The following is a 45,854-nucleotide window of genomic DNA, read 5'->3' on the forward strand; positions in this document are numbered from 1 at the left end:
GCCGCACATCGCGGTGCGGGTGGACCTCGACGACCTGGCCGACCCCGCCACCGGCCCGGGCGCCGGGATGATGGGGTTCGGGGCGACGATCTCCGCCGCCCGGGCCCGGTGGCTGGCCTGCGACGGGGCGATCTCCCGGGTGGTGTTCGGCCCCGACGGGGTGCCCCTGGACCTCGGGCGCAGCCGGCGGCTGGTCAGCCGGCAGCTGCGCCGCGCGGTCGAGCTGCGCGACGGGGGCTGTGTCTTCGCCGGCTGTGACGCGCCGAGTCGCTGGGCGGACGTGCACCACCTGGTGCACTGGATCGACGGCGGCGAGACCAGCCTGGCCAACAGCGCGCTGCTGTGCGAGCGGCACCACACCCAGGTCCACCACGGCTTCCGCGTCGAACGGCAACCCGAAGGCCGGTGGCGCACCTGGCGCCCCGACGGCACCGAGATCACCGTCCCCGCACCGCTGGCTCCCGCCGCCTGACCCCCTACGGCTCGGCCACCCGGCGCTCGGCGGTGAGCTCGCTCGGGGTGTCGCCGGTGTTCACCGTCGCGCTCGGCTCCACCAGCAGCACCTGCGCGCCCTCCGGCGAGTACGGCTGGTGCGGCGTCCCCCTCGGCACCACGTACAGCTGGCCGGGGCCGAGGGTGACGTCGCCGTCGTCCATGCGGATGGTGAGCGAACCGGAGAGCACGAGGAACACCTCGTCGGTCTCGGGGTGGCTGTGCCGGGTGAACTCGCCGCGGGTGTGCACGACGCGGAGGTCGTAGTCGTTGAGCACGGCCACGGTGCGCGGCGACCACGGCCGGTCGATGGTGGCCAGGACCGCGGCCAGGTCCACGGGCCCCGTCACGACGTCACCGGCGCAGGGGCCGCGGCGAGCGCCCGGTCGACGAGGTCGAGCAGCCGTCGACTCACCTCCGGACGGCGCTCCATCTGCACCATGTGCCCGGCGCCCGGGTAGACGGCCAGCTCCGCCGTCGGCAGCGCCGCCGCGAGCGTCCGGCTGTGCTCCACCGGGCACAGCCGGTCGGCGTCCCCGACGGCCACCAGCGTCGGGACCTCCGCCAGCGCCTCGAGGGCCTGCGCGCGGTCGTGCTCGGAGAGCGTGGGCATGAAGGCGGCCACCGTCTCGGCGGAGCAGGCGCGGTGCACCTCCATCGCCGCCCGGACGTCCGCGGGGTCGGCGGCCGCTCCGAAGATCAGCTTCATGTCGAGCGGGCCGACGGCGCTGGGCCGGCCGGCCTGCTCGGCCCGGACCGCCCGCTCGCTGAGCGCGGGGAGCAGCCGCCGCACGACCCTCGCCACCGGCCGCGGCAGCCCGAAGGTCACCGCGTCGAGCTCACCGGCGCTGGTGCCCACGAACGCCGCCCCGACGACGCGGTCGCCGAACAGCTCGGGACGCTGCTCGGCCAGGGCCATGAGCGTCATGCCGCCCATCGAGTGGCCGCCGAGCACCACCGGCCCGTCGGGGGCGACCTCCTCGAGCACCCGCGCCAGGTCGCGGCCGAGCTGCTCGATCGTGGCCCGGTCCCGCGGCGTCGGGCCCGAGGCGCCGTGGCCACGGTGGTCGTAGGTGACCACCCGCAGGTCGGGACGCGTCTCCAGCAGGTCGCGCACCTGCCCGGCCCACAGCCGGGAGGACTGCACCCACCCGTGGGCGAGGACGACCGTCGCGGTGGGCTGCTCCGCGCCGAACTCCTCGACGTGCAGGTCGACGCCGTCCTCGGTGGTCACCGTGCGGACGCGGCCCAGCGGTGGGGGAGCGGGCTCGGGCGCGGGCGGCCGCGTGGCGCGACGGCGGCGGGCCAGGACGGCCCCGGCGGCGAGGAGGCCGAGACCGGCGGCGGTGGTGGACGTGCGCATGGCGGCGGGCTCCCGGGAGGTCAGGCGGGGACGGCGGCGCGCCAACCGGCGCGCAGCTCGTACGACTCGGCGTCGAAGCGCCGCATCTGGCGCATGAAGGTCACGGTGTGGGTGGGCCAGAGGGTGAAGTTGCGCCCCTGCTCGTCGCGGTACCAGGACCGGCAGCCACCGGCGTTCCACACGGTGTCGGTGAGCTCGGTCTGCAGCCGGGCGTCGTAGGCCTCCTGCGCCGACCGGCGCACCTCCAGGACATCGGCGCCGGCCTCCCGCATCGTCCGGAGCGCCGCGACGACGTAGCGGATCTGCGCCTCGATCATCAGGACGACGGAGGTGTGGCCGAGCACGGTGTTCGGGCCGAACAGCAGGAACAGGTTGGGGAAGCCGGCCACGGTCGTGCCGCGGTGGGCCTGGACGCCGGAGCGGTCCCACTCCTCCTGCAGCGTGCGGCCCTCGCGGCCGGTGAGCCGGTGGGCCAGCGGGATGTCCATCACCCGGAACCCGGTGCCGTAGACGATCACGTCGACCTCGTGCTCGGTGCCGTCGGCGGCGACGACGGAGTGCGGGCGGACCTCGGTCACCGGGGACGCGACCACCTGCACGTTCGGCCGGGTCAGCGCCGGCAGGTAGTCGTCGCTGACGATCACCCGCTTGCAGCCGATGGCGTAGTCCGGTGTGAGCCTGGCGCGCAGCTCGGGGTCCGGGACCTGCCGCTCCAGGAAGGCGAGCGACTGCTTCTCGAACAGCGACCGCAGCCGGCCGCCGCCGATGAACGCGCGCAGCCGGGCCTCCCTGTTCAGGTACTGCAGGCCGCGGGCCAGCCGCAGGAAGCCCGGCACGACGGCCTGCAGCCGGTGCTCGCGCTCGGTGTAGGCGCGGTCGGCCCGCGGGATCACCCACGGCGGCGTCCGCTGGACGACCACGACCCGCGCCGCGGTCTTCTGCAGCTCGGGCACGAACTGCGCGGCCGAGGCGCCGGTGCCCACGACGGCGACCCGCTTGCCGGCGAGGTCGACCGAGTGGTCCCAGCGGGCGGAGTGGAACGCCGGGCCGCGGAACGTCTCGATGCCAGGGACCTCGGGCAGGTGCGGCTGCACCAGGCACCCGGCGCCGCTGACCAGCACGTCGGCGGTGAGGCTGCCGCGCGTGGTCTCCAGCCGCCACAGCAGCGCGTCGTCGTCCCACCGCCCGGCGACGACGTCGGTGCCGCAGTGCAGGTGGGGGAGGACGCCGTGCTCGGCGGCGACCTGCTCGAGGTACCCGCGGATCTCGGCCTGCCGCGAGTAGACGTGCGACCAGTCCTTCTTCGGCGCGAAGGAGAACGAGTAGAGGTGGCTCGGGACGTCGCACGCCGCGCCGGGGTAGGTGTTGTCCCGCCAGGTGCCGCCGAGCCCGTCGGCGCGCTCGAGGACGACGAGATCGTCGATGCCGGCCCGCCGCAGCGCGACGGCGGTGCCGATGCCGGAGAACCCGCTGCCGACGACGACCACCCGGGCGTGCGCCGGGAGGGGAGCGGGGGCGTGCCGCGACGTCGTCGTCGTGGCCTGGGACACGGGACCTCCAGGGGCTCGGGGTGTGAGGAGCCTCGCACGGGGTCCGCGCGGACCGGCGGGCATCCGGACCGGGCGCGCCGCGGCCCGTAGGCTGGACCTGCCCGAGCGAGCGTGCGAGCTCGGCGGTAGGCACAGCAGTCCGACGAACGCGGACGACGAGCGAAGCGAGGAAGTACGCGTGAGTCTCACCATCGGGATCGTCGGGCTGCCCAACGTCGGCAAGTCGACGCTGTTCAACGCGCTGACCAAGAACGACGTCCTGGCGGCCAACTACCCCTTCGCCACGATCGAGCCGAACGTCGGCGTCGTCGGAGTGCCCGACGAGCGGCTGGGCCGGCTGGCGGAGCTGTTCTCCTCGCAGAAGGTCGTGCCGGCGACGGTGTCGTTCGTCGACATCGCCGGCATCGTGCGCGGCGCCAGCGAGGGGCAGGGGCTGGGCAACAAGTTCCTCGCCAACATCCGCGAGAGCGACGCCATCTGCCAGGTGATCCGCGTGTTCACCGACCCCGACGTGGTGCACGTGGAGGGCAAGGTCTCCCCACGCGACGACATCGAGACGATCAACACCGAGCTCGTCCTCGCCGACCTGCAGACGCTGGAGAAGGCGATCCCGCGGCTGGAGAAGGAGGCGCGCAAGGACAAGGAGCGCGCGGCGCTGCTGTCCGCGGCCCAGGCCGCCGTCGAGGTGCTCAACACCGGGCAGACGCTCTTCGCCGCCGGCGTCGACCCCGCGCCGCTGCGCGAGCTAACGCTGCTGACCACCAAGCCGTTCCTGTACGTCTTCAACGTCGACGCCGACGAGCTGGCCAACGAGTCGCTCATCGCGGAGCTGCGGGAGCTGGTGGCGCCGGCCGAGGCGATCCTGCTCGACGCCAAGACCGAGTCCGAGCTCGTCGAGCTGCCCGCCGAGGAGGCCGCGGAGCTGCTGGAGTCGATCGGCCAGAGCGAGCCGGGCCTCGACCAGCTCGCGAAGGTCGGCTTCCGCACGCTGGGGCTGCAGACCTACCTGACGGCGGGCCCGAAGGAGGCGCGGGCCTGGACCATCCCCGTCGGCGCCACCGCGCCGCAGGCCGCCGGCGTCATCCACACCGACTTCCAGCGCGGCTTCATCAAGGCCGAGGTCGTGTCCTACGACCAGCTGATGGAGGCCGGCTCCATGGCGGAGGCCAGGTCCCGCGGCTGGGTGCGCATCGAGGGCAAGGACTACGTCATGGCCGACGGCGACGTCGTGGAGTTCCGCTTCAACGTCTGACCGGCGACCCGGCGGGACGAGGAGCTCGGGCGGGCCGCCGCTTGACCCGCCCGAACTACGTTCTCGGTGGACCCCGGGTTCCACCGGACGCCCGGTCACGGTCACACACCGCCGGTGCGCTGACCAGGAGGTCCCGGGCCGGCGCTTCGTCCGGCGGCCCCTGGCTGCGTGATCTGTCCGTCGGGTCAGCAGCCGCCCCTCGCCGCCGCGCCTCGGGAGGCAGTGTGCCGGCGCCGCAGACACGGCCTGACCTCGTCCGGCGATCGTCGTTCTCGTCCCACGACGAAGCCGAGGTCACCGCCTTCATCCGGCAGGTGTACGCCGACACCAGGTCGCGGTTTGCGCCGATCAGGAACGGTGCGCGGTTCTCGGCGCTGACCCACGACACACCCGTGTCCGGTGCCGACCGGGTGCGCACCTCCATCGACTACGCCGGCACCAGCACCGAGGGCTTCAGGACTACGTGTTCTTCGGCGTGCACGCCGGCAGCGTGCAGGTGGGCAGTCCCGGTGCCGGGACCACCGCGTCCGCCGGGGACGTCGCGTTCTACCCGCTCGGGGTCCCGATCGAGTTCGCCATGCGCGGCTTCGACGTGACCGCGCTGAGGCTGCCGGCCGACCGGGTCGGACGGGTCGCCGAGGAGACGACAGGGGTGCCCGCAGCGGAGGCGCGGTTCCACGGCATCACGCCGGTCTCGGCGTCGATGCACCGGTACTGGAGGTCACTGCTCGGTCTCGTCACCGGAGCGCTGATGGACCCGGTGTCACCACTGAACTCGCCGCTGCTCGCGGAGGAGATGGCGCGCACCGTCGCCACCGGTGCGCTGCACACCTTCCCGAACACGACCATGACCCGTCAGCACGTGCTGGGCCCGGGCACCGTCACGCCGGCGACGGTCCGCCGCGCGGTGGCGCACATCGACGCGCACGCCCACCTGCCGCTCCCGCTGAGCGAGATCGCGGCGGCGGCCGGCACGAGCGCCCGCGCCCTGCAGTACGGGTTCCGCCGGCACCTCGGCACGACACCGCTCGGGTACCGGCGTCGGGTACGGCTCGAACTCGCGCGCCGCGACCTGCAACGCGCCGACCCGGCGCGCGGGGACACCGTCGCGGCCATCGCGACCCGGTGGGGCTTCGCCAATCCCGGCCGCTTCGCCACCGCCTACCGCGTGCTCCCGGGCCAGACCCTGCGGACCTGAACCCACGGCACGGCAGGCCCTCGGTCGGGTGTTTGGGGAGCGCGCACCGGTGGTACCACGGGGCCCGAGCCCGCCCCGCCCTGGTCGTGAAACCCCCGGGGCGGGGCGGCGACGTGTCGGGGGCACGCCGCCTCAGGTCGAGGCGACCTCCTCCCCGTGCACGGTGACGGCGTAGATCACGAGGACGTCGAACGCGATCACCATGGCCGACCAGAACGGGTAGGCCGGCAGGAAGACCAGGTGCACGAGCGCGCTGACCGCGGCCAGCACCACCGCCACCACGCGCGCCAGGCGGTTCCCGCGCATCAGAGCCGCGCCGACGGCGATGCCCACCACGCCCAGGACGAGGTGCACCCAGCCCCAGACGGCGTAGTCCGCGTCGACGAGCAACGCCTCCGGTCGCACCACGTAGAAGTCCTCGTTGACCAGGGCGGTGATGCCCTCCATCACCGCGAAGAGGCCGTTCAGCACCAGCAGGACGCCCGCGAAGATGATCCACGCCGCCCAGCCGGTGGGCCGTTCGGCGTAGCCGTAGGCGCCGACGTGGGCCTCGGCCTGCCAGTTGACCTCCGGTCGGCTCTGGAAGGCACTGGTCATGGCACCGCTCCCTCCCCGGCAGGACCGTCCCGCCCGGCGCACCAGCCTGGTCGCCGCCGAGGGCACGTGCCTCACGCGGAGCGGATGATGCGCCGTCCGGTCCGCTTCGACGGCTGACCGAGCGCCCCGATCAGGAGGCGGAGTCCTGCTCCCTGTCGGGGAGCCCCGCGTCCAGCGTGTCGTTCCAGTAGGACAACTCGTACGTCCGCACGACCGCCCACCGGCGGAAGACCGCGGACTGGTACAGGCACCCTGCCGCGACCAGTGCCAGGACGAGGGCGGTCAGCCCGGCGAACAGCCGCAGTTCGCCGGTGGCGATCTCCACGCACGCCGTCACGGCGCCCAGCACGAGGGCGGGCACCGAGCGGCTGAGCATCTGGCCGGTGGCCCGCAACCGGGAGACCTCTGCGGCGGCCTCGCTGTCGTCCGCCTCGAGTGCGGCGAGGAGGGTGAACGGGTCCAGGTGCAGGAACCTCCGCGAGGCCGCCACGGGATTGCGCCGGAGGAACTCCTCCCTGGCTCCCTGGGGCAGGCCGATCGAGCCGGAGGGGTTGAGCCGGTCGATCCAGCTCCCGAGGGGCGAGGACGCCACCCCGACCAGGAAGGCCAGCACGGCCACGCCGACGAGCAGCAGCACCGACGGGACGCCGAGCAGGCTCGGGACGTCGATCCAGCCGGCGCGGTGAGCCACGTACGCGAACGTCGTCAGGTAGAGCGAGCCGGGTATCGCGTACGCGAGCAGGTCGAAGACCCCGAGGATGAACGCCATGTCCCTCCCCGATCCGGACGGGTGCGTCCCGGGCGCACGGGATGTCCGTGCGAGCGTCGCACGGACCGGGACCCGATCGTGGAAGGGGACGGCCGAGGGGCCTCATCGCCGCAGGTCGGCGACCTCGTCCAGCCGGCCGAGCTTGTGCGGGTTGCGCATCGCGTACATGCGCGTGATCCGGCCGTCGTCGACGACGAAGGTGATCGCCGTGTCGAACTCGCCGCCCGGGTCGATCCGGGCGGCGACCGCCCCGTTGACCAGCGGGGTGGTGATCTCCACAGGAGGCACCAGCCGCGCGAAGTGGGACAGGGCCGCGGCCACCCGCTGCCGGCCCGCGATCGGGCGCCGGGCCGCGGGCGCGAGGCCGCCGCTGTCGGCGACGGCCACGACGTCGGGTGCCAGCACGTCCAGCAGCCCCTGGACGTCGCCCCCGGTCAGCGCCGCGAGGAACCGGTCCACGACCTGCTGCTGCTCGGCGCGGCTCACCTCCATCCGCGGGCGGCGCGCGGCCACGTGCTCGCGCGCCCGGTGGGCGATCTGCCGCACCGCGGCGGCCGACCTGCCCACCGCCACGGCGATCTCGTCGTAGGGCACGGCGAACACCTCGTGCAGCACCAGGACCGCGCGCTCGACCGGCCCGAGCGTCTCGAGCACGGTGAGCATGGCGATCGACACGCTCTCCGCCAGCTCGACGTCCTCGGCGACGTCCGGAGCGGTCAGCAGCGGCTCGGGCAGCCACTCGCCGACGTAGTCCTCCCGCCGGCGGGCCACGGTGCGCAGCCGGTTGAGCGCCTGGCGGGTGACGATCCGCACCAGGTACGCCCGCGGGTCGCGCACCGCGGCCCGGTCGGCCTCCGCCCACCGCAGCCACGTCTCCTGCACGACGTCGTCGGCGTCGGCGGCCGACCCGAGCATCTCGTAGGCGACGGTGAACAGCAGGCCGCGGTGGGCGACGAACGGGTCCTGGGTCACGCCGGCGCCACGCCGTCCGCCGCCGGGGCGGCCAGGGGCGGCAGGCCGCAGGACGCCGAGAACTCCTGTGACCGGATGCCGAGTGCCACGTTGCCGCGCGCGCTGGAGTTCATGAAGCCGATCCTGGCGGTCAGCTCCACCAGCGCAGCGGGCCCCAGCTCGTCCAGCAGGGCGGCCGACATCTCGTCGGTCACGGCCGGTGGGGTCTGGCTCATGGCCTCCGCGTACTCCATCACCCGCCGCTCGAGCGGGGTGAAGACGGTGGACTCGCGCCAACGCGGCACCTCCCGCGCCTTGGCCTCGTCGAGGCCGCGGTCGTGGGTCAGGAAGTAGTGCAGGTCGAGGCAGAAGCCGCAGCCGACGACGCCGGCGGTGGCCATCGCCGCGAACGTCGCCAGGTGCGGGTCCAGCCGGTCCCACGAGTCGACCCTGCGCCCGAAGGACATCGAGTCCTTGAGCACGGCCGGGTGGTGCCACATCACCGCGGCGCCCTCCGGCACCTGGCCGAACAGCCTGCGGCTGAACGTCTTGAGCAGGCTCCCGTACAGGCCGGTGATCTCGGTCGGGGGGACCCGCGTGGTGCTGGCCATGTCTCCTCCAGTCGTCGGTGGCTACGAGATGGAGACACCGGCCGCGCTCCGGGTGTGACAGCCGGGTTGCGCGACGCTCCAGCCGGATTGCAGCGGGCCTGCAACGATCCGGGCGCACCGTCGTCGCATGAGACGGACCTCCGCACTTCGACACGGACCGGACAGATGACCGGCACCGTGCGACCGATCGACGCCGAGCGCGTGCTGCACGAGCAGGGCGGTCGCCCCACGCCGGGGGAGGGCTCCCTCGGGGCCGGTCCCCAGCTCCTGCTGGCCGCCTTCGCCCTCCTCACCGCGCTGGCGACCCACCAGCTGCTGGTCCACGGCGACGAGACCGAGCAGCACTGGGCGTGGACCATCCAGCAGCAGCCGACCGTCGCCTTCCTGGGCGGCGCGTACGCCGCCGGCTTCGTCCTGTCGGTGCTGTCCCTGCGCCAGCGCTCGTGGGAGCAGGTCCGCGTCGCGGTGGCGACGGTCACCGCGTTCACGGTCCTGACCCTCGCGGCGACGTACTGGCACGCGCACAAGCTGCACCTCACCGCCGCGGACCCCGTGGCCCGGGCGGCGGCCTGGGTCTGGGTGGCGGTGTACCTGACGGTGCCGGTGTGCGGCCTCGCCGTCCTGGTCCGGCAGCTGGGACGCCGAGGACCCGGCCCCGTCCGCAGCCCGATGCCGGCCTGGCTGCGCGGGGTGCTCGCCGCGCAGGGCCTGGTGCTCGGCACCGTCGGCGCGGTCCTCTTCGCTCTCGGCACGACCGTCCACCACGGGACCGAGCCGATGGCGGAGTTCTGGCCCTGGCCCGTGACCCCGCTCAGCGCCCAGGTGCTGGGTGCCTGGCTGATCGCGCTGGGACTCGGCGCCGGACTGGTGATCCGGGAAGGGGACCTCCGCCGGCTGCGGGTCCCGGCCATCGCGTACGCGGCCTTCGGCGCCTTCCAGTGGGCGGTCCTGCTCCGGTACCAGGACGTGATGCGGGGCGACCCGGTGCAGTGGGCCTACGCGGCGATGCTCACCGTGGTCGTCGGGACCGGCGCGTACGGCTGGTGGGCCGTCCGGCGCCGGCCGGCGTGACGGTGCGCCGGTGCGGGCGGGGCGTCGCCCACCCGCACCGGCGGAACGGCGGTCAGGGGCGGCCGGGGGAGCCGTCCGACTTGGCCGGCGGGACCAGCGGGTCCGGCAGCGTGGGGTCGGTCAGCCCGGGGTCACCCGCGCCGCCCACCGGCGGGGAGGGCGGCACAACGACGTCGGCCTCGAGGGGGACGACCGGATCGACGGTGGTCCCGGTGCCGACCGTCCCGACGTCGGTGCCCCGGCTCCCGGCGCCCTGGCTCCCGGCGCCCTGGGTACCCGAGCTCTGCCCACCCGGGCCCTGGCCGCCGGAGGCCTGTCCGGTCAGCTTGTCGATGCTGCTCTGCAGCTGCGGCGGAGCGGCGTCCCTGGCCTTCTCCAGCGTCTGCTGGACCTCCGGCCGGCCCATGAACCGGGTCGCGGCCTGTGCGATCTGCTCGTAGCGCTCCCGCCCGGCGCGCGTGCCGAGCACGTACCCGACACCGAGGCCGAGTGCCATTGACAGCTTGCCCATCGCGAGTCTCCAGTCGTCTCGAGTCGGCTCCCGCGGCTGTCGTCGTCGTGTCGACGTGGACGCCCGCGGTCGCCCCGGCCTGCGGACCGTCGTCCTCGGGGTCGCCGAGTCGGAACGGCCTGCCCGTAGAGGTATCGCGACAGGACTGTCCGCAAACGGCCTGGAGCGGGTACTTCGCGGACGGAGGGGCGACGTGGTGGGTCCCCCCGCGGGGTACCCGACGCGGAGGAGGTCCGCGGATGCCCGACGTGATCGTGGTGGGTGCCGGGATCGTCGGCGCCTCGGTGGCCTTCTCCGCCGCCCGCCTGGGAGCCGCGGTGACCGTCGTGGACAAGGCGCTGCCCGGGTCCGGCGCGACGGCGGAGTCGTTCGCGTGGATCGGTGCGTCAGGGATCGGAGCGGGACCGGCAGCGGCCCTGCGGCGGGCTGCCACGCGGGAGTACCGCCGGCTCGAGGCCGAGGTCCCCGGTGTCCGCGTCCGGTGGACCGGTTCGCTGTCGTGGTCGGGGACCACGGCCGCGGACGCCGCACTCCCCGATCCTGCAGAGCAGAGGCTGGTGACCGCCGCCGAGGTGGCCGGGATCGAGCCCGGTCTGCGCCGGCCACCCGCCCGGGCGGTGCACGTCCCCGGTGACGGCGCCGTGGACCCCGTCGCCGTCACCGAGGCGCTCGTGCAGGCGGCTCGGGGACGCGGGGCCGAGGTCCGCGTGGGCACGGCGGTCACCGCGGTGCGCAGGGCGTCCGGACGGGTGGTCGGCGTCGACACCTCGGCCGGTGCCCTGCCGGCCGACACGGTCGTCCTGGCCACCGGGGCGGACGTCCCGGTGCTGTGCGCGCCGCTGGGGGCCGACGTGCCGGTGACCCCCTCCCCGGCCCTGCTGGTGCGGTTCACCGCCCCGCGGGCCGTGGTCCGGACCCTGGTGGCCGCCCCGGAGGTGGAGGTCCGTCACGCCGCCGACGGGACGCTCCTCGCCGCCGTCGGGTACGACGGCGAGGTCACGCACGCGGACCTGGCCCGGGTCGGACGGCGCACGCTGGACCGCGTCACCTCGGCGTTCTCCGGTGCCGACGGCGTGCGTGTGCTGAGCGTGCGGATCGGGTGGCGCCCGATGCCGGCCGACGGGGAACCGGTCGTCGGTCCCCTCCCCGGCGCCGGGGGGCTGTACCTGGCGGTGATGCACTCCGCGGTGACGCTCGCTCCCGTCGTCGGCCGACTGGCAGCTGCGGAGATCGTGACCGCCGTCGACGAGGCCGACCTGCGGGGTTGCCGTCCCGCCCGGTTCACCCGGGCCCTGACGCGGCCGGGCGGCGGAGGACCGGGACGGGCGGGCTGACGCACGGTCAGGCACCGGTGGTGCTCCGTGACGACGCGGCAGGCGCACCCCGTGTTCACCCGGACGCCGTCTGGATGGCCTCTCCCGACACCTGCCGTGCCGCTCGCTGACGGAGGGTCCCGCGGGACCGGTGGCAGCCGCCGCCGGCCGAGCAACGGAGGACCTCTCGCATGCGCAGAAGGCACTGGGCGGCGGCTCTCGCCCTGCCCGTCGTCGGTGCGGCCGTCGTCGCACCGTCCGGGGCGAACGCCACGGACGGCCGCGGGCCGTCGGACGGGACCGGCAACATGATCTTCATCCACCCGGACGGCGCCGACGCCGCCCTGTGGGAAGTGGCCCGCGCCTACTGGTACGGCCCGGACGCCACGAGCAACTGGGACCGGCTGCCCGCGGCGGTGCCCTACCGCGGGCACGCGTCGGACATCCTCACCACCTCCTCGAACGGCGGCGCGACCACGCACGCCTTCGGGTTCAAGGTGGACGCGCCGGACTCCTTCGGCACCGACTCCGGCGCCGAGGACGTGCTCGGCGGGGACGCCGAGGAGCCGCGGACGGTCAACGCCCTGTCCGGGTACGCCGGGAGCTGGCTGCGCGAGGCCGGCAACGCCGGGCACCCGATCGGCGTGGTCAACGACGGCGACGTCGCCGAGCCCGGCACGGCCGCGTTCCTCACCGAGGTGACCGAGCGGACCGACGCCTCCGCGCTGGAGATCGCCCGCCAGCTCGTCCAGGGCCGGCCCGGCTTCGACGACGCCGACCAAGACCCCGTGGTGGTCATGGGCGGCGGCGAGGACCTGTTCTTCCCCGAGGGCACGCCGGTCTGCTCGCAGGAGGAGATCGACGCGGCCCTGGCCGGCGACGGCGACCCGGTCGCCACGATCCCGACGACCTGCGTGGTGCACCGCGCTCCCGGCGACACCCTCGACGACGACGGCCCCTCGGCCACCGGCGGGCTGCGCACCGACGGCCTCAACCTGGCCCGGGCCGCCGTCGACGAGGGCTACACGGTGGTCCGGACCCGCGCGGAGTTCGAGGCGCTGGCCGAGGCCGTCGAGTCCGGGGACGCCGACCCGGCCGACCTGAAGGTCCTGGCGCTGTTCGCCAGCCAGGACGTCTTCAACGCCGTCTCCGAGGAGGAGCTGGTCGACGCCGGGCTGGTCGACCCCAGCGTCCCGGAGGACGCCAAGGAGACCAACCTGGTCCTCTACGGCTCCGAGCCCGGCACGCCGGGGTACCGGCCGCCGACGGCGCCGGAGATGGCGGCGCTGGCCACCACCGTCCTCGAGGCGCACAGCGAGGAGGCCGGCCGGTCCTTCGCCACGGTGTGGGAGGTCGAGGGCACCGACAACATGGCCAACGCCGACAACGCGATCGGCACCCTGGTCGAGGCCCGCTGGGCCGACGAGGTGATCGGCGTCGCCCAGGAGTTCCTCGACCGGGACCCGGCGACCACGGTCCTCACCGCGGCCGACGGCACGGCGGGCGGCATCCAGGCCTCCGCGTACAACGTCGACGAGGAGGTCCCGGACGCCGTCGGGTCGGTCGACGTCAACCCCGGCAGCGAGTCGGTGGGCGTCGAGGAGCCCGAGGCCCCGCAGAACGAGCTGGACGGGCGCTACGGCCGGGGGACCGCGCCGTTCGTCACCGAGCCCGACCAGTTCGGCCAGGAGCTCGCCTTCGGCGTCGCCTGGGCCAGCACGGCCGACCTGACCGGCGGGGTGGTCACCCGGGCCGACGGACTGGCCGCCGACGTCGTCGACGAGCGGCTCGCCGACCGGTTCGACAACGTCGACGTCTACCGGATCGCCTACCTGACCCTGTTCGGGAAGGCCCTGGCCTACCCCGACGGCCAGGTGGCCCCGACCCGTCCGGCGCCGCAGGGCACCTCGCCGGGCCGGCCCGACGAGGACGTGGTCATCGACGAGATCCCCGTCGACGAGGGCGAGCGCGCCGGCACGCCGTGACCTGACCCGACCGGCCGTGTGGCCGGGGCCCGCCCGGGGTCCCGGCCACACGCGCCCTCAGAAGGCCTCGCCGGTCCGCCAGGCCATCTCCTGCAGGGTCAGGGTGTTGCCGTCGGGGTCGGTGATCCACGCGTACCTGACCCCGCCCCCGACGTCGACCACCTCGCCGACGTCCGTGCCGCGGGCCACGAGGTCGGCCCGGGCGCGCTCGATGTCGGCGACCACCAGGTGCAGGCCCCGGACCGAGCCCGGCGCGACGTCGTCGTAGGCCGGCAGCCCGGTGCCCATGCCGATCGAGCAGGCCGAGCCCGGCGGGGTCAGCTGCACCACCCGTACGCCCTCGGCGGGCGTGACGTCGACGTCCTCGACGAAGCCGAGCCGCTCGACGTAGAAGGCCTTCGCCCGGTCGACGTCGGCGACCGGGACCGGCACCAGTTCCAGCTTCATCTCCACCGCGCCCACCTCCCTCACCGGCGGCGCCGTGCCGCCGGGAGGGGAGACCGCGCGGTGGCCCCGGGCTCATCGCTCAGGGCCGGTGGGCGTCCACCACCGTCCGCACCAGGGCGTCGCCGAGGTCGTCGGGGTCGCCCTCCAGGAGCCCGGCGTGCCGGAGCGCGGCGACGCCGTGGGTCGCCGTCCAGCACGCCTGGGCCAGGGCGAGCGCGCCGGGAGCGCGCAGGGTCCCGGCGTCGAGGCACTCCTGCGCCACGGTGAGGACCTGGCCGAAGGACCGCTCCCGGCTGAGGGTCCGGGTCGCCCGGCTCGGGACGAACCCGGGGATCACCGGGCCGAACATCACCGAGAAGAAGGCCGGCTCGGCGGCGGCGAACCGGCGGTAGGCGCCCGCCAGCGTGAGCAGCCGCGCCGGGTCGCCGGCCGGTGCCGGGTCGGCCGCCAGGGCCGCGCGGACGGCGTCGCCGAGCCGGCGGAAGCCCTCGGCGTAGAGGGCGTCGGCGAGGCCGGGCTTGCCGCCGAACAGCGTGTAGACCAGCTGCGTCGAGCCGCCCGCGGCGGTGGCGAGGCGGCGCAGCGACAGCCCGTGCGGCCCCTCCTCGGCGAGCAGCCGGGCGGCGATCTCGACCACGCGGGTGCGCCGGTCGGCGTCCGGTGGCTCCGGCCACGAACCGGATGACAGTGTCATGACACTGTTATACCGTGTCCGCCATGCAGCCCTCGGTCATCGACACCGACTACCTCGTGATCGGCGCGGGCGCCACGGGCCTGGCCTTCGCCGACACGCTGGTCGAGGAGTCCGACGCGCACGTCACGATCGTCGACCGGCACGGCAAGCCCGGCGGCCACTGGAACGACGCCTACCCCTTCGTCACGCTGCACCAGCCCTCGGCCTTCTACGGCGTCGGCTCGATGGAGCTCGGCAGCGGGCGCAAGGACACCGCCGGCCTGAACGCCGGGCTCTACGAGCTGGCCTCGGGACCGGAGATCAGCGGCTACTACGACCGGGTGGTCAACGCCCGCCTCGTGCCCAGTGGACAGGTGGCCTACCACCCGATGTGCGAGTACGAGGGGGAGGGCCGGTTCCGCTCGCTGCTGTCCGGCGCCGTCACGCAGGTGCGGGTGCGCCGCAGGGTCGTCGACGCCACCTACAACAGCCCGGCGGTGCCCTCCACCCACACGCCGTCCTTCGGGGTGGCACCCGGCGTGCGGGTGGTGCCGCCCAACGCGCTGCCGGGCCTGTGGACCGACCAGGCGCCGCCGCCGGTTCGCTTCACCGTGCTGGGGGCCGGCAAGACCGCGATGGACACCTGCGTGTGGCTGGTCCAGGCCGGTGCCGACCCCGACTCGATCACCTGGGTCGTGCCGCGCGACTCCTGGCTGATCAACCGGGTGACCACCCAGCCCGCGCCGGAGTTCTTCGACGAGGTGATCGGCGGGCAGGCCGACCAGATGGCGGCCTTCGCCAGGGCCACCTCCACCGAGGACCTGTTCCTGCGGCTGGAGGCCTGCGGCGCGCTGACCCGCGTCGACCGCGAGCGCACGCCGGGCATGTTCCACCTGGCCACGGTGGCGCCCGGTGAGGTGGAGGTGCTGCGCCGGATCCGCGACGTGGTCCGCCTCGGACGGGTGCGTGCCCTGGAGCCCGGCCGGATGGTCCTCGACGACGGCGAGGTCGCCGTCGCGCCCGGCACCCTGTTCGTCGACTGCACCGCCTCGGCCGTCCGGCGCCGCCCGGTGCAGCCGGTCTTCCAGGGCGACCGCATCGTCGTGCAGATGCTGCGGCTGCCCCAGCCGGCCTTCAGCGCGGCGCTGACCGCCTGGGTCGAGGCACACCACGACGACGAGGAGTACAAGAACCGGCTCTGCGGGCCGGTGGCCTTCCCGCACACGCTCGACGACTACGCGGGCGCGGTGCTGACGACGATGTGGAACCAGTTCCACTGGTCGCAGGACCGCGAGCTGCGCCGGTGGATCCGCGGCACCCGGCTCGACGGGTTCGGCAAGATCGTGGCCGGTGTCGACCGGGACGACGAGCACCGGCAGGCCGTCCTCGCCCGCTACCGGGAGCAGGCCGTCGCCGCGATGGGCAACCTGCCGACGCTGGCCGCCGCGGCGGGCTGACCGGGGCGCCGCCCGGCGGATCACGCTGGCCCTGCGCCGCGGGCCGCCGCTAGGGTCGGCCGCGCCCGTGGCGACCCGCTGGCAGGCGAGGCGGCGATGACAGCACCAGCGCACGTCCGCTTCTCGGTGCTGGGGCCGCTCCGGGTCGAGGACGGTGCCGGGCCGCTCGCCGTCGGCGGGCACAAGCCGCGCACCCTGCTGGCGGTCCTGCTCGTCGCCCGCGGAGACGTGGTGCCCGCCGACCGGCTGGTCGCCGCCGTCTGGGGGGACACCCCGCCCGACGGCGCCCTGACCGCCCTGCGCGCCTACGTCTCCCGGCTGCGCGGCGTCCTCGGGACCGCCGCGCCGCTGCGGCACCAGCCGCCGGGGTACAGCCTGTCGCTCGAGGACGCGACCCTGGACGCCGCCGAGTTCGAGCAGCGGGTCCGCAGCGCCCGGGCCGCCGCCGCGGCGGGGGACCACGGGCGGGCGCTGGCCGACCTCGACGCGGCCCTCGGCCTGTGGCGGGGCGACGCGCTGGCCGAGTTCGCCGACGAGGAGTTCGCCGCGCCCGAGGTCGCGCGGCTGACGGAGCTGCGCACGGCCGCCGCCGCCGACCGGGCCGACGCGCTGGTGGAGCTCGGCCGCCCGGCCGAGGCGCTGCCCGAGCTCGAGGCGCTGGTGCGTGCCCACCCGTCCTGGGAGCGGCCCGCGGTGACCCTCATGCGGGCGCGGTACGCCACCGGCCGCCAGGCCGATGCGCTCGCCGCCTTCCACGAGCTGCGGACCCGCCTCGACGAGGAGTTGGGCGTCGAGCCCGCCGCACCGGCGCGGGAGCTGTACCGGAGGATCCTCGTCCACGACCCCGCCCTCGCCGCGACGCCGTCGCCGGGCAACCTCCCGCGGCGGGCGAGCGGCTTCGTCGGCCGGGAGCGTGAGGTCGAGCGGGTGCTGGCCGCGCTGCGGGCCGGGCCGCTGGTGACCCTGACCGGCGTCGGGGGAGCGGGGAAGTCCCGGCTGGCGGTCGAGGTCGCGGCCCGGGACCGGACCCGGTTCGCCGACGGGGTGTGGCTGTGCGAGCTCGCCGCTCTCCCCGAGGGCAGCCCGGTGGGCGACGCGGTCTCCGCCGCCCTGGGCATCCGGCAGCGGTCGGGCCTGTCCATCGAGCAGACCGTCCTGGAGTACCTGCGCGGGCGCGCGCTGCTGCTGGTCGTGGACAACTGCGAGCACGTGCTGCCGCACGCGGCCGCGCTCGTCGCCGAGATCGTGCAGCACTGTCCCCGGGTGGTGGTCCTCGCCACCAGCCGGGAGCCGCTCGGCGTCGAGGGCGAGCAGGTGTGGCCGGTGCCGCCGCTGCCGCTGGAGGACGCCACCGCGCTGTTCGTGCAGCGGGCCCGGGCGGCGACGCCGGACTTCCGCCTCGACCCCGCGGCCGCCGACGCCGTGGCGGCCATCTGCGCCCGGCTCGACGGCCTGCCGCTGGGCATCGAGCTGGCCGCGGCCCGGATGCGGGTCATGAGCCCGGCAGAGGTGGCCCGCCGGCTCGACGGCGCCCCGCTGCTGGGCGGCGGGCGCGGGCCCGTGCCGCGGCACCAGAGCCTGGTGGCCGCGATCGAGTGGTCCTACCGGCTGCTCCCCGAGCCGGAGCAACGGCTCTTCCGCGGCATGTCGGTGTTCGCCGGGGCGCCCGACCTGCGCGCGGTGCACCGCGTCGTCGACCCCGAGGCGACCGAGGACGACGTCCTCGACCGGCTGACCCGGCTCGTCGACCGCTCGATGGTGGAGGCCCGCAGCGGCGTGCACAGCCGCTACCGCCTGCTGGAGACCCTGCGCGCCTACGGCCGGAGGCGCACCGAGGCCGCCGGCGAGGCGCCCGGGCTGGCCCGGCGGCACGTCGTCTACCTCGTGGAGCTCGCCGAGCGGGCCGGCCGGGGACTGCAGGGTCCGGACGAGCGGGCGTGGGCGGAGGAGGCGCTCGGCGTCTACGACGACCTGCGCACCGCCTTCACCCGGGCGGCGGCCGACCGCGAGTGGGACCTGGCGCTGCGGCTGGTGACGGCCGTGCCGGAGCTGGTGCACCTGCGGGTGGGGTACGAGGCCTACGCCTGGGCCGAGCAGCTGCTGCCGGTGGTCGACCCCGGCCACCCGGGATACCCGGCCGCCGTCGGCGCCGCCGCCCGCGGCGCGTGGAACCGCGGCGACTTCCCGCACGCCGTCGGGACGGCGCGCCTCGCCGGCGACCGCAGACCCCCGCCCGGCACCGCGCGCATCGCCTACCCCGGGGACGTGCTCGCCGACGTGGCGCTCTACGAGGGCGACGTCGGCGCCGCGCTCGCGCACTACACGGCAGAGGCCGAGCGGGCCCGCGCCGACGGCGACCGCATCCGGCTGGTGTGGACGCTGTACTACGTCGCCGTCTGCCACGCGGTCGACCGCCGTCCGGAGCGCGGGCTGGCCGCCGCGCGGGAGAGCCTCGACGTCGCGGAGGCGACGGCCAACCCGACGGCGCAGTCGATGGCCCGCTACGCGCTCGGGCTGGTGCTGAAGAAGTCCGACCCCGACCGCGCGCTGGCGCTCTTCGACCAGGCGGAGGAGCTCGCCGCGGCCGTGCGCAACTTCTGGTGGCAGGGCATCGCGATGATGGAGGCGGCGGCCACGCGTGCGGTGCACGGCGACCCGGCGGTGGCCGCGCGGGCGCTGGACGCCGTCCTCGCGCACTGGGACCGGGTCGGTGACGCCACCCAGCAGTGGCTCAACCTGCGCTACGTCGCCCGGCTGCTGCACCGGGCCGACGCGACGGCGGACGCCGCCGTCCTCCACGGCCACCTCCTGGCCGCCGGCAAGCCCTCGCCGCTCGGCCCGCCCGGACCGGACGTGCCGGTCGCCGCCGACGTGCGGGCGGTCGAGGCCGCCGCCGTCGCGCACGCGCGGGCGGCGCTCGGCCGGGTCGCGGCCGGCCGGGTCCCGTCCGGTCGTGCATGACCGCTGCATCCCGGGTGCAGCCGGCCTGCAACGCGGTGGGACGACGGTCGTCGCGCGGGACGACCCGCACGACCACGAGGAGCAGACCGATGACCGACACCGTCGACGCGACCACCGCCGACCGCGCCCTGAAGACCCGGCACCGCGCGATGTGGGCACTGGGCGACTACCCCGCCGTGGCCCGGGACCTCATCCCCGAACTGGGGCGCGTCCTGGTCGACGCGGCCGGGGTCGGCCGCGGCGACCGGGTGCTCGACGTCGCCGCGGGGACCGGCAACGTCGCGATCCCCGCCGCCCTGACCGGCGCGGAGGTCGTGGCCTCCGACCTCACGCCGGAGCTGTTCGCGGCCGGACGGGAGGCGGCGGCCCGCCAGGGCGTGGAGCTGGCCTGGGAGGAGGGCGACGCCGAGGCGCTGCCCTACGCCGACGCGAGCTTCGACGTCGTCCTGTCCTGCGTCGGGGTGATGTTCGCGCCGCACCACCAGCAGGCCGCCGACGAGCTGGTGCGCGTCTGCCGTCCCGGCGGCCGGATCGGCCTGGTCAGCTGGACGCCGGAGGGCTTCGTCGGCGAGATGTTCCGCACGATGCGGCCCTACGCGCCCCCGCCGCCCCCCGGCGCCCAGCCGCCGCCGCTGTGGGGCGACGAGCAGCACGTGCGGGACCTGCTGGGCGACCGGGTCACCGACGTCGTCGCGCGCCGGAAGACCGTGACGGTCGCCGGCTGGGAGACGCCCGAGGCCTGGCGGGACTGGTGGAAGTCGGTCTACGGGCCGACGATCGCGACCTACCGCAACGTCGCGGGTGACCCCGAGCGGACCGCGGCCCTCGACCGCGACCTCGCCGCGCTGGCCGAGCGGTACGACCGCGGGACCGGGACGGCGATGGAGTGGGAGTACCTGCTGCTGACCGCGCGGCGCGCCTGACCCGCCGGGCCGGGTGACGTCGGCCGGCCCGGCGTCACCCGGCGGCGGCGCCGGCCTGCTCGGCGAACCGGCGCTGGGCGTCCTCCAGCGCCGCGATGGCCTGGGCCCGGCGCTCCCACCCGCGGGTCGTCGCCGACTTCTCCGGTGCCAGTGCCTCGTAGATCTCGAAGAAGTGCCAGATCTCGGCGATCTGGTGGATGGGGACGTCCTCGAGCTCCTGCAGGTGTGTCATCCGCGGGTCGTGCGCCGGCACGCACAACAGCTTGGCGTCGGGGCCGCGCTCGTCGTTGACCCAGAAGACGGCGATGACCCGGGCGCGGACCAGGCAGCCGGGGAAGGTCGGCTCGCCGAGGAGCAGCAGCGCGTCGATCGGGTCGCCGTCCTCGGCCAGGGTGTCCGGGACGAACCCGTAGTCGCCGGGGTAGCCGGTGGCGGTGAACAGGGTGCGGCGCAGCCGGATCCGGCCGAGCCGCTGGTCGTACTCGTACCTGTTCCGCGAGCCCTTGGGGACCTCGATGACCACGTCGGTTTCCACGGCACCTCATCTCGCGGCGGGACGACCGGGAGCGACCATCGCCGAGCGCCCGGCTCCCGTCAAACCGGGCGCCGGGCGGCTCAGCCGGAGACGGCGGTCACGACGGCGGTGACCCGGCGGGCCCGGGTCTCGGGCTTCTTGGCCTCGACCACCGACCGCACGTGCTCCTTGCGGTGGCTGGGCGCCAGCCGGTCGAAGGCGTCCCGCACGCCCGCCGCCGCGAGCGCCCCGGCCAGGTCGGGCGGCACCTCCACGGTGCGCTCGGCGGTGTCGACGGTGATCAGCACGTCGACGGTGTCACCGGCCTCGACGCCGAGGGCGCTGCGCCGCTCCCGGCTCAGCCCGACGAGGTTCTCGCCGCCCATCCGCGCGAGCCGACCCTCGACGGTCACCGGGCCGATCGTGAGCCGGACGGGGAACGTGCGGCCGGCGCCGAGGCCGGCCACCTGCTCGTCGGTGAGGACGATCGCCGCGGCCGGCCCACGGGGCTCGAGCGTCGTCGTCAGTCGCAGTTCGCTGGGCACGCGTCCAGCCTGGCCTCCCGGTCGCGAGCGCGGAAGCCACCGCGCGGGTGGTGCTCAGCCCGGCGAGGTGACCGTGACCGCGCCGGGGACCCCGTCGCCGAGGAAGGCGGCCAGCGCGCTGCCCTCCGCCTCGACCTCGGTCCGTTCCGCGGCGGTGAGCGGGCGCAGCGGCGCGACCGCCACCGCGACGCCGCCGTCGTCGCGGTCGGCACTCGTCCAGGTGGCCGCCACGAAGCCGTCGGCCAGCACCACGCGGGCCCCGGCGACGCTGAGACCGCGGTGCTCGTCGGCGATCACCCGCGATCGGTCGTCGTAGCCGAGGACGGCGTTGTCGAACGCCGGGAGGAAGCGCACCGGGGCGGGGAGGTCGCCGTCGGGCAGCGGCGCGTCGAGGACGTCGAGCAGCTCCCGCCCCCGCTCGTCGCGGAGCGACCGCAGTTGCGGCCGCAGCCGGGCCACCACCGCCGGCAGCCCGCTGAGCCCGCACCAGGCGCGCAGGTCGGCGCTCGACGCGGGCCCGTACGCCCGCAGGTACCGCAGCACCAGTGCGTCGAGGACGTCGTCGTACGGCCCGTCAGCGAGGTCGCGCCCCAGCCAGGCGCGCACCGTCGTGTTGCGGGCCGGGGCCTGCTGCCGCCACAGCCCGCGCGGCGGTGTCTGCACCAGCGGCACCAGGCTCGACAGCGCGTCGCCGAGGTCGCGGGGCAGCGGGTCGGGCCACCGCTCGGCCAGGAGCCGGCCGACCTCCGGCAGCAGCCGCGGCTCCTGCTCGAACAGCGGCTCCCCGGCGGCGGCCAGCTCGTCGAGGTCGACACCCGGCAGTCGGCGCCCGAGCACCCCGGTCATGCGCGCGACCAGCATCGACCCGTGCACCGGCCGCAGGTGCAGGCAGTCCTCGGCGGTGACCAGGTGCAGCGTGCGGCGCATGAGCTGCGTGCGGACGACCCGGCGCCCGAGCAGGAGCTCGGCGAGCGGGCCCGGCGTGAACGCGGCCAGCCGCGACCACAACCCGACGTAGGGCTCCTGCGGCTCCTGCGCCTGCAGGCCGACGAGGTGGTCGACGGCGTCGAACGCGTCCCGCCCGTCGCGCCGCAGCAGCAGCTGGCGGGCGAGGGTGGCGCGGTTGAGCGCGCGCCGGTCGAGCACCTCGGCTCCCCGGCGCGCGCCCACGCCCCTGTCTACCGCTGAGGGCCGACCGTTGTCAGGCGGCCAGCCGGTGGTGGCGGCAGCGGCCGCCGTCGGTGGCCCGGGCGGCGCACGGCGCACCGGCCTTGGTGACCCCGCCGCTGTCGCCGCAGCGGGCCGGGCCGGCCGGCCGCGCGGGCTGCTCGACGACCAGCGCCGGGCGGGGGAAGGGGAGGACGACGGCGTCCGGCGCGGCGACCGGGGCGGGCTCGGCGGCGACGGGGACGGCGGGAGCCGGGACCGGGCGGCCGGCGCGGCGGTGCAGGGCCGAGGCGGCGGTGACCCCGGCGGTGAAGGCGGCGAGGGCGGTGGCGACGTGGCTGGCGCGCATGTCCCCCTCATCGGCCGGGCGGGTCCGGGCCGGGAGGCGGCAGCCCCACCCGTCCCACCCGCCGCACGAGAGCCCGGCAGGTGGTTGTGCACTCCGACCAGGGGTAACGCACGTCCCGTCCGTCCTGCGACTGAGGAGGCGAGCGATGACCACCAAGGTGGAGAAGTCGATCCAGGTCGACGTACCGGTGCGCACGGCCTACGACCAGTGGACCCAGTTCGAGGACTTCCCCCACTTCATGGGCGGGGTGAAGGAGGTCCGCCAGCTCGACGACCGGCGCCTGCACTGGGTCGCGGAGATCGCCGGTGTCCGCCGGCAGTGGGAGGCCGCGGTCCTCGAGCAGGTGCCCGACCAGAAGGTCGCCTGGGCCGCCACGGAGGGCGCGACCAACGCCGGCGCCGTCCGGTTCGAGCCCGCCGGGGCCACCTCGACGATCGTGTACCTGGAGCTGGAGTACGAGCCCGAGGGCGTCGTCGAGCAGGTCGGCGACAAGCTCGGCATCGTCGAGCGGCAGGTGCGGTCCGACCTCGAGCGGTTCAAGAACCTGGTCGAGAGCCAGGGCTACGCCAGTGGCGCGTGGCGCGGGTCGATCAACGAGGACCTCGACGTCGGCACCCCGACCACCGAGACCGCCTTCCAGTCCCACGGCGACAGCGGCAAGGCAGGTGTGTCCGGCAAGGTCGTCGCCGGTGCGGCGGCGGCCGTCGCCGGGGTCGCGGCCGCCGCGGCCGCCGCGGCGACGTCGTCGTCGTCGGGCGAGCAGCGGTCCCAGCCCGCGCCCGCACCGGAGCAGCGGCCCGAGGGCGTCGTCCAGCCGCAGGAGGTCACCGTCGTCGACCAGCCGCCGCCGGACGCGGTGGTGCGCGACGACGTGCTCGTCCCGGAGTCCGACGCCGAGGGTTACACCAGCACGACATCGACGGAGGGCGTCGAGCGCACGGTGCGCGGCGACGGCGACGACCCGATGATCGGCGGCGGCGGCCGCTGACCGACGAGCCGGCCGGGTGCCCGCGCGGAGCGGGCACCCGGCCGGCTGCGGTCAGGCCTGGCCGGTGACGCGGCCGGTGACCCGGCCGGCGGCGCGCTGGATCTGCTCGTAGTCGCCGTAGCCGGCGCCCACCACGTAGCCCGTGCCCGCGCCCAGCCCGAACGCGGTCAGCCGCACCAGTCGCTTGCCCTTCTTCTTCAACCGGTGACCGGCCTCGGCGACCTCCTCGGGCACCGACCCGACGGCGCGCTCGGCCCGCATCGCCGCCCGCAGCCCGGTCTGCCCGAGCTCGGCCCCGGCCTCGGCGGCCCGCGACACCGCCGTGGCGGCCAGCTCACCTCCGGCCGCGAGCGCCTGACGCGCCACGCCGGCGCCCTCGTCGGCCACCTGCCGCAGCGCCGCGCCCGTGGTCGCCACCAGGGGAGCGGCCGCGAGGGCTCCTCTGCGGGTGGCCCCGAGGACCTGCGCCGCGACGTTCGCGGCGGCCGGCCCGGCCGCCGCCGTGCTGCTGCGGGTGACGTCGAGGACCTGGTGGGCGGCGGTGGTCACGGCCGGCCCGACGCCGGCGGCGCTCGTCCGGGCCGCCTCCCGCGCCTGCTGGGTGGCGTTCAGCACGACCGGACCGACGCCGGCGGCGCTCGCCCGGGCCGCCTCGCGCACCTGCTGGGTCGCGCTCAGCACCGCCGGTGCCACCCCGGCCGTCGCCTGCTGCAGCCGGGCCCGCCCCGTGACCGGGACGGCGCGCGCCCGGCGGCCCGCCTTCCTCGCCTTGCGGCCGGCCTTCCTCGCCTTGCGGCCGGCCTTCCGGCCGGCCTCGGCCGTGGTGCGCCCGGTGCTCCGCCTCGCCCGCCGCGCGCTGCGCGAGAGCCGGGCGGCCGGCTGCTGCCGGCGCCGCACCGTGGCGAAGCCGATCGCACCGGCGCCCAGCAGCGCCGCCACGACGGCGGCGATCCGCCCGGCGCCGGCCCCACCGCCCGCGGTGCTGTCCGCGCGGCCGAAGTCGCGGTCGCCGGGCTGGGCGACGGGCGGCGGCGGAGTCGGCGGCAGCGCCTCCTCGTCGGCCGTGGGCAGGGCCGCGGCGGGCGTCGGGACCGTCGAGGTCGTGTCGGCCGCCGTCGTGGCGGTCGTGGTCGTGGAGGTCGTGGAGGTCGTGGCGGTCGGCTCGGCGCCCTCCGCGGGCAGCAGCGTGTCGGAGGTCGCCGTCGTGGCCTGGATCCCGTAGTGCCGGTAGAGCGCCTCCTCCTGGTCGGTGGTCAGCTCGCGGCTCTCGCCGTAGCGTGGCGCGCCGTCGACCAGGCCGCGCTCGACGGCCACCTGCACCCGCCCGCCGTCGCCGGTGGCGCCCACGAGCGGGACGACGACGGTGGCGCCGGCGTGCTCGGCGTACAGCCACTCGGGCCGGCCGGTGTCCTCGTCGGCCAGCAGGTGCGTCACCGTGCCGATCTCGTTGCCGTCGCGGTCCACGACCGGCCTGCCGACCCAGTCGATCACCATTTCCCGTTCGGGCAGTGTCATGGCGCTGTCTCCCCACCTCGTGGCCGGACCCCGGTGGCCCGGCTGAACCGCGTTCGACCGCCCTACCCCGCGACCTGCGCGCCAACCGACGGAGGCCGTCGGCTGCTCATCGGGGCCGGCGCCCGACGATCGACGACACCAGCAGCAGCTTGACCAGCCAGTCGCCGGCGTGGATCGCCGCCTGCTCCCAGGGCACCTTCTCGTGGACCACCGACCCGGTCAGCAGCACCACCGGGAAGGCGGTCCACAGACCGGCGCCCAGGGCGAGCGCCTCGCGCGGGCCGGACGCGGGCAGCCGGTCGGCGAGCAGCGACACCGCCGTGGCGACGACGCCGGTGCGGACCAGCTCGACCGGCGCGACCACCGCGGGCGACGGGCCGGGCGTGGCGTAGGCCTCGTCGAGCCGGGAGAGCCGCGAGCCGAATGCGGCGTACCAGGCGGAGCTGGCGACGAACGACGCCCCGGCCGCGGCGGCCACCCGCGCGGCCCTCACGACGCGCCCCGTCGGTCGACCGCGCTCCTCGCCTGCAGTTCCGTGCCGGACCACTCGTCCACGTCAGCCTCCTCGGGTCGCCGTCGAGGGGAGACCGGCCCGTGCCGCAGGACTGATCGGTGCCCCACCCCACGGACCGGGTCGTCAGGAGCGCATGGCCTCGCGGACCTCGCGCAGCGACGGGTTGGTCAGGTACCGCCCGCGGACGACGACGGTGGGGGAGACCTCCCAGCCCTGGGGGTGCCGGGCCCGGACCTCCGCGGCCGCCTGCGGGTCGTCGGCGAAGCTGACCGACCGGTGCGGCAGCCGGGTGAGCCGCATCTTCGCCCGCAGCTTCGTCGAGTAGGGACACCCCGGCTTGTGGTAGACGACGACCGGCTCGTCGGTCATGGCCCCTCCTGCCCTGCGCATCGGGCCCCCGCTGCCCGAACGGTGGCAGCCGGACGGGCCGCCGGGCAAGTCCTCACCGGTCGCCCTCCGGACGGGGTCTTCCGACGCCTGGGACGGGCGACGTGAACGGCGTGTTGCGCGCGGCACGGCACCTGCCGGCGACGCCGCCGCACCCCGACAGTGGACGAGGCCGACGCGGCCTGAGCCGCCACCGATGACTCCCGGCCGCTCCGGGGGTGGGAGCGGCATGGATCCCCTCGACGCCACGTTCACCGCGCCCCTCGAGAAGGACGGCGCCTCCGCCACCTACCTCACCGTTCCCGGCTCGGCCGAGCTGTTCGGGACCCGCCGGGCGGTGGAGGCGGGCGGCACGATCGACGGGCACGCCTTCACCGCGACCTGCATGCCGTCGGGGGAGGGGCCGCACTGGCTGCCGCTGCGGAAGGCGATCTGCCAGGCGATCGGCAAGGACGCGGCCGGTCAGCAGGTCTCGGTCCACCTGCAGCAGCGGTTCTCCTGAGCACGGTCGTGCTCTGCTCCGTATCGGGGGTAGAGCACGAAGGAGGGCGGGGCCGTTCCCCTGCGGACAGTTGCGCTCTGGTCCGCATCGGGGGCAGAGCACTACTGCGCTCGGGTCACCACGCCCCCGGCCAGCCGCCGGGCGGGGGCGTCGGCCAGCAGCACCTCGGGCAGCCCGGCCAGCGCCGCGCGCATCGCCTCGACGCCGCCGAACTGGAAGCCGAGCTGGGTGGCGTAGCAGGCGCACGCGTCGGCGCGGCGGTCCGGGTCCTGCGGCAGCTCGAGCGGAGCCAGCCCGGCGGGCAGGTCCGGCCCGGGCCGCGCGTCCGGGTCGCGCAGCACGTACGGCGAGTCGCGCCACCACAGCACCGGACGGCCGGTGTCGGCGACCGCCCGCAGCACCTGCCGGTGGTCGACGTGCCCGCCCAGCGCCTGCGGGGCCAGCCACAGGTCCCCGGGTACGGCCTCCAGCAGGTCGCGCACGGTCCGCCACACGTCGTCGCCGGCGTGGACCCCGGCGAACAGCTCCGCGGCGCTCCCGTACCCGCGGTGCGGCGCCTCGGGCAGGTCCAGGTGCAGCGGCGCCGCGCCGAGCACGGCCATCGCGGCGGCGTCCTCGTCGCGCCGCAGCGCCATGTAGTCGGCGTCGGCCGGCAGCCCCTTGTCCAGCTGGCAGGCGAGCGCGAAGCCGGTCGGTCCGGGCACGCTGCGGGTGAAGCAGGTGACCACGGTGACCTCGTGCCCGGCGTCGGCCAGCGCGGCCAGCGTGGCCCCCACGGAGAACGCGGCGTCGTCGAGGTGCGGGCTGACGGCGGTGACCCTCACAGCAGGTGCGCCGCGGAGCGGAACCGGCAGGAGAGGTCGACCGTCGGCGGCATCGTCCAGTCCGCGGACGGCGTCGTCCCGGCGACGGAGCGGTACACGTCGTCGACCGAGCGGGCCAGCACCGGCCAGGAGTAGAGCCGGCGCACCTCCTCCAGCGCCGTCGTCGCCAGCCGGGTCCGCAGGTCGCCGTCGGCGAGCAGCCGGTCCAGTGCCGACCGCAGCCCGGCGACGTCGCCGGGGGCGTGCAGCAGCCCGTTCTCCTCGTGCCGCAGGCAGTCGACGACACCGACGCTATCGGTGCTGACCGTGGGCAGCCCGCTGGCCATCGCCTCGAGCAGCGTGTTGGAGAACCCCTCGCTGTAGGTGGGGCTGACGAAGACGTCGGCGCGGCGGTACACCGCGGGCGCCTCGTCGGGCGGCACGTAGCCGAGGAAGGTGGTCCGTTCGTCGGCACGGGCGCGCGCCTCGTCGAGGTCCGGGCCGATGCCGGAGACGACCAGCCGGACGCCGTCGGGCAGCGCCTCGAGCAGGTCGAGCACGCCCTTGCGGCGGTCGACGCGGCCGTGGAAGAGCAGGACGGGCGGGTCCTGCAGTGCGCCGAGCGGGCGCTCGGCCGGGGTGAACCGGCGGGTGTCGGTGGCCCCCGGGACGATCGTGAAGCGCGCGGGGTCCGAGCCGAGGTTGCCGACCACCTCGTCGCGGAAGCTGGCGCTGCCGATGAGCACCGCGTCCGACGCGTCGACGACGGCGCGCATCGCGTGCGCGTGGGTGGTGCAGCAGGTGCCCACCCAGTGGCCGTCGCCGCCCTGGATGCTCACCACCGCGGGCAACCCGGTCTCGCGGGCAGCGGCCAGCACGGCCAGCCCCGGTGGGTAGCCGTACTGGGCGTGCAGCACGTCGAACGGCCGCTCGCGGTGCAGGCCGACGACGGTGCGCACGATCTCGGCGACGTCGCCCTCCCAGTCCGCCGGGACGACGGTCTCGCCGCGGCTGGGCAGCGCGTGCACCTCGACGCCGGCCGGCACGCGGTCCGGTGGGGGCGGGCCGCCGCCGTACACGCGGGTGCCGGCCTCGTCGTCGCGGTACTGGCTGACCAGCACCACCTCGTGGCCGAGCGCGACCAGTTCGCGCAGCAGGTTCTCGGCGTAGACGCTCATCCCGCTCACCGCCGGCCAGTAGCGGCGGCTGACGAAGCAGACCCTCACGCGGCGATCTCCCCCTGCGACTCGGCCTTCCTCAGCGTCTCGATCGAGCGGGGCACCATCTCGTGCGCGCGGTGCCCGTCGCGGGAGAGCTCCAGCGTCACCAGCCGGCCGAACGAGGCCTGCCGCAGCGCCCGCAGCACCGCGGGCAGGTCGACGTCACCCTCGTCGAGCGGTAGGTGGTCGTGCACCCCGCGGCGCATCCCCTCGACGGCGACCGTGCCCAGGTGCGGCGCGAACCGGGTCACCGCCTCGTCCGGCGCGTACGCCCCGGCGACGACGCAGTGCCCGGTGTCGAGCGCCAGCGCGATCCCCGGCGTCTCGGCGGCCAGCCGGGCCCAGCCGTCGCAGTCCTCGACCAGCATCCCCGGCTCGGGCTCGACCGCGAGGGCGTAGGAGCGGCCGCCGTGGCTGTCGATCAGCGCCCGGACGCCGTCGACCAGCCAGCCCCACGCGGCGTCGCGGTCCACGCCCGGCTTCGGCACGCCCGCCCAGAAGCTGACCGCCTCCGCGCCCAGCACCTCCGCCAGGTCGCAGGCCAGGCGCAGGTAGGCCAGCCGCCGCACCCGCCCCTCGGCGGAGGCGGTGACCAGCGTCGGCTCGTGCTTGGCCCGCGGGTCGAGCAGGAACCGGGCGCCGGTCTCCACCACCACGCCCAGCCCGAGCTCGTCGCAGCGGGCCCGCACCGCCGCTGCCTGGGCGAACGCGTCCGGGGCGAACGGGTCGAGGTGGACGACGTCGAGGGTGAGCGCCACCCCGGCGTAGCCGCAGTCGGCGAGGAAGGGCAGCGCGTCCGACAGCCGGTGCGAGGTCAGCCCGTTGGTGTTGTACGCGTACCGCAGGCTCACTGCGCCAGGACCTCCGCGACCACGTGCCGGCCCGGCTCCCGGTACAGCGCGTACAGCGCCCCCACCCGGCGGTCGGCGCCGGCGCGGTCGAACCAGGCCGGCCCGCCCAGGCGCTCCTCCGCCTCGGCGGTCAGGTGCACCCGCGCCCAGCCGCCGGGGTCGGCGCCCACGGCGGCCAGCCCCTCGTCGGCCTCGAGCAGCCGGCGCACGCCGCGCTCGCCGATCCGGCCGTAGGACATCGTCTCCACCTCCAGGCCGGGCACCAGCACCTTCGCCGCGACCGCGTCACCCTCCGAGGGCTGCAGCTCGACCAGCACGTCGTGGCCGGCGGCCTGCACCGCGCCGGTGACCCGCGCGTGCAGGTCGTCCCCGGACCACGTGGGCAGGTCGGCCAGCGCCACCGTGGAGCGGCGGGAGAGCACGGTGTCCTGCAGCAGGTCGACCAGCGCGGCCGTGCCCATCCGCGTCCACGCGAGCATCGCCTCCAGCGCGCGGTCCTCCTCGACCAGCCGCTCCGGCGGGTGCCCGCCGCGCCAGTGCTCCAGGTAGCCCGGCGGCGTCGCCGGCAGGACGACGTCGAAGGGCCCGTGCATGAACGCCTTCCGGCTGCGCGCCGAGGCGAACTCGTGCAGCGCCTTGCGGACGGCGGTGTCGCGGTCGGGGTGCGCGGCCTCCCCGCACGCCGTCGCCATCACCGGCACCGGCTCCGACCCGTCCCGCGAGCAGCCCACGGCGTAGACGTCGACGACGCCGAACTCCGTCGCCGCGAGCTTCACCACCACGTCGATGCCCGCGGCGTCGAGCCGGTCGAGCAGCGCCAGTGCGTCGGAGTCGGTGAGCCCGTCGAGGTCGACGACGACGCCGCGGTCCATCGCCCGGAACGCCGTGGCGTTGCCGTCGCGCTGCAGCACCTCCAGCAGCGCGTGGGTCACCGCCCGGTCGGCGTCGAACGCCGCGCCCTGCCCGTTGGTGATGACCGTGGTCAGCCACCCGCCCGGCGGCGGTGTGCCCGGCAGGTCGTCGGGCGCGGAGGCGACCAGCTCGGCCGGCACCAGCACCGCCTCGCCGTCGCGCAGCCGGGTCATCGGCAGCCACTGCAGCGGCCGGTCGTCGTCGTACGGGCTGCCCGCCTCCAGGCAGAGGGTGCGCGGGTCGGCCACCCGGTCGCGGCCGTGCCGGCGGGTCACCTCCGCATAGGAGCCCTCCTCGCGGGGGACCCCACGGTGCGCCCGCAGCGACAGCGCCATCTCGGCCATCTCGCCCATCGCGCCGGTGCGGGCCTCCTCGCGGGTGGCGCCGTAGCCCAGCCCGCTGCCGCCGGGGTGCGCGGGCGTCGGCGGCAGGACGGCCGAGTGCAGCGGCACGTCGAGCACGTCGATGCCCTCGATGGCGAAGTCCTCGACCGGCGTGGGGAACGAGTCGCGGTACCGCTGCGACGGCGTGACCTCGACGGTGGTCACAGCTCCTCCAGCGGCACGGGAGCGGCGTCCGGCGGCCCCGACAGCAGCCGCTGCACCAGGTGGACGACGGTGTCGGTGGTGACGCCGGCGACCATCTCGAACGGCGTCGCGACGACCTCGAAGTCCAGCTCCGCGACGACGGCGAGCATCTCGCGCAGCTCGCCGTGGGACAGCGGGATCTGCGCGTGGAATGCCTTGTGCGCCGACAGCGCGACCGGGTCGCCGTCGGGGGAGAGGTCGACCTTGAGCGAGTCGCCGCAGAACAGGATCCCGCGGCGGTCGTCGTGCAGCACCGAGTGCCCGGGGAAGTGCCCGCCGGTGCGGTGCAGGGTGAGGCCGGGGGCCAGGGTGAGGACGTCGTCGGCCGGCCAGGTGACCCGGAAGGCCTTGGTCCACACCAGGTCGTGCACGTTGACGCAGACGACCCGGGGCTCGAGCTCCTGCTGCAGCTGCCACAGCGCGCCGTAGCCGTGCACGTGGCTGGAGGCCAGCACCGGGAAGCCGCCCTTCTCGTCGGCCATCCGGCGCAGCTCGGCGAGCATGGGGGCGGTGTACCAGGGTGCGCACTCGAAGCCGACCAGCCCGATGTCGGTCTCGATCACCCAGCCGCGGCTGTCGAGGCCGAAGCGCGGCTCGGTGCCGAACTCGGTGACGCCGTCGACCGGGGCCGGCCGCCAGAAGCCGGTGACCAGCTCGTCGGCCTGCTTCTCGGTGACGAACTCGAACCCGTGCTCGGGCAGCGCGTTGCGGACGTCGGCGCACACCGGGCAGACGGACGGTCCCGGGGCGGGCCAGCGCTGCCAGTGCCCGCAGTTGGTGCACGCGTAGGCGGGCAGGTCGGGCAGCAGGCCGCGGTAGGGGTTGGTGTCGACCTGACTGGCCACGTGCCGCGCGCCAGTGCCGTCAGCAGTGAGGTCGGCGGCGGGGTCGGTGGCCCGGTCGATGGCGCCGGGCACGTCGGGCGAGCTCACGGGGTGCCTCCGTCGAGAGCGGTGAGGAGCAGGCGGTGCAGGGCGAGGTCGCGGGCGGGGTCGTACGGCCACCGTGCGCGGCCCGCGACCGCGGCGGTGAAGGCGGCGAACTGCGCCTGGAACGGCGGGGTGTCGGCGAACGGCACGTCCACCGGGTCGGGTCGGTACAGCGTCAGCGAGCCTCCCGCCGTCTGCCCCATCGTGTCGACGGCGACCGCCATGGCCCGCGTGCCGACCACCTCGAGGCGGCGGCGGGGGAACGCGTCGGGGGTGTTGAACGCGACGTGCAGGCCGACCAGCACGCCGCCGTCGGTGGCGCCGGTGAGCAGCGCGCCGTCGTCGACGCCGTAGTCGTGCACCCGGGTCTGCAGCAGCGCCGACAGCCGGGTGACGTCCTCGCCCAGCAGCGTGCCGACCAGGTCGAGGCCGTGCGGAGCGAGGTCGATCGCCGCGCCGCCGCCGGCGCGGGCCGGGTCCACGCGCCAGTTGTCGTGCGGCCGGCCGTCGGGCGTCCAGTCCCCGGGCAGCCAGCAGCAGTAGACGATCCGGACGGCGGTCACCGTGCCCAGCTCGGGCACCAGCTCGCGCAACCGCACGTGGGCGGGGTGCCAGCGCTGGTCGTAGGCGGTGCCCAGCAGCACGCCGGCCCGCGCGCACGCGTCGACCAGCGCCTGCGCGTCGCCGGCGTCGGCGGCCAGCGGCTTCTCGCACAGCACCGCCTTCCCGGCCGCGGCGGCCGCCTCGACCAGCGGCCGGTGCCCCGCGTTGGGCACCGCCACGTACACCGCGTCCAGGCCGGGTGTGGCGAGGAACTCGGCCAGGTCGGTCGTCCGCCGGGCGCCTTCGACCGGCATCCGCGCCGTCGCCGCCGGGTCGAGGTCGTGCAGCGCCACCACCCGGGCACCGTCGACGGCGAGCAGGCCGGGCAGCGCGTGGTCGCGGGCCACCCAGCCGCACCCGGCGATGCCCCAACCGACGCTCACGCCGTCCCCCTCCCCGTCGAGATCACGTGAACTCGACGCCGGAGGGCCCCTCGGAGGTGCGAGATCGCGTGATCTCGACCGGAGGTGTGCCGGCTCACCACGCCTCCGGGAGGTCGACGAGCAGGCGTCGGCGGGCCGCGTCTGCGGGCAGCGGGTCGGGCCAGCGCGGGGGCAGGTACGACGAGCGCGGCCCGTACTCGGCGGCGTAGCGCTCGCTGGGCCAGGTCAGCACGCCCCCGGGGTAGAGCGGGTTGACGAACAGCGGCGGCAGCGGCTCGCCGAGGTCCACCGGCGCGGGGGCCAGCGGGTGCCCGGCCACCAGCGCGACCGCCTCGCTGGCGTGCAGGTCGGCCGGCGCGGCCCGGCGCGGGGGACGGCCCTCGAGCAACGCGCGGGTCAGCTCGTCGTCGTCGTAGAGCAGCCCGGTGCCGAGCACCTCGGCGTACCCCTCCGGCGTCAGCGGCGCCCCGTGCGGGTCGGCCACGTGCGCGTGCCCGACGACGACGGTGCCGCCCGGTCCGGCCAGCGCCCGCATCGCCGCGGCCGCGGCCGGCTTGTCGCGGAGGAAGTAGAAGGCGTCGTGGCACATGACGTACGCGGGGGAGCCCACCGGCAGGCCCGGCGCCGCGGTCAGGTCGGCGCACACGTAGCGCGCCGACGGGCAGACGAACCGCCTGGCCAGCCACAGCTTGGCCCAGACGACGTCGACGCCGAGCAGGTCGGCCACCCCGCGGCGGGACAGCTCGCGCAGGTGCGCGCCGATCCCGCAGGCGACGTCGACCACCGGCCTGCTGCCCGGCCAGTGCGCCTGCAGCAGCGCCAGCCCGGCCAGGTGGGTGGGGTCCGACCAGCGGTGGGCGAAGTAGTCGGCGACCCGCCCCATGCCGAGCAGGTCCATCGCCTCGCGCAGCGTGCGCGCCGCCGGCACCCGCGCGAGCTGCTCGGGCGGAGGCGGCGGCTCGGTCCACCAGTCGTCGGCGTCGGCGAGCAGCAGCACCCGGGCGCGGTCGGTCTCGCCGGCGGCGAGCAGCCCGGCGACCTCGGCGCGCAGGTCGTCGCGGCCGGCCCGGGCGAAGGGGATCCCGTCCACCACCGGGACGGCCGGTGCCGGTGCGCTCACAGCCCGGCCGCCGCCAGGACGTCGAGGTGGTAGGCCTGCACCGGCCCGGCGTGCACCAGCTCGAGGTCGTCGAGCGCCTGCGACGCGGTGAACCCCGCGGCCCGCGCGTGGTGGTGCACCTGCAGCACGCGGTCGAGGACGTCGGCGGCGTGGAAGGCCCGCGCCGCGGGCTCGCCGGCGCCCGGCCGCAGCGCGAGCACCTCCCGCACCCGGCCGGCCAGCGCGGCGGGCAGCGCGGCGAGCTCCCGCTCCTCCAGCGTGGCCGTCACCCGCTCCAGCGCGTCGCCGAGCAGCACCTCCCCGGCGAACCCGGCGTCGGGCAGGACGACGTTGTGCAGGTGGTGGGCCAGGCCCAGCAGGAACGGCGGCACCGGGTCGGCGCCGACCACCGGCGCGACCAGCGCCCCGTAGACGGCGACGGTGAGGCAGTGGTCGCCGTGACTCTCCGGCGGCTCGACGACGATCCGCGGCTTCCCCGGCGCGGTCGCCCCGGCCCGCGGCTGGGCGTTGAGCGCGGCGGCCAGCGGTGGCGCCGACCCGGGCGACGGCAGCGGGCCGAGCGCGGCGCGCAGCCGGTCGCGCAGGCCCGCGTCGAGCGGCCCGGCCACCTCGTCGAAGGCCCGGCGGAGCACCACCAGGACCTCGCCGTCCTCCAGCCCGGCGGTGGTCAGCACGGCGGCGTCGATGCCGGCCAGCCGGGCCCGGGCGACGGCGGCCGCGGTCTCGGACCACGCGACGTCCGCGACGTCCTCGCCGGCGAGCAGCCGCGCCCACGCGCGGGCGAACGCCTGCTCGGCCAGCGAGCCCGGGGCGCCGGCGACCCGGACGCGCTTGGCGTCACCGATCTCGGCCAGCAGCGGCCGGAGGCCGGCGAGCGCGGTCAGCGTCCCCGGGACCTCGATCGCGGTCACCGGGAGCCGGCGCCGGCGGCCAGCCAGTCGAGCAGGGCGGTCTCCTGGCGGTGGAAGGCGTGCTCGGGGACGTCGCCGCCGGCGGTCATCGGCGCCTTGAAGAACCACGCCAGCTGCCGCTGCACCCCGCCCTCGCCGCGCTGCTGCGCGAGGTCGGTGAGGCGGGCGAGCTCGAGGGCCAGCGGGGCGGCGAGGATGGAGTCGCGGCACTGGAAGTCGACCTTGACCTGCATGCGCTGGCCGAGGAAGCCGACCAGGTCGATGGCGTCCCAGGCCTCCTTCTGGTCCCCGCGCGGCCGGTAGTAGTCGATGCGGACCACGTGGTCCTCGACCGGGTAGCCCAGGATCGAGTCCAGCACGCTGCCCTTGGTCTGCAGCTTGCTGTTGAGCGAGTCGGGGTCGTCGAGGGCCAGGCCGTCGCGGTTGCCGAGGATGTTGGTCGAGTACCAGCCCTCGACGGTGAGCGAGCGGGCGCGGAAGGCCGGGGCGAGGACCGTCTTCATCATCGTCTGTCCGGTCTTGCCGTCCTTGCCGGCGACCGGGACGCCCCGGGCCTCGGCGAGGGCGACCAGCGCCGGGACGTCGGCGGCCAGCGACGGCGTGAAGTTGACGTAGCCGACGCCCTCGGCGATGGCCGCGTAGGCGTAGACCATCGCCGGGGTGATGGCGCGGTTGTCGGCGTCGAGCCCGGCCTCGAAGGCCTCGACGGTCTGCAGCGCAGGGGCGGTCGGGTCGGGCCACCGCTCGGTGGAGGCGAGGTTGACCAGCACCAGCCCGTCGAGGGACTCCTCCTCCCGGAACCGGCGCAGGTCCTCGCGGACGGCGTCGACCTGGGCGCGGCGGGTCTCGGCCAGCACCACGTTGCCGCCGGTGACGTTGCGGCAGAAGTCGGCGTCGCCGGCCGCGGGCCAGGGCGTCAGCGCCGAGAGCGCCGGGCCGGCCTCCTCGAGCTGCCGGGCGTCGAGGACCCCGTGCTGCTCGGCGGCCTTGCGCAGGTCGGAGCCGTCGAGGTCCCAGCCGCGCACGACCAGCGACTCGTACCCGGCCAGGCCCGTCGTCTCCTCCACCGGGCCGCCGGCCACCTGCAGGCCGGCCAGCGGCAGGCCGTCGGAGCCGGCCACCCCGGTCCGCAGCAGCTCCAGACCCGCGACCGCGGTCGTCGCGACCGCACCCCCGAGTCCGACCACCGCGACACCCACCCGACGGGACTCCTGCGACACGACCGACCTCCGCGCTCCCCGGGCGGACCCGCTCCACCCGGCCCGAGACTGGCACAGCGGTTGTGCACCCGCTGGGTGAGAACGAGATTCTGCCGCGCAACCCGGTCGTGCACCGCACGTCCCTGGACGGGGTGGCCACGATGGAGACCCACCCGGATCCCGGAGGTGCACCGTGACCGTGCCGTACGCCCAGCAACCCCCTGCGCCGATGGTGGTGCCGCGCTTCACCGTCCGTCAGCGGATCACCGTGATGGTCAACCGCTACGAGGTCCGCGGTGTGCAGCCCGACGGCAGCGAGGGCCCGCTGCTCGCCCTGGCCCAGCAGAAGCGGCTCAAGCTCAAGGAGGAGGTGGTCTTCACCGCCGACGAGGCCCGCACCCGCCCGGTCTTCGCCTTCCGCGCCCGCCAGCGGCTCGACGTGCACGCCCAGCACGACGTGTTCGACGAGGGCGGCCGCGTCCTCGGCACCTTCAGCAAGCGCTTCGGCGCGAGCCTGCTCCGCTCGACCTGGACCCTCTCGGCCCCCGGCCTGGAGGCCGTCGGCCGGGAGCGCCGGCCGTTCCTTGCGATCCTGCGGCGGGTGTGGGACTTCATCCCGTTCCTCGGCGACGTCTGGGTGCCCTTCGTCTTCCACTTCGACTTCGTCGACACCGCCACCGGGCAGCCCGTGCTGGTCGTCGAGCGGCGCAAGGCGATCCGCGACCGCTACGACGTCTTCGTCCCCGACCCGCGGCTGGACTTCCGGGTCGCCGCGTCGATGGCCGTGGCCCTGGACGCGCTGCAGAGCCGGTGACCGGGACGCCCTTCCGGGACGACTTCGACGGCGACGACCTCGACCGCGACGTCTGGGTGCCGCACTACCTGCCGCAGTGGAGCTCGCGTGCGGCGACGGCGGCCTGCTACGAGGTCCACGACTCCTGCCTGCGGCTGTACCTGCCCGACGACGCGCCGCTGTGGTGCCCGGGGGACCACCCGCCGCTGCGGGTCTCGGGCGTCCAGTCCGGCGTCTTCTCCGGTCCGGTCGGCAGCACCGTGGGGCAGCAGCCGGTGCGGCCGGGCGCCGTCGTCCGGGAGGAGCAGCCCGCGCACTGGGGCTGGACGCCGCGCTACGGCCTGCTCGAGATGCGGGCCCGCGCCACCGTGACGCCGCGGTCGATGGTGGCCTGGTGGACCGTCGGCCTGGAGGACCGGCCCGAGCGCTCCGGCGAGATCTGCGTGGCGGAGGTCTTCGGCGACGCCGTCGACCCGGCGGACGGCGCCGCGGTCGGGATGGGCACCCACCCGTTCCGGGACCCGCGGCTGGTCGAGGACTTCGCCGCGCCCCGGCCCGGCATCGACGTCGCCGACTGGCACGTCTACGCCGTGGACTGGCGGCCCGACGGCGCGGTGTTCTCCGTGGACGGGCAGCGCGTGCGCGAGGTGGCGGTGACCCCCGACTACCCGGTGCAGATGATGCTGGCCGTCTTCGACTTCCCGGAGAAGGAGGTGCCGGGGGAGCCCTACGTCGTGCCCGAGCTCGTCGTCGACGGGATCCGGGGCAGCGACTGACCGGCGCTCAGGCGGCCAGCGGGAAGACCAGCAGCGAGCTCGACGCCGTCGCCACGGTCTTGCCGGCGGCGTCGAGCACCTGCCCCTCCGCGAAGGCGACCCGCCGTCCCGGTTTGACCACCGTGCCGACGGCGGTCAGCCGCCCGCTGGCCTGGGTCACCGCCCGCAGGTAGGTGACCTTGAGCTCGATCGACGTGTAGCCGACGCCGTGGGGCAGGGTGGTGTGCACCGCGCAGCCGGCGACGGAGTCCAGCAGCGTGCAGACCAGCCCGCCGTGCACGACGCCGATGGGGTTGTAGACCGACTCGTCCACGGCGCAGGTGAACTCGACCCGGCCCTCCTCGACGGTGGTCAGGTCCATCTGCAGCAGCTGCGCGATCGGCGGGGGCGGCAGCACGCCGTCGCGCACGGCCTCCAGGGTCTGCAGGCCCGACCGCTCCCGGCCGCCGGCCGCGGTGACCATCGGGTCGAACCAGGTGACCGTCCGGGACCGCGGCTCGCCCCACCCGGCCGGGGTGCCGGTCACCGGGTCGGTCTCAGTGCTCATGCGTCTCCTCGGCGGGCAGTCCCGACAGCGCCCGCCCGGCCGGGGTCAGCACCCGCTCGACCCGCGAGCGGTTGACCGGCTCCCCGCAGGTGCGGCACACCCACTCGGCGTCGACCTGGTGCTCCTCGTGCCCCTCCGGGGCGTGCTCGAGGCGGACCGGCGGCTCCTCGGCGGCCCACCGGTCGCCCCACTGCAGCAGCGCCTGCAGCACCGGCAGCAGGTCACGGCCGGACGCGGTCAGGTGGTAGCCCGAGCGGGGCGGCGCGTCGCTGTACTGCCGGCGCTCGAGCACGCCCGCGGCCACCAGGGCGTTGAGCCGCGCGGTCAGCCGGTCGCGGGGAGCGCCCGTGCCGCGGGCGATGTCGCTGAAGCGGTGGTTGCCCAGCGACACCTCCCGGACGACGAGCAGCGACCACCGCTCGCCCACCAGCTCGAGGGCGGCGGCGATGGTGCACGGGCGGCCGGGTAGGGCGGTGAGGTCGTACGGGGCGGTGCTCACCCGAGTCAGTTTGCCCGTCGAACCGACACGGCGCCACTGCCAGGGGCGAGGCATAGGAAGCTATCCGCTCGTCCTGGCGCTCCAGACGTGCGGATAGCTTCCTTTGCCTGAGCCCCCCCGTGAACGGCGACGGGCGGGGACCCCCGGAGGAGTCCCCGCCCGTCGGCGGCGCTGGTCCTAGCTCTTCGGCCGCGCACCGGCGCGCAGCGCGCCGAGGAGGTCGTGGTTGAGCCGGGAGATGGTCTCCATCGAGATGCCCTTCGGGCAGCTGGCCGAGCACTCACCGATGTTGGTGCAGCCGCCGAAGCCCTCGAGGTCCTGCTGGTGGACCATGTTGACCACGCGGTCGTTGCGCTCGGGCTGCCCCTGGGGCATCAGGCCGAGGTGGGTGACCTTCGCGGCCGTGAACAGCATCGACGAGGCGTTCGGGCAGGCCGCCACGCAGGCGCCGCAGCCGATGCAGGTGGCGGCGTCGAACGCGGCGTCGGAGTCCTTCTTGGCCACCAGGATCGAGTGCGCCTCGGGGGCGGTCCCGGTCGGGGCGCTGATGTAGCCGCCCGACTGGATGATCCGGTCCAGGGCCGACCGGTCGACGGCGAGGTCCTTGATGACCGGGAAGGCCGTCGCCCGCCACGGCTCGACGTCGATCGTGTCGCCGTCCTTGAACGACCGCATGTGCAGCTGGCAGGTGGTCGTCTGCGGGTGCTCCTCGAACAGCCCGTTGCCGTGGGCGCGGCCGTTGATCATGACGCCGCACGAGCCGCAGATGCCCTCGCGGCAGTCGTGGTCGAAGGAGACCGGGTCCTCACCGTTGAGGATGAGCTGCTCGTTGAGGACGTCGAGCATCTCCAGGAACGACATGTCCGGGGAGACGTCGGTGACCTCGTAGGTCACCATCTTCCCCTTCTCTGCCGCGCTCCGCTGGCGCCAGACACGCAGCTTGAGGTTCATCTACTTGTAGCTCCGCTGGGCGAGGTGGACGTAGTCGAACTCGAGGTCTTCCTTGTGCAGGACGGGCGGGACACCCTCCGGCGTCCACTCCCAGGCCGCGACGTAGGCGAAGTTGTCGTCGTCGCGCAGGGCCTCCCCGTCGGGGGTCTGGCTCTCCGCCCGGAAGTGCCCACCGCAGCTCTCGTTGCGGTGCAGGGCGTCGACGCACATGAGCTCGGCGAGCTCGATGAAGTCGGCGACGCGGCCGGCGTGCTCGAGGCTCTGGTTGAACCGCCCGGCCTCACCGGGCACCCGCACGTTCGTCCAGAACTCCTGCCGGATCTCCGGGATCCGGTCGAGGGCCTTGCGCAGGCTCTCCTCCGAGCGCTCCATGCCGCACAGGTCGAACATCAGCCGGCCGAGCTCGCGGTGGAACGAGGCGGTGGTCCGGGTGCCGTTGATCGACAGCAGCCGATCGGTCTGCGCCCGCACCCCCTCGAGCGCCTCGACGGCGGCCGGGTGAGCCGGGTCGACCGCGCCGAAGGGACCGGAGGCCAGGTAGTCGTTGATCGTGTTCGGCAGGACGAAGTAGCCGTCGGCCAGGCCCTGCATGAGGGCGCTGGCGCCGAGCCGGTTGGCGCCGTGGTCGGAGAAGTTCGCCTCGCCGATCACGAACAGGCCGGGGATCGTCGACTGCAGGTCGTAGTCGACCCACAGGCCGCCCATCGTGTAGTGGACCGCCGGGTAGATCCGCATCGGGACCTCGTAGGGGTCCTCGCCCGTGATCTGGGCGTACATGTCGAAGAGGTTGCCGTACTTGGCCTCGATGGCCGGCCGGCCCAGCCGCTGCATGGCCTCCGCGAAGTCGAGGTACACGCCCAGGCCGCTGGGGCCGACGCCGCGGCCCTCGTCGCAGACGTTCTTGGCCTGCCGCGAGGCGATGTCGCGGGGGACCAGGTTGCCGAACGAGGGGTAGATCCGCTCGAGGTAGTAGTCGCGCTCGTCCTCGGGGATCTGCCGCGGGTCGCGGGTGTCGCCGCGCTCCTTGGGCACCCACACCCGGCCGTCGTTGCGCAGCGACTCGCTCATCAGCGTGAGCTTCGACTGGTACTCGCCGTGCACCGGGATGCAGGTCGGGTGGATCTGCGTGTAGCAGGGGTTGGCGAACAGCGCGCCGCGCTTGTGCGCCCGCCAGATCGCCGTGGCGTTGGAGCCCTTGGCGTTGGTCGACAGGTAGAAGACGTTGCTGTACCCGCCGGTGGCGAGCACGACGGCGTCGGCGAAGTGGGTGCTGATCTCGCCGGTGATCAGGTTCCGGGCGACGATGCCGCGGGCCCGGCCGTCGACGACGATCAGGTCGAGCATCTCGGTGCGCGCGTGCTGCTCGACGGTGCCGGCCGCCATCTGCCGCTCGAGGGCCTGGTAGGCGCCGTAGAGCAACTGCTGGCCCGTCTGGCCGCGGGCGTAGAACGTCCGCGACACCTGGGTGCCACCGAAGGAGCGGTTGTCGAGCAGGCCGCCGTACTCGCGGGCGAACGGGACGCCCTGCGCGACGCACTGGTCGATGATGTTGACGCTGACCTCGGCCAGCCGGTGCACGTTGTCCTCGCGGGCGCGGAAGTCGCCGCCCTTGACGGTGTCGTAGAACAGCCGGTGCACCGAGTCGCCGTCGTTGCGGTAGTTCTTGGCGGCGTTGATGCCGCCCTGCGCGGCGACGCTGTGCGCCCGGCGCGGGCTGTCCTGGTACCAGAAGGACTTCACCCGGTAGCCGGCCTCGCCGAGCGTGGCGGCCGCCGCGCCACCGGCCAGCCCGGTGCCGACGACGATGATGCTCAGCTTGCGGCGGTTGGCCGGGTTGACCAGCTTCGCGCGGAACCGGCGCTCGCTCCAGCGCTCGCTGATCGGGACGTCGCGGGGGGCCTTGGTGTCGGCGATCGGGTCACCGACGGTGAACAGTTCGAGGGCCATGACGCGTGCTCCTACTCGATGATGCCGACGAGGACGCTCAGCGGCGGGATCAGGAAGCCCACCGTGAGCACGACGGCGAAGACGGTGGCGAACGCGTTGACCGTCCGCTCGCGCGTCCTGTTGCTCTGCCCCAGGGTCTGGGTCGCGCTCCAGATGCCGTGCCGGAGGTGGAAGCCCAGGGCCAGCAGCGCGACGACGTAGACCAGGGTCACGATCGGGTTGGAGAACCCGGCGATCGCCCTCTCGTAGGGCGTGGAGTCCGGCCCCTCGGGGTTGGCGACCCCCAGCGTGAGGTCGAGGACGTGGTAGACGATGAACAGGCCGAGGATGACGCCGCCCCAGCGCATCGTGCGCGAGGCGTAGCTCTGGGCCACCGCCTTGCGGGCCACGTACTGCGTCGGACGGGCGCGCTTGGCCTGGCGCCACAGGGAGATCGCGGCCCAGATGTGCGCGACGACGGCCACCAGCAGGACGACCCGGATGATCCACAGGACGGTCTGTCCCGGGACGGCCGGCTCACCGATGCGGCGGATCCACTCGGAGTACCCGTTGAAGGTCTCCGCGCCGGCGAAGAGCTTCAGGTTCCCGACCATGTGCGCGACCAGGTAGAGGACCAGGATGATGCCGCTGACGGCCATCACGGCCTTCTTCGCGACCGAGCTGGTCTTCGCGACCTTCGGGGTCCTGCGTTGGCCCGACTGCGTCACCGTCACCACAGCACCAAAGTTAGGCTCCCTAACCCCTTGACGGCCACGTGAACACACAGTGACACGGCTCATGTAAGGGAACCCTCAACCCAGGTCAGGACGTTGAGGGCCGCCCGCCGGACGTGGCAGCGTTCCGGCAGCAGCACCGACCGGAGGAGGACGTGTGGCAGGACCGACCCGGGGCTTCCTCGGCCGCCGACGGGAGCGGGATCCCCGGCTGCCGCCCGGCCAGTACGACGTCGGCCGCGACTGGCCGGTGCTGACCGCCGAGCCCACGCCGCGCATCGCGCCGGAGACGTGGAGCGTCACCGTCGACGGCCGCGTCGAGAACCCGACGACGTGGACGTGGGACGAGGTGCACCGGCTGCCGCCGTCGGAGTACCGCGGCGACATCCACTGCGTGACGACGTGGTCGAAGTTCGACACCCACTTCGCCGGTGTCAGCGTGGACACCCTGCTCGAGGCCGCCCGGCCGACTGCCGAGGCGCACTTCGTCGTCGCCACCTCCAAGACCGGCTACACCACCAACCTGCCGCTCGAGGACGTCACCGGCGGCAAGGCGTGGCTGGTGTGGGAGTTCGACGGGCAGCCGCTGCCGGTGGAGCACGGCGGCCCGGTGCGGCTGCTCGTGCCGCACCTCTACTTCTGGAAGAGCGCCAAGTGGGTCACCCGGCTGACCCTGCTGCAGCGCGACCAGCCCGGTTTCTGGGAGCAGAACGGCTACCACGACCGCGGCGACCCCTGGCGCGAACAGCGCTACCAGGGTGACTGACGAAGGACCCCGCTGCCCCCCACCGCTCGCAGGCTCGCGGCGGGACCCTGCAGCGGGGCCACCAGATGCCTCACCTGACGTGCGGCGGCCCGCGCCCGTCGGGGGCTGGCGGGAGGCGACGGTGCGGGAGGTCGACCGCCCGACCCCGCGCACCCTCCGGCTGCGGCTGGAGGTGCCCGACCGGCCCGACCACCTCGCCGGCCAGCACTACGTCGTCCGGCTGACCGCCGAGGACGGGTACCGCGCCCAGCGGTCCTACTCGGTGGCCTCCGCGCCGGGCGACCCGCTGGTCGAACTGCTCGTCGAGCGCCTCGACGACGGCGAGGTGTCCACCTACCTGGCCGACGTCGTCGAGCCCGGCGACCGGCTGGAGGTCCGCGGCCCGATCGGCGGCTGGTTCGTCTGGACCGGGGACGCGCCGGCGCTGCTCGTGGGCGGGGGCACCGGGGTGGTGCCGTTCGTGTCCATGCTGCGCACCGCCCGCGAGCTCGGCCGCGAGGACCTGCTGCGGATCGCCGTCTCCACCCGCACGGCCGCCGAGCTGCCCTACGCCGACGAGCTGCGCGCGGCCGGCGCGCTGGTGGTCACCACCCGCGAGCGCTCGGGGATCCGCCCGGCCGGCCGGCTGGCCGCCGCGGACCTGGTGCCGCTGTGGGAGCCGGGCCAGACCGCCTACGTGTGCGGGTCCACCCCGTTCGCCGAGGCGGCCAGCCAGCTGCTCGTCGGGCTGGGCGTGGCCGCCGCCGACGTCCGGGTGGAGCGGTTCGGCCCCAGCGGCGACGGCCTCCCCTGAGCCGGACCGGGCGTCACTGACGGCGGCCGCGCAGCCAGGAGCCCAGCGCCACGCCGGCGAGGGCCCAGAACGCGCCCGCGCCCACCCCGGCCAGCACGATCCAGAACGGGACGCGCAGCTCGTCGTCCACCGGACGGGGGACGGGCACGGGACCGGGTGCGTCGCTCATGGCGCCGAGCCTTCCCCCATGGGGGTACGCGGTCCAGGGGCGACGCCCGTCCGCACGGCGCCGGGGGCGATGATCGGAGCGTGTCCTCCGCCGTCGTGACCGCCGTCGACGCCGTCGACCCGCGGCTGCACGAGGAGCTGCTGGCCTGCTGGACCGACGTCACCAACGCCGGCGGCGCGGTCGGTTTCGTCCCGCCGGTCACCCGGGACGACGTCGCGCCGGTGCTCGACGCCGTCGTCGCGCGGGTCGCCCTGGGCCGCGAGCGCCTGGTGGTGCTGCGGGTCGACGGCGAGCTCGGCGGGTTCGCCGTGCTGTCGCTGTCGGTCAGCCCGCTGCGCCGGCACTGGGCCACCGTGCTGCGGGTGCAGGTGCACCCCCGCCTGCAGGGCCGGGGCCTGGGCCGGGTGCTGCTGTCGGGCATCCACGAGGTCGCCCGCGACAGCGGCCTGGAGATGCTGCACCTGACCGTGCGCGGCGGCTCCGGCCTCGAACGGTTCTACGAGCAGTTCGGCTACCGCGAGTTCGGCCGGATGCCCGGCGCGATCCGGCTGGCCCCCGGTGACGACCGGGAGGAGATCCACCTGGTGGCGCGGCTGGGTCAGCCCGCCGCGGGCTGAGCCAGCGGGTCGGCGCCGTCGACGGTGCCCCGGGAGGAGAGCACCGCCAGCCGGGCGAACAGCTCCTCGGCGTACCAGCCCTCCTGCGCCGTCCGCGCCACGACGGCGGCGTGCTCGGGGCGGTCGTAGGCGAAGGCGTTGAGCGCCGCGGCGGAGTCCCACACGCTGAAGGTGCCCTGCAGGCCCAGCGGCGCCTCGCCGATCCCGACGGCCATCCGCAGCCCGGGCGCCCGGTGCAGGTCGGCCGACACCGGCGGCACCGCCGACCAGAACCGCGCGGCCCGGCGCAGCACCAGCCGGGCCCGGGTCACCGCGGCCACCGGCCCGTCCCAGCGGCGGGGGCGCGGGCTGCCGAACGGCTCGCGGCCCGACCACCGCCCGCGGGTGGCCAGGGGGCGGAGCCGCACCGCCCACTCCTCGTCGGCGACCCGCCGCCAGCTCGCGCCCACCGGCCCGTCGTCGAGGGCGTCGGCGGCGGCGTCGTCGTCCCACACGGCGAGCAGCCCCCACCGGCGCGGGTCGGCGTCGCGGACGGTGAAGGTGCGCCCGTCGCCGGTGCCCAGCAGCTTGGCGAAGCGCAGGCCCGGGGTGCGGGCCAGCGCGGGCCGCAGCGTGGCCATCCGCAGCACCGCGCCCGGCACGGCGCGGCGGGGGACGCCCCACAGGTGCAGGGTCACGGTCCCCGGGTCGCCACCCGGCTCGGAGTGCGGCACGCCGCCGAGGGTAGGTGTGCTCCGTGACCGACCAGCGCCGCGTCCAGCTCGGCGACACCGATGCACCCGCCGAGGACGAGCTCGTCGACGCCTTCGACCGGGTGGTGAGCCAGGGCGCCCAGCGGCTGCACCGCACCTGGCGCGAGGTGCTCACGACCGGCCTCGCCGGAGGGCTGGAGGTGTCGGTCGGGATCCTGGCGCTGGTCGCCGTGTACGCCGAGACCGGCAGCCACCTGCTCGCGGGGCTCGCCTTCTCGATCGGCTTCGTCGCGCTGCTGCTGGCCCGCAGCGAGCTGTTCACCGAGGGCTTCCTGCTGCCGGTCACCGCGGTGGTCGCCGGGCGGGGGGGGGGGGGGGGGGGGGGGGGGGGGGGGGGGGGGGGGGGGGGGGGGGGGGGGGGGGGGGGGGGGGGGGGGGGGGGGGGGGGGGGGGGGCGGGCGGGGGGGG

General features: G+C 75.4%; 50 protein-coding genes. 17 read left to right on the top strand and 33 right to left on the bottom strand.

Annotated features, from left to right (window positions below):
* A partial coding sequence (locus ACI79V_RS19945; protein ID WP_456892038.1) for a DUF222 domain-containing protein occupies nucleotides 1-472 on the top strand: 472 nt, incomplete at its 5' end.
* Between the two features lie 4 nt (nucleotides 473-476).
* Here ACI79V_RS19945 and ACI79V_RS19950 read toward each other — a convergent pair.
* The 3 genes from ACI79V_RS19950 to ACI79V_RS19960 are packed head-to-tail and all read right to left on the bottom strand — an operon-like array spanning nucleotide 477 to nucleotide 3,405.
* Nucleotides 477-842, bottom strand: coding sequence for a cupin domain-containing protein (locus tag ACI79V_RS19950; RefSeq protein ID WP_456892040.1), 366 nt, complete (start codon nucleotides 840-842; stop codon nucleotides 477-479).
* Nucleotides 839-1,855, bottom strand: coding sequence for an alpha/beta fold hydrolase (locus ACI79V_RS19955; protein ID WP_456892042.1), 1,017 nt, complete (start codon nucleotides 1,853-1,855; stop codon nucleotides 839-841). Before ACI79V_RS19955 ends, ACI79V_RS19950 begins: the two co-directional genes overlap by 4 nt.
* Nucleotides 1,856-1,875: 20 nt before the next feature.
* A complete protein-coding gene (locus tag ACI79V_RS19960; protein ID WP_456892044.1) occupies nucleotides 1,876-3,405 on the bottom strand; it encodes a flavin-containing monooxygenase in 1,530 nt (509 codons plus the stop codon).
* 178 nt (nucleotides 3,406-3,583) lie between these two features.
* Here ACI79V_RS19960 and ychF point away from each other — a divergent pair, with 178 nt between their 5' ends.
* Together ychF and ACI79V_RS19970 are read left to right on the top strand one after the other, a co-directional pair.
* Entirely contained in the window at nucleotides 3,584-4,657 is a 1,074-nt protein-coding gene (gene ychF, locus ACI79V_RS19965; protein ID WP_456892046.1) for a redox-regulated ATPase YchF, read from the top strand.
* 463 nt (nucleotides 4,658-5,120) lie between these two features.
* Nucleotides 5,121-5,855 (top strand): helix-turn-helix domain-containing protein, encoded by a 735-nt coding sequence (locus ACI79V_RS19970; protein ID WP_456892048.1) that lies wholly within the window; start codon nucleotides 5,121-5,123, stop codon nucleotides 5,853-5,855.
* A 132-nt stretch (nucleotides 5,856-5,987) separates the two neighbouring features.
* Here the strand turns inward: ACI79V_RS19970 and ACI79V_RS19975 are convergent, their stop codons facing one another.
* From ACI79V_RS19975 to ACI79V_RS19990, 4 genes are all read right to left on the bottom strand, one after another.
* A complete protein-coding gene (locus ACI79V_RS19975; protein WP_456892050.1) occupies nucleotides 5,988-6,452 on the bottom strand; it encodes a DUF7144 family membrane protein in 465 nt (154 codons plus the stop codon).
* Between the two features lie 130 nt (nucleotides 6,453-6,582).
* A complete protein-coding gene (locus ACI79V_RS19980; RefSeq protein ID WP_456892052.1) occupies nucleotides 6,583-7,221 on the bottom strand; it encodes a hypothetical protein in 639 nt (212 codons plus the stop codon).
* A 102-nt stretch (nucleotides 7,222-7,323) separates the two neighbouring features.
* Nucleotides 7,324-8,193 carry an RNA polymerase sigma-70 factor gene (locus tag ACI79V_RS19985; RefSeq protein ID WP_456876178.1) on the bottom strand — a complete coding sequence of 290 codons (870 nt, stop codon included), beginning with the start codon at nucleotides 8,191-8,193 and terminating at the stop codon, nucleotides 7,324-7,326.
* Nucleotides 8,190-8,783, bottom strand: coding sequence for a carboxymuconolactone decarboxylase family protein (locus tag ACI79V_RS19990; protein WP_456892054.1), 594 nt, complete (start codon nucleotides 8,781-8,783; stop codon nucleotides 8,190-8,192). Before ACI79V_RS19990 ends, ACI79V_RS19985 begins: the two co-directional genes overlap by 4 nt.
* A 165-nt stretch (nucleotides 8,784-8,948) precedes the next feature.
* Here ACI79V_RS19990 and ACI79V_RS19995 point away from each other — a divergent pair, with 165 nt between their 5' ends.
* Entirely contained in the window at nucleotides 8,949-9,854 is a 906-nt protein-coding gene (locus tag ACI79V_RS19995; RefSeq protein ID WP_456892056.1) for a hypothetical protein, read from the top strand.
* Nucleotides 9,855-9,906: 52 nt separating this feature from the next.
* On the opposite strand, the gene ACI79V_RS20000 is transcribed toward ACI79V_RS19995, so the two are convergent.
* Entirely contained in the window at nucleotides 9,907-10,365 is a 459-nt protein-coding gene (locus ACI79V_RS20000) for a hypothetical protein (protein ID WP_456892058.1), read from the bottom strand.
* Nucleotides 10,366-10,604: 239 nt separating this feature from the next.
* Between ACI79V_RS20000 and ACI79V_RS20005 the strand changes: the two genes are divergently transcribed.
* Together ACI79V_RS20005 and ACI79V_RS20010 are read left to right on the top strand one after the other, a co-directional pair.
* Nucleotides 10,605-11,699, top strand: coding sequence for an NAD(P)/FAD-dependent oxidoreductase (locus ACI79V_RS20005; protein WP_456892060.1), 1,095 nt, complete (start codon nucleotides 10,605-10,607; stop codon nucleotides 11,697-11,699).
* A 170-nt stretch (nucleotides 11,700-11,869) separates the two neighbouring features.
* Nucleotides 11,870-13,663, top strand: a complete 1,794-nt coding sequence (locus ACI79V_RS20010; RefSeq protein ID WP_456892062.1) for an alkaline phosphatase — start codon at nucleotides 11,870-11,872, stop codon at nucleotides 13,661-13,663.
* Between the two features lie 57 nt (nucleotides 13,664-13,720).
* Here the strand turns inward: ACI79V_RS20010 and ACI79V_RS20015 are convergent, their stop codons facing one another.
* Together ACI79V_RS20015 and ACI79V_RS20020 are read right to left on the bottom strand one after the other, a co-directional pair.
* On the bottom strand, nucleotides 13,721-14,110 hold the full coding sequence (locus ACI79V_RS20015; protein WP_456876206.1) for a VOC family protein: 390 nt from the start codon (nucleotides 14,108-14,110) through the stop codon (nucleotides 13,721-13,723).
* Between the two features lie 79 nt (nucleotides 14,111-14,189).
* Nucleotides 14,190-14,804 (bottom strand): TetR/AcrR family transcriptional regulator, encoded by a 615-nt coding sequence (locus tag ACI79V_RS20020; RefSeq protein WP_456892064.1) that lies wholly within the window; start codon nucleotides 14,802-14,804, stop codon nucleotides 14,190-14,192.
* A gap of 23 nt (nucleotides 14,805-14,827) precedes the next feature.
* On the opposite strand from ACI79V_RS20020, the gene ACI79V_RS20025 reads away from it, so the two are divergent.
* The 3 genes from ACI79V_RS20025 to ACI79V_RS20035 all read left to right on the top strand — a co-directional run bounded on the left by ACI79V_RS20025 (nucleotide 14,828) and on the right by ACI79V_RS20035 (nucleotide 20,124).
* The gene (locus tag ACI79V_RS20025; RefSeq protein ID WP_456892066.1) at nucleotides 14,828-16,240 is read left to right on the top strand and encodes an NAD(P)-binding protein; all 1,413 of its coding nucleotides are present in this window, start codon (nucleotides 14,828-14,830) and stop codon (nucleotides 16,238-16,240) included.
* Between the two features lie 96 nt (nucleotides 16,241-16,336).
* Entirely contained in the window at nucleotides 16,337-19,201 is a 2,865-nt protein-coding gene (locus tag ACI79V_RS20030) for a BTAD domain-containing putative transcriptional regulator (protein ID WP_456892068.1), read from the top strand.
* 89 nt (nucleotides 19,202-19,290) lie between these two features.
* Entirely contained in the window at nucleotides 19,291-20,124 is an 834-nt protein-coding gene (locus ACI79V_RS20035; protein WP_456892070.1) for a class I SAM-dependent methyltransferase, read from the top strand.
* Nucleotides 20,125-20,158: 34 nt separating this feature from the next.
* Here ACI79V_RS20035 and ACI79V_RS20040 read toward each other — a convergent pair whose 3' ends face one another.
* From ACI79V_RS20040 to ACI79V_RS20055, 4 genes are all read right to left on the bottom strand, one after another.
* Nucleotides 20,159-20,659 carry an inorganic diphosphatase gene (locus ACI79V_RS20040; protein WP_456876168.1) on the bottom strand — a complete coding sequence of 167 codons (501 nt, stop codon included), beginning with the start codon at nucleotides 20,657-20,659 and terminating at the stop codon, nucleotides 20,159-20,161.
* Between the two features lie 80 nt (nucleotides 20,660-20,739).
* Nucleotides 20,740-21,183: a YdeI/OmpD-associated family protein gene (locus tag ACI79V_RS20045; protein WP_456892072.1), complete on the bottom strand. Its 444-nt coding sequence runs from the start codon at nucleotides 21,181-21,183 to the stop codon at nucleotides 20,740-20,742.
* Between the two features lie 54 nt (nucleotides 21,184-21,237).
* Nucleotides 21,238-22,329 (bottom strand): winged helix DNA-binding domain-containing protein, encoded by a 1,092-nt coding sequence (locus ACI79V_RS20050; RefSeq protein WP_456892074.1) that lies wholly within the window; start codon nucleotides 22,327-22,329, stop codon nucleotides 21,238-21,240.
* A gap of 55 nt (nucleotides 22,330-22,384) precedes the next feature.
* Nucleotides 22,385-22,699: a hypothetical protein gene (locus ACI79V_RS20055; protein WP_456892076.1), complete on the bottom strand. Its 315-nt coding sequence runs from the start codon at nucleotides 22,697-22,699 to the stop codon at nucleotides 22,385-22,387.
* A 145-nt stretch (nucleotides 22,700-22,844) separates the two neighbouring features.
* Here ACI79V_RS20055 and ACI79V_RS20060 point away from each other — a divergent pair, with 145 nt between their 5' ends.
* Nucleotides 22,845-23,687 carry an SRPBCC family protein gene (locus ACI79V_RS20060; protein WP_456892078.1) on the top strand — a complete coding sequence of 281 codons (843 nt, stop codon included), beginning with the start codon at nucleotides 22,845-22,847 and terminating at the stop codon, nucleotides 23,685-23,687.
* 51 nt (nucleotides 23,688-23,738) lie between these two features.
* On the opposite strand, the gene ACI79V_RS20065 is transcribed toward ACI79V_RS20060, so the two are convergent.
* The 3 genes from ACI79V_RS20065 to ACI79V_RS20075 form a co-directional block, all read right to left on the bottom strand.
* Nucleotides 23,739-25,202 carry a PRC-barrel domain-containing protein gene (locus ACI79V_RS20065; protein ID WP_456892080.1) on the bottom strand — a complete coding sequence of 488 codons (1,464 nt, stop codon included), beginning with the start codon at nucleotides 25,200-25,202 and terminating at the stop codon, nucleotides 23,739-23,741.
* 106 nt (nucleotides 25,203-25,308) lie between these two features.
* Entirely contained in the window at nucleotides 25,309-25,695 is a 387-nt protein-coding gene (locus tag ACI79V_RS20070) for a DUF1761 domain-containing protein (protein ID WP_456892082.1), read from the bottom strand.
* A 144-nt stretch (nucleotides 25,696-25,839) separates the two neighbouring features.
* A complete protein-coding gene (locus ACI79V_RS20075; protein ID WP_456892084.1) occupies nucleotides 25,840-26,085 on the bottom strand; it encodes a glutaredoxin family protein in 246 nt (81 codons plus the stop codon).
* Between the two features lie 247 nt (nucleotides 26,086-26,332).
* On the opposite strand from ACI79V_RS20075, the gene ACI79V_RS20080 reads away from it, so the two are divergent.
* The gene (locus tag ACI79V_RS20080) at nucleotides 26,333-26,605 is read left to right on the top strand and encodes a DUF1905 domain-containing protein (RefSeq protein WP_456892086.1); all 273 of its coding nucleotides are present in this window, start codon (nucleotides 26,333-26,335) and stop codon (nucleotides 26,603-26,605) included.
* Nucleotides 26,606-26,706: 101 nt separating this feature from the next.
* Here the strand turns inward: ACI79V_RS20080 and ACI79V_RS20085 are convergent, their stop codons facing one another.
* From ACI79V_RS20085 to ACI79V_RS20125, 9 genes are all read right to left on the bottom strand, one after another.
* Entirely contained in the window at nucleotides 26,707-27,429 is a 723-nt protein-coding gene (locus tag ACI79V_RS20085) for a PIG-L deacetylase family protein (protein WP_456892088.1), read from the bottom strand.
* A complete protein-coding gene (locus ACI79V_RS20090; protein WP_456892090.1) occupies nucleotides 27,426-28,634 on the bottom strand; it encodes a glycosyltransferase family 4 protein in 1,209 nt (402 codons plus the stop codon). Before ACI79V_RS20090 ends, ACI79V_RS20085 begins: the two co-directional genes overlap by 4 nt.
* Nucleotides 28,631-29,479 carry a sugar phosphate isomerase/epimerase family protein gene (locus tag ACI79V_RS20095; RefSeq protein ID WP_456892092.1) on the bottom strand — a complete coding sequence of 283 codons (849 nt, stop codon included), beginning with the start codon at nucleotides 29,477-29,479 and terminating at the stop codon, nucleotides 28,631-28,633. Before ACI79V_RS20095 ends, ACI79V_RS20090 begins: the two co-directional genes overlap by 4 nt.
* Nucleotides 29,476-30,939 carry a YcaO-like family protein gene (locus ACI79V_RS20100; RefSeq protein WP_456892094.1) on the bottom strand — a complete coding sequence of 488 codons (1,464 nt, stop codon included), beginning with the start codon at nucleotides 30,937-30,939 and terminating at the stop codon, nucleotides 29,476-29,478. Before ACI79V_RS20100 ends, ACI79V_RS20095 begins: the two co-directional genes overlap by 4 nt.
* Entirely contained in the window at nucleotides 30,936-31,910 is a 975-nt protein-coding gene (locus ACI79V_RS20105; RefSeq protein ID WP_456892096.1) for an MBL fold metallo-hydrolase, read from the bottom strand. Before ACI79V_RS20105 ends, ACI79V_RS20100 begins: the two co-directional genes overlap by 4 nt.
* Complete coding sequence (locus ACI79V_RS20110) at nucleotides 31,907-32,893, bottom strand: Gfo/Idh/MocA family protein (protein WP_456892098.1); 987 nt, start codon at nucleotides 32,891-32,893, stop codon at nucleotides 31,907-31,909. Before ACI79V_RS20110 ends, ACI79V_RS20105 begins: the two co-directional genes overlap by 4 nt.
* 94 nt (nucleotides 32,894-32,987) lie before the next feature.
* Nucleotides 32,988-33,983 (bottom strand): class I SAM-dependent methyltransferase, encoded by a 996-nt coding sequence (locus tag ACI79V_RS20115; protein WP_456892100.1) that lies wholly within the window; start codon nucleotides 33,981-33,983, stop codon nucleotides 32,988-32,990.
* Between the two features lie 26 nt (nucleotides 33,984-34,009).
* A complete protein-coding gene (locus ACI79V_RS20120; RefSeq protein WP_456892102.1) occupies nucleotides 34,010-34,924 on the bottom strand; it encodes a hypothetical protein in 915 nt (304 codons plus the stop codon).
* Nucleotides 34,921-36,111, bottom strand: coding sequence for an inositol-3-phosphate synthase (locus ACI79V_RS20125; protein ID WP_456892104.1), 1,191 nt, complete (start codon nucleotides 36,109-36,111; stop codon nucleotides 34,921-34,923). Before ACI79V_RS20125 ends, ACI79V_RS20120 begins: the two co-directional genes overlap by 4 nt.
* Nucleotides 36,112-36,316: 205 nt before the next feature.
* Here ACI79V_RS20125 and ACI79V_RS20130 point away from each other — a divergent pair, with 205 nt between their 5' ends.
* On the top strand, nucleotides 36,317-36,937 hold the full coding sequence (locus ACI79V_RS20130; protein WP_456892106.1) for a hypothetical protein: 621 nt from the start codon (nucleotides 36,317-36,319) through the stop codon (nucleotides 36,935-36,937).
* Nucleotides 36,934-37,692, top strand: coding sequence for a glycoside hydrolase family 16 protein (locus tag ACI79V_RS20135; RefSeq protein ID WP_456892108.1), 759 nt, complete (start codon nucleotides 36,934-36,936; stop codon nucleotides 37,690-37,692). The genes ACI79V_RS20130 and ACI79V_RS20135 overlap by 4 nt, the downstream gene beginning before the upstream one ends.
* Before the next feature lie 7 nt (nucleotides 37,693-37,699).
* On the opposite strand, the gene ACI79V_RS20140 is transcribed toward ACI79V_RS20135, so the two are convergent.
* From ACI79V_RS20140 to ACI79V_RS20160, 5 genes are all read right to left on the bottom strand, one after another.
* The gene (locus tag ACI79V_RS20140) at nucleotides 37,700-38,239 is read right to left on the bottom strand and encodes a PaaI family thioesterase (protein WP_456892110.1); all 540 of its coding nucleotides are present in this window, start codon (nucleotides 38,237-38,239) and stop codon (nucleotides 37,700-37,702) included.
* Nucleotides 38,229-38,738, bottom strand: a complete 510-nt coding sequence (locus ACI79V_RS20145) for a winged helix-turn-helix transcriptional regulator (RefSeq protein WP_456892112.1) — start codon at nucleotides 38,736-38,738, stop codon at nucleotides 38,229-38,231. Before ACI79V_RS20145 ends, ACI79V_RS20140 begins: the two co-directional genes overlap by 11 nt.
* A 177-nt stretch (nucleotides 38,739-38,915) precedes the next feature.
* A complete protein-coding gene (locus ACI79V_RS20150) occupies nucleotides 38,916-39,689 on the bottom strand; it encodes a succinate dehydrogenase/fumarate reductase iron-sulfur subunit (RefSeq protein WP_456892114.1) in 774 nt (257 codons plus the stop codon).
* The gene (locus tag ACI79V_RS20155; protein WP_456892116.1) at nucleotides 39,690-41,636 is read right to left on the bottom strand and encodes a fumarate reductase/succinate dehydrogenase flavoprotein subunit; all 1,947 of its coding nucleotides are present in this window, start codon (nucleotides 41,634-41,636) and stop codon (nucleotides 39,690-39,692) included.
* Nucleotides 41,637-41,647: 11 nt separating this feature from the next.
* Entirely contained in the window at nucleotides 41,648-42,349 is a 702-nt protein-coding gene (locus ACI79V_RS20160; RefSeq protein ID WP_456892118.1) for a succinate dehydrogenase cytochrome b subunit, read from the bottom strand.
* A gap of 157 nt (nucleotides 42,350-42,506) precedes the next feature.
* Between ACI79V_RS20160 and ACI79V_RS20165 the strand changes: the two genes are divergently transcribed.
* Both ACI79V_RS20165 and ACI79V_RS20170 read left to right on the top strand, forming a co-directional pair.
* Nucleotides 42,507-43,115, top strand: coding sequence for a sulfite oxidase-like oxidoreductase (locus ACI79V_RS20165; protein ID WP_456892120.1), 609 nt, complete (start codon nucleotides 42,507-42,509; stop codon nucleotides 43,113-43,115).
* Between the two features lie 121 nt (nucleotides 43,116-43,236).
* The gene (locus ACI79V_RS20170) at nucleotides 43,237-43,908 is read left to right on the top strand and encodes an FAD-binding oxidoreductase (protein WP_456892122.1); all 672 of its coding nucleotides are present in this window, start codon (nucleotides 43,237-43,239) and stop codon (nucleotides 43,906-43,908) included.
* A 13-nt stretch (nucleotides 43,909-43,921) separates the two neighbouring features.
* Here the strand turns inward: ACI79V_RS20170 and ACI79V_RS20175 are convergent, their stop codons facing one another.
* Nucleotides 43,922-44,077: a hypothetical protein gene (locus ACI79V_RS20175; protein WP_456877747.1), complete on the bottom strand. Its 156-nt coding sequence runs from the start codon at nucleotides 44,075-44,077 to the stop codon at nucleotides 43,922-43,924.
* Nucleotides 44,078-44,157: 80 nt separating this feature from the next.
* Here ACI79V_RS20175 and ACI79V_RS20180 point away from each other — a divergent pair, with 80 nt between their 5' ends.
* Entirely contained in the window at nucleotides 44,158-44,694 is a 537-nt protein-coding gene (locus tag ACI79V_RS20180; RefSeq protein ID WP_456892124.1) for an N-acetyltransferase family protein, read from the top strand.
* Here ACI79V_RS20180 and ACI79V_RS20185 read toward each other — a convergent pair.
* Complete coding sequence (locus ACI79V_RS20185; protein ID WP_456892126.1) at nucleotides 44,676-45,407, bottom strand: monooxygenase; 732 nt, start codon at nucleotides 45,405-45,407, stop codon at nucleotides 44,676-44,678. The genes ACI79V_RS20180 and ACI79V_RS20185 overlap by 19 nt on opposite strands.
* 23 nt (nucleotides 45,408-45,430) lie before the next feature.
* Between ACI79V_RS20185 and ACI79V_RS20190 the strand changes: the two genes are divergently transcribed.
* A partial coding sequence (locus ACI79V_RS20190; protein ID WP_456892128.1) for a formate/nitrite transporter family protein occupies nucleotides 45,431-45,854 on the top strand: 424 nt, incomplete at its 3' end.

It is taken from the genome of Geodermatophilus sp. SYSU D00700 (assembly GCF_054050255.1).

Excerpts from the sequence above, each read along its gene's own strand:
- ACI79V_RS19955 (WP_456892042.1), bottom strand. The coding sequence starts at position 1,855 with ATGCGCACGTCCACCACCGCCGCCGGTCTCGGCCTCCTCGCCGCCGGG.
- ACI79V_RS19975 (WP_456892050.1), bottom strand. The coding sequence starts at position 6,452 with ATGACCAGTGCCTTCCAGAGCCGACCGGAGGTCAACTGGCAGGCCGAG.
- ACI79V_RS19980 (WP_456892052.1), bottom strand. The coding sequence starts at position 7,221 with ATGGCGTTCATCCTCGGGGTCTTCGACCTGCTCGCGTACGCGATACCC.
- ACI79V_RS19990 (WP_456892054.1), bottom strand. The coding sequence starts at position 8,783 with ATGGCCAGCACCACGCGGGTCCCCCCGACCGAGATCACCGGCCTGTAC.
- ACI79V_RS19995 (WP_456892056.1), top strand. The coding sequence starts at position 8,949 with ATGACCGGCACCGTGCGACCGATCGACGCCGAGCGCGTGCTGCACGAG.
- ACI79V_RS20000 (WP_456892058.1), bottom strand. The coding sequence starts at position 10,365 with ATGGGCAAGCTGTCAATGGCACTCGGCCTCGGTGTCGGGTACGTGCTC.
- ACI79V_RS20005 (WP_456892060.1), top strand. The coding sequence starts at position 10,605 with ATGCCCGACGTGATCGTGGTGGGTGCCGGGATCGTCGGCGCCTCGGTG.
- ACI79V_RS20010 (WP_456892062.1), top strand. The coding sequence starts at position 11,870 with ATGCGCAGAAGGCACTGGGCGGCGGCTCTCGCCCTGCCCGTCGTCGGT.
- ACI79V_RS20015 (WP_456876206.1), bottom strand. The coding sequence starts at position 14,110 with ATGAAGCTGGAACTGGTGCCGGTCCCGGTCGCCGACGTCGACCGGGCG.
- ACI79V_RS20020 (WP_456892064.1), bottom strand. The coding sequence starts at position 14,804 with ATGACACTGTCATCCGGTTCGTGGCCGGAGCCACCGGACGCCGACCGG.
- ACI79V_RS20025 (WP_456892066.1), top strand. The coding sequence starts at position 14,828 with ATGCAGCCCTCGGTCATCGACACCGACTACCTCGTGATCGGCGCGGGC.
- ACI79V_RS20030 (WP_456892068.1), top strand. The coding sequence starts at position 16,337 with ATGACAGCACCAGCGCACGTCCGCTTCTCGGTGCTGGGGCCGCTCCGG.
- ACI79V_RS20035 (WP_456892070.1), top strand. The coding sequence starts at position 19,291 with ATGACCGACACCGTCGACGCGACCACCGCCGACCGCGCCCTGAAGACC.
- ACI79V_RS20055 (WP_456892076.1), bottom strand. The coding sequence starts at position 22,699 with ATGCGCGCCAGCCACGTCGCCACCGCCCTCGCCGCCTTCACCGCCGGG.
- ACI79V_RS20060 (WP_456892078.1), top strand. The coding sequence starts at position 22,845 with ATGACCACCAAGGTGGAGAAGTCGATCCAGGTCGACGTACCGGTGCGC.
- ACI79V_RS20065 (WP_456892080.1), bottom strand. The coding sequence starts at position 25,202 with ATGACACTGCCCGAACGGGAAATGGTGATCGACTGGGTCGGCAGGCCG.
- ACI79V_RS20075 (WP_456892084.1), bottom strand. The coding sequence starts at position 26,085 with ATGACCGACGAGCCGGTCGTCGTCTACCACAAGCCGGGGTGTCCCTAC.
- ACI79V_RS20080 (WP_456892086.1), top strand. The coding sequence starts at position 26,333 with ATGGATCCCCTCGACGCCACGTTCACCGCGCCCCTCGAGAAGGACGGC.
- ACI79V_RS20140 (WP_456892110.1), bottom strand. The coding sequence starts at position 38,239 with ATGAGCACTGAGACCGACCCGGTGACCGGCACCCCGGCCGGGTGGGGC.
- ACI79V_RS20150 (WP_456892114.1), bottom strand. The coding sequence starts at position 39,689 with ATGAACCTCAAGCTGCGTGTCTGGCGCCAGCGGAGCGCGGCAGAGAAG.
- ACI79V_RS20155 (WP_456892116.1), bottom strand. The coding sequence starts at position 41,636 with ATGGCCCTCGAACTGTTCACCGTCGGTGACCCGATCGCCGACACCAAG.
- ACI79V_RS20175 (WP_456877747.1), bottom strand. The coding sequence starts at position 44,077 with ATGAGCGACGCACCCGGTCCCGTGCCCGTCCCCCGTCCGGTGGACGAC.